The sequence below is a fragment of the Franzmannia pantelleriensis genome, assembly GCF_900102875.1.
Lineage (GTDB): Bacteria > Pseudomonadota > Gammaproteobacteria > Pseudomonadales > Halomonadaceae > Franzmannia > Franzmannia pantelleriensis.
Genome location: NZ_FNGH01000007.1, coordinates 180380 through 230271 on the forward strand (window position 1 = coordinate 180380; position 49892 = coordinate 230271).

General features: G+C 65.2%; 49 protein-coding genes and 1 other RNA gene (1 of these 50 cut by a window edge). 40 read left to right on the plus strand and 10 right to left on the minus strand.

Annotation, left to right across the window (positions count from 1 at the left end):
• Window positions 1-361, minus strand: the 5' portion of a protein-coding gene (locus BLT16_RS10710; protein WP_176817212.1) for a Z-ring associated ZapG family protein. Its footprint begins 92 nt before the window's first position; 361 of the gene's 453 nt are visible here — the first part of the coding sequence; the start codon lies at window positions 359-361; the stop codon falls past the left edge of the window.
• A gap of 244 nt (window positions 362-605) precedes the next feature.
• Here BLT16_RS10710 and zapE point away from each other — a divergent pair, with 244 nt between their 5' ends.
• The 8 genes from zapE to BLT16_RS10750 all read left to right on the plus strand — a co-directional run bounded on the left by zapE (window position 606) and on the right by BLT16_RS10750 (window position 7231).
• Window positions 606-1790: a cell division protein ZapE gene (gene zapE / locus BLT16_RS10715; protein WP_089658511.1), complete on the plus strand. Its 1185-nt coding sequence runs from the start codon at window positions 606-608 to the stop codon at window positions 1788-1790.
• Between the two features lie 438 nt (window positions 1791-2228).
• On the plus strand, window positions 2229-2657 hold the full coding sequence (gene rplM, locus BLT16_RS10720) for a 50S ribosomal protein L13 (RefSeq protein WP_089658512.1): 429 nt from the start codon (window positions 2229-2231) through the stop codon (window positions 2655-2657).
• 13 nt (window positions 2658-2670) lie between these two features.
• Window positions 2671-3060, plus strand: coding sequence for a 30S ribosomal protein S9 (gene rpsI, locus BLT16_RS10725; RefSeq protein ID WP_089658513.1), 390 nt, complete (start codon window positions 2671-2673; stop codon window positions 3058-3060).
• Window positions 3061-3281: 221 nt separating this feature from the next.
• Entirely contained in the window at window positions 3282-3872 is a 591-nt protein-coding gene (gene petA, locus BLT16_RS10730; RefSeq protein ID WP_089658514.1) for a ubiquinol-cytochrome c reductase iron-sulfur subunit, read from the plus strand.
• Window positions 3872-5131, plus strand: coding sequence for a cytochrome b (locus BLT16_RS10735; protein ID WP_089658515.1), 1260 nt, complete (start codon window positions 3872-3874; stop codon window positions 5129-5131). Before petA ends, BLT16_RS10735 begins: the two co-directional genes overlap by 1 nt.
• On the plus strand, window positions 5131-5898 hold the full coding sequence (locus BLT16_RS10740; protein WP_089658516.1) for a cytochrome c1: 768 nt from the start codon (window positions 5131-5133) through the stop codon (window positions 5896-5898). The genes BLT16_RS10735 and BLT16_RS10740 overlap by 1 nt, the downstream gene beginning before the upstream one ends.
• Window positions 5899-6069: 171 nt before the next feature.
• Window positions 6070-6696, plus strand: a complete 627-nt coding sequence (gene sspA / locus BLT16_RS10745) for a stringent starvation protein SspA (RefSeq protein WP_089658517.1) — start codon at window positions 6070-6072, stop codon at window positions 6694-6696.
• Window positions 6697-6745: 49 nt separating this feature from the next.
• The gene (locus tag BLT16_RS10750; protein WP_089658518.1) at window positions 6746-7231 is read left to right on the plus strand and encodes a ClpXP protease specificity-enhancing factor; all 486 of its coding nucleotides are present in this window, start codon (window positions 6746-6748) and stop codon (window positions 7229-7231) included.
• Window positions 7232-7299: 68 nt separating this feature from the next.
• On the opposite strand, the gene BLT16_RS10755 is transcribed toward BLT16_RS10750, so the two are convergent.
• From BLT16_RS10755 to BLT16_RS10770, 4 genes are read right to left on the minus strand one after another with little or no spacing between them, the layout of a single operon-like run.
• The gene (locus tag BLT16_RS10755) at window positions 7300-7857 is read right to left on the minus strand and encodes a BON domain-containing protein (protein ID WP_089658519.1); all 558 of its coding nucleotides are present in this window, start codon (window positions 7855-7857) and stop codon (window positions 7300-7302) included.
• A 29-nt stretch (window positions 7858-7886) separates the two neighbouring features.
• The gene (locus BLT16_RS10760) at window positions 7887-8480 is read right to left on the minus strand and encodes a phosphoheptose isomerase (RefSeq protein WP_089658520.1); all 594 of its coding nucleotides are present in this window, start codon (window positions 8478-8480) and stop codon (window positions 7887-7889) included.
• A 21-nt stretch (window positions 8481-8501) separates the two neighbouring features.
• Window positions 8502-8870, minus strand: a complete 369-nt coding sequence (locus BLT16_RS10765; protein WP_089658521.1) for a YraN family protein — start codon at window positions 8868-8870, stop codon at window positions 8502-8504.
• Window positions 8854-10710 (minus strand): penicillin-binding protein activator, encoded by a 1857-nt coding sequence (locus tag BLT16_RS10770; protein WP_089658522.1) that lies wholly within the window; start codon window positions 10708-10710, stop codon window positions 8854-8856. The genes BLT16_RS10765 and BLT16_RS10770 overlap by 17 nt, the downstream gene beginning before the upstream one ends.
• Window positions 10711-10750: 40 nt before the next feature.
• Between BLT16_RS10770 and rsmI the strand changes: the two genes are divergently transcribed.
• The 17 genes from rsmI to lpxC all read left to right on the plus strand — a co-directional run bounded on the left by rsmI (window position 10751) and on the right by lpxC (window position 29888).
• Window positions 10751-11608 carry a 16S rRNA (cytidine(1402)-2'-O)-methyltransferase gene (gene rsmI, locus BLT16_RS10775; RefSeq protein ID WP_089658523.1) on the plus strand — a complete coding sequence of 286 codons (858 nt, stop codon included), beginning with the start codon at window positions 10751-10753 and terminating at the stop codon, window positions 11606-11608.
• Between the two features lie 304 nt (window positions 11609-11912).
• Window positions 11913-12277: RNase P RNA component class A (gene rnpB / locus BLT16_RS10780), an RNA gene on the plus strand.
• Between the two features lie 57 nt (window positions 12278-12334).
• Window positions 12335-13291 (plus strand): 16S rRNA (cytosine(1402)-N(4))-methyltransferase RsmH, encoded by a 957-nt coding sequence (gene rsmH, locus BLT16_RS10785; RefSeq protein ID WP_089658524.1) that lies wholly within the window; start codon window positions 12335-12337, stop codon window positions 13289-13291.
• Between the two features lie 9 nt (window positions 13292-13300).
• Complete coding sequence (gene ftsL / locus BLT16_RS10790; RefSeq protein WP_089658525.1) at window positions 13301-13615, plus strand: cell division protein FtsL; 315 nt, start codon at window positions 13301-13303, stop codon at window positions 13613-13615.
• The gene (locus BLT16_RS10795; RefSeq protein WP_089658526.1) at window positions 13612-15363 is read left to right on the plus strand and encodes a peptidoglycan D,D-transpeptidase FtsI family protein; all 1752 of its coding nucleotides are present in this window, start codon (window positions 13612-13614) and stop codon (window positions 15361-15363) included. The genes ftsL and BLT16_RS10795 overlap by 4 nt, the downstream gene beginning before the upstream one ends.
• A 12-nt stretch (window positions 15364-15375) precedes the next feature.
• Window positions 15376-16875, plus strand: a complete 1500-nt coding sequence (locus tag BLT16_RS10800; RefSeq protein WP_089658527.1) for a UDP-N-acetylmuramoyl-L-alanyl-D-glutamate--2,6-diaminopimelate ligase — start codon at window positions 15376-15378, stop codon at window positions 16873-16875.
• Window positions 16872-18254 carry a UDP-N-acetylmuramoyl-tripeptide--D-alanyl-D-alanine ligase gene (locus tag BLT16_RS10805; protein ID WP_089658528.1) on the plus strand — a complete coding sequence of 461 codons (1383 nt, stop codon included), beginning with the start codon at window positions 16872-16874 and terminating at the stop codon, window positions 18252-18254. Before BLT16_RS10800 ends, BLT16_RS10805 begins: the two co-directional genes overlap by 4 nt.
• A gap of 9 nt (window positions 18255-18263) precedes the next feature.
• Entirely contained in the window at window positions 18264-19346 is a 1083-nt protein-coding gene (mraY, locus tag BLT16_RS10810) for a phospho-N-acetylmuramoyl-pentapeptide-transferase (protein WP_089658529.1), read from the plus strand.
• 40 nt (window positions 19347-19386) lie between these two features.
• On the plus strand, window positions 19387-20745 hold the full coding sequence (gene murD, locus BLT16_RS10815; protein WP_089658586.1) for a UDP-N-acetylmuramoyl-L-alanine--D-glutamate ligase: 1359 nt from the start codon (window positions 19387-19389) through the stop codon (window positions 20743-20745).
• Window positions 20742-21965 (plus strand): putative lipid II flippase FtsW, encoded by a 1224-nt coding sequence (gene ftsW / locus BLT16_RS10820; RefSeq protein ID WP_089658530.1) that lies wholly within the window; start codon window positions 20742-20744, stop codon window positions 21963-21965. The genes murD and ftsW overlap by 4 nt, the downstream gene beginning before the upstream one ends.
• A 29-nt stretch (window positions 21966-21994) precedes the next feature.
• Window positions 21995-23047 (plus strand): undecaprenyldiphospho-muramoylpentapeptide beta-N-acetylglucosaminyltransferase, encoded by a 1053-nt coding sequence (gene murG / locus BLT16_RS10825; protein WP_089658587.1) that lies wholly within the window; start codon window positions 21995-21997, stop codon window positions 23045-23047.
• The gene (gene murC / locus BLT16_RS10830) at window positions 23019-24497 is read left to right on the plus strand and encodes a UDP-N-acetylmuramate--L-alanine ligase (RefSeq protein ID WP_089658531.1); all 1479 of its coding nucleotides are present in this window, start codon (window positions 23019-23021) and stop codon (window positions 24495-24497) included. Before murG ends, murC begins: the two co-directional genes overlap by 29 nt.
• On the plus strand, window positions 24494-25435 hold the full coding sequence (locus BLT16_RS10835; RefSeq protein ID WP_089658532.1) for a D-alanine--D-alanine ligase: 942 nt from the start codon (window positions 24494-24496) through the stop codon (window positions 25433-25435). The genes murC and BLT16_RS10835 overlap by 4 nt, the downstream gene beginning before the upstream one ends.
• Window positions 25436-25441: 6 nt before the next feature.
• Window positions 25442-26173 carry a cell division protein FtsQ/DivIB gene (locus BLT16_RS10840; RefSeq protein ID WP_089658533.1) on the plus strand — a complete coding sequence of 244 codons (732 nt, stop codon included), beginning with the start codon at window positions 25442-25444 and terminating at the stop codon, window positions 26171-26173.
• 196 nt (window positions 26174-26369) lie between these two features.
• Window positions 26370-27659: a cell division protein FtsA gene (ftsA, locus tag BLT16_RS10845; protein WP_076748488.1), complete on the plus strand. Its 1290-nt coding sequence runs from the start codon at window positions 26370-26372 to the stop codon at window positions 27657-27659.
• A 33-nt stretch (window positions 27660-27692) separates the two neighbouring features.
• Entirely contained in the window at window positions 27693-28865 is a 1173-nt protein-coding gene (gene ftsZ, locus BLT16_RS10850; protein ID WP_089658534.1) for a cell division protein FtsZ, read from the plus strand.
• Between the two features lie 111 nt (window positions 28866-28976).
• Complete coding sequence (gene lpxC, locus BLT16_RS10855; protein WP_089658535.1) at window positions 28977-29888, plus strand: UDP-3-O-acyl-N-acetylglucosamine deacetylase; 912 nt, start codon at window positions 28977-28979, stop codon at window positions 29886-29888.
• Between the two features lie 99 nt (window positions 29889-29987).
• On the opposite strand, the gene BLT16_RS10860 is transcribed toward lpxC, so the two are convergent.
• Window positions 29988-30455, minus strand: coding sequence for a DUF721 domain-containing protein (locus BLT16_RS10860; RefSeq protein WP_089658536.1), 468 nt, complete (start codon window positions 30453-30455; stop codon window positions 29988-29990).
• 65 nt (window positions 30456-30520) lie between these two features.
• On the opposite strand from BLT16_RS10860, the gene BLT16_RS10865 reads away from it, so the two are divergent.
• The 4 genes from BLT16_RS10865 (at window position 30521) to BLT16_RS10880 (ending at window position 35968) form a co-directional block, all read left to right on the plus strand.
• Window positions 30521-30910: a hypothetical protein gene (locus tag BLT16_RS10865; protein WP_245701598.1), complete on the plus strand. Its 390-nt coding sequence runs from the start codon at window positions 30521-30523 to the stop codon at window positions 30908-30910.
• 84 nt (window positions 30911-30994) lie between these two features.
• A complete protein-coding gene (gene secA, locus BLT16_RS10870; protein ID WP_089658537.1) occupies window positions 30995-33727 on the plus strand; it encodes a preprotein translocase subunit SecA in 2733 nt (910 codons plus the stop codon).
• A 26-nt stretch (window positions 33728-33753) separates the two neighbouring features.
• A complete protein-coding gene (gene argJ / locus BLT16_RS10875) occupies window positions 33754-34962 on the plus strand; it encodes a bifunctional glutamate N-acetyltransferase/amino-acid acetyltransferase ArgJ (protein ID WP_089658538.1) in 1209 nt (402 codons plus the stop codon).
• A 58-nt stretch (window positions 34963-35020) separates the two neighbouring features.
• On the plus strand, window positions 35021-35968 hold the full coding sequence (locus BLT16_RS10880) for a Nudix family hydrolase (RefSeq protein ID WP_089658539.1): 948 nt from the start codon (window positions 35021-35023) through the stop codon (window positions 35966-35968).
• Window positions 35969-36141: 173 nt separating this feature from the next.
• Here the strand turns inward: BLT16_RS10880 and BLT16_RS10885 are convergent, their stop codons facing one another.
• Window positions 36142-37038, minus strand: a complete 897-nt coding sequence (locus tag BLT16_RS10885; RefSeq protein WP_089658540.1) for a carbon-nitrogen hydrolase — start codon at window positions 37036-37038, stop codon at window positions 36142-36144.
• Window positions 37035-38099 carry an agmatine deiminase family protein gene (locus BLT16_RS10890; protein WP_089658541.1) on the minus strand — a complete coding sequence of 355 codons (1065 nt, stop codon included), beginning with the start codon at window positions 38097-38099 and terminating at the stop codon, window positions 37035-37037. The genes BLT16_RS10885 and BLT16_RS10890 overlap by 4 nt, the downstream gene beginning before the upstream one ends.
• 194 nt (window positions 38100-38293) lie before the next feature.
• Between BLT16_RS10890 and BLT16_RS10895 the strand changes: the two genes are divergently transcribed.
• A complete protein-coding gene (locus tag BLT16_RS10895) occupies window positions 38294-39535 on the plus strand; it encodes a lipoprotein-releasing ABC transporter permease subunit (protein ID WP_089658542.1) in 1242 nt (413 codons plus the stop codon).
• A complete protein-coding gene (locus BLT16_RS10900) occupies window positions 39528-40244 on the plus strand; it encodes an ABC transporter ATP-binding protein (RefSeq protein WP_089658543.1) in 717 nt (238 codons plus the stop codon). The genes BLT16_RS10895 and BLT16_RS10900 overlap by 8 nt, the downstream gene beginning before the upstream one ends.
• Here BLT16_RS10900 and BLT16_RS10905 read toward each other — a convergent pair whose 3' ends face one another.
• Entirely contained in the window at window positions 40245-40787 is a 543-nt protein-coding gene (locus tag BLT16_RS10905) for a DUF2062 domain-containing protein (protein WP_089658544.1), read from the minus strand.
• Window positions 40788-40916: 129 nt separating this feature from the next.
• On the opposite strand from BLT16_RS10905, the gene BLT16_RS10910 reads away from it, so the two are divergent.
• Genes BLT16_RS10910 through murB form a run of 9 tightly spaced genes read left to right on the plus strand, consistent with a single transcriptional unit; the run spans window position 40917 to window position 49587 of the window.
• On the plus strand, window positions 40917-43220 hold the full coding sequence (locus BLT16_RS10910) for a DNA internalization-related competence protein ComEC/Rec2 (protein WP_089658545.1): 2304 nt from the start codon (window positions 40917-40919) through the stop codon (window positions 43218-43220).
• A gap of 10 nt (window positions 43221-43230) precedes the next feature.
• Complete coding sequence (locus BLT16_RS10915; protein WP_089658546.1) at window positions 43231-43896, plus strand: MotA/TolQ/ExbB proton channel family protein; 666 nt, start codon at window positions 43231-43233, stop codon at window positions 43894-43896.
• Complete coding sequence (locus BLT16_RS10920) at window positions 43896-44324, plus strand: ExbD/TolR family protein (protein ID WP_089658547.1); 429 nt, start codon at window positions 43896-43898, stop codon at window positions 44322-44324. The genes BLT16_RS10915 and BLT16_RS10920 overlap by 1 nt, the downstream gene beginning before the upstream one ends.
• A complete protein-coding gene (msbA, locus tag BLT16_RS10925) occupies window positions 44321-46066 on the plus strand; it encodes a lipid A export permease/ATP-binding protein MsbA (protein WP_089658548.1) in 1746 nt (581 codons plus the stop codon). Before BLT16_RS10920 ends, msbA begins: the two co-directional genes overlap by 4 nt.
• Window positions 46067-46068: 2 nt before the next feature.
• Window positions 46069-47106 carry a tetraacyldisaccharide 4'-kinase gene (gene lpxK, locus BLT16_RS10930; RefSeq protein ID WP_089658589.1) on the plus strand — a complete coding sequence of 346 codons (1038 nt, stop codon included), beginning with the start codon at window positions 46069-46071 and terminating at the stop codon, window positions 47104-47106.
• Window positions 47103-47318 carry a Trm112 family protein gene (locus BLT16_RS10935; protein WP_089658549.1) on the plus strand — a complete coding sequence of 72 codons (216 nt, stop codon included), beginning with the start codon at window positions 47103-47105 and terminating at the stop codon, window positions 47316-47318. Before lpxK ends, BLT16_RS10935 begins: the two co-directional genes overlap by 4 nt.
• Window positions 47315-48082, plus strand: coding sequence for a 3-deoxy-manno-octulosonate cytidylyltransferase (kdsB, locus tag BLT16_RS10940; protein WP_089658550.1), 768 nt, complete (start codon window positions 47315-47317; stop codon window positions 48080-48082). Before BLT16_RS10935 ends, kdsB begins: the two co-directional genes overlap by 4 nt.
• Window positions 48083-48094: 12 nt before the next feature.
• The gene (locus BLT16_RS10945; RefSeq protein ID WP_089658551.1) at window positions 48095-48571 is read left to right on the plus strand and encodes a low molecular weight protein-tyrosine-phosphatase; all 477 of its coding nucleotides are present in this window, start codon (window positions 48095-48097) and stop codon (window positions 48569-48571) included.
• Window positions 48568-49587 (plus strand): UDP-N-acetylmuramate dehydrogenase, encoded by a 1020-nt coding sequence (gene murB, locus BLT16_RS10950; RefSeq protein WP_089658552.1) that lies wholly within the window; start codon window positions 48568-48570, stop codon window positions 49585-49587. The genes BLT16_RS10945 and murB overlap by 4 nt, the downstream gene beginning before the upstream one ends.
• A 109-nt stretch (window positions 49588-49696) precedes the next feature.
• On the opposite strand, the gene BLT16_RS20830 is transcribed toward murB, so the two are convergent.
• Window positions 49697-49892, minus strand: a 196-nt coding sequence (locus BLT16_RS20830; RefSeq protein ID WP_176817213.1) for a hypothetical protein, incomplete at its 5' end; no start/stop codon positions are given.

Consider the following 49892-nt stretch of genomic DNA (forward strand, 5'->3'; position numbering starts at 1 on the left):
CGGCGTAGTCGCGGGGTACTGCTGGCGAGGTATCATCGTCGCTCGACAAATCCTCGCCGGGCGTCAGGCGGCGTTTGATCTGCAGGTCATCGCAAAGCCGGTCGGCGCCCAACGACAGCTGCTGTTCGAGCTCCTGGCTCTGGCGTTGAATGCTGGCGACCAGGTCGGCGGCCCGCGCGAAGTGGTCGTTGAGGGCATCCTTGACCTGGCTGAGCTCGAGTTCGGCTTCGGCCAGGCGCTGGCGCACCTTCTGGTTGCGCGCAACGTTGGCGTTGAGCAGATGGTAGCCCAAGGCGCCGATGCCGATGCCGGCCAAGGCGCTGACGATGGCCAGTATCCAGTCAATATTACTGTCGTACACGTCGTTCCCCTTTGGTTCTTTCCGCCACTGGCGCGGATTCAAGCTCCGCTCGATGCTGGCCGGGCCGGCGCCGCCCAGTGGGAGCAGTGCCGACGTGGCCATTATAGAGGGCACGGCGAGACCGAGGTCAATGCGCCAGACGTGGAAAGTGGCGACGACCGGCCCGTTTCGCACATGCGAAACCGCGTCGCCGCGGGTATAATGCATCGCTCGACGAGCTGAGTGCGAGGTACGCAAGGTCCCCATGAGTGCGACAACCACCGCGACGAATGCGCCGGCGTCGACCGGCCAAGGGCCGCTGGCCCGCTACCGTGCCGATCTCGAGCGCGACGACTTTCAGTATGACCCGGCCCAGGAAGTGGCGGTCGAGCATCTGCAGCGATTGTACGATGCGCTGGTGGCCACGCCGCGCAGTGCAACCAAGCCGGTGGCCACGGGCAAGGGGCTGAAGTCGAAGATGGCGGGGTTGTTCGGCAACAAAAAGCCGGCCTCGCCGTTCGAAGCGCCCCCGGCGATCATGGGACTGTACTTCTGGGGTGGCGTAGGCCGCGGCAAGACCTACCTGGTGGATACCTTCTTCGAGTCGCTGCCGTTTCCCGACAAGATGCGCACCCACTTTCATCGCTTCATGCAGCGGGTTCACAACGAGCTCGACCACTACAAAGGCGAGAAGAACCCGCTCAAGCTGATCGCCACCAAGTTCGCCGGCGAGGCACGGGTGATCTGCTTTGACGAATTCTTCGTCAAGGACATCACCGACGCGATGATTCTCGCCAACCTGCTCGAAGCACTGTTCGAGCATGGTGTGGTGCTGGTGACGACCTCCAATATCGTGCCCGACGATCTCTACAAGGACGGGTTGCAGCGCGCGCGTTTTCTGCCCGCCATCGAGCTGGTCAAGCGCCACTGCGAGGTGGTCAACGTCGACTCGGGGATCGACTACCGGCTGCGCGCGCTGGAGCGTGCCGAGATATTCCACTCGCCGCTGGACGCCGCCGCCGAGTCGGAGTTGGCGCGCAGCTTTCGCGAGATCGCCGGCGCCGAAGGAGAGGCCGATGCGCCGGTAGAGATCAATCACCGCATTCTCAAGGCGCGGCGTCTCCATGATGACGTGGTGTGGTTCGAGTTTCTCGAGCTATGCGACGGTCCGCGCAGCCAGAATGACTATATCGAACTGGCTCGCGAGTTCCATACGGTACTGGTCTCCAATGTCACCCGCATGAGCGGGGCGACCGATGATCAAGCCAGGCGCTTTATCAATATGGTCGATGAGTTCTACGATCGCGGCGTCAAGCTGCTGATGTCGGCGGAGGTGGAGGCCGAGCGGCTATACGCCGATGGGCGCCTGGAGTTCGAGTTCCAGCGTACCCTGTCGCGGCTGCAGGAGATGCAGTCCCACGAGTATCTGGCGCTGCCCCACAAGCCGTGACCCGGACTGCGTCCGCGCTATCTTAGCTGCCCCTAAGCGAAGGACGCCGTGGACTGGTCGAAGAGGAGGTTTGCGCCATGGGTGAGGAGCATGCCTCCGAACGGGCTGGCCATGGATGGCCAGCCCCGGTCCTGCAAGCGGAGCAGGATGCGAGAGCGCAGTAGGGCGCAAGGTAGCGCCCAGGGATGGGTTTACAGCGCCTCATCGTCGGTCCGGCGCCCCGGGGCCTGTCCACGGATCAGTTCCGAGCGATACTGTCTATCTGCGATAGGGCTCGATGGCGAGTCAAGACGATTGCCTTGGCGGGCATGGCTCGTGTAGAATGCCGCCTCGCTCGACCGTTGCCTCGCATTCCTGGCGGGGCAACCAAGAAAAATAGGGATGGTCAGGTGCTGCTCGCGGTATCGAGACCCAATACATCGATTTGGTGATTCATCCATGAAGACGTTCAGTGCAAAGCCGCAGTCCGTCCAGCGCGACTGGTATGTCGTCGACGCCACGGACAAGACGCTTGGTCGTCTGGCGACCGAAATTGCACGCCGCCTGCGCGGCAAGCATAAGGCGGAGTATACCCCGCACGTCGATACCGGCGATTACATCGTCGTGATCAACGCCGAGAAGGTCAAGGTGACCGGCAACAAGGCCCAGGCCAAGACCTATTATCGTCATACCGGTTTCCCGGGTGGCTTGCGTTCCATGAACTTCGAGAAGATGATTGGCTACGCTCCCGAGCGCGTCATCGAGTCTGCCGTCAAGGGCATGCTGCCGAAGGGGCCGCTGGGCCGCGCCATGTACACCAAGCTCAAGGTCTACGCCGGTGCCGAGCATCCGCATGTCGCTCAGCAGCCGCAAGAACTGAACCTCTAAGGGATACTTCGCCATGACACAGCAGTATTACGGTACCGGGCGCCGCAAGACTTCTACCGCTCGCGTCTTTCTCAAGCCGGGCACCGGCAAGATCATGGTCAACGACCGTGAGCTTGACCAATATTTCGGTCGCGTCACCGGCCGCATGGTGGTGCGTCAGCCCCTCGAGCTGACCGACACCCTGGGCCAGTTCGACGCCTACGTCACCGTCAAGGGCGGTGGTGGTTCGGCTCAAGCCGGCGCCATCCGTCACGGCATCACCCGTGCCCTGATGGTGTATAACGAAGAGCTTCGTCAGCCGCTGCGCGCCGCTGGTTACGTGACTCGCGATGCCCGCGAAGTCGAGCGTAAGAAGGTCGGCCTGCGCAAGGCGCGTCGTCGCCCGCAGTTCTCCAAGCGTTAAGCGCTGCAAGGCAATTCAAAAAGGCGTCCAGGCTCTCGGAGTCTGGGCGCTTTTTTTATGAAATTCAGAAACTTGTCGTCCATCTACCACTTAGGTCAAGGGCGTTGTCGCCTTGTGTTTGGGCGCGTGTTTTTTTACCATAGCCTTCATTTGTATCCGTGGGTCGCAGGATGCCTTTCCTGGGATACGGCAACGGGTAAGTTGATGGGAGAAACTAGAAGATGGCAGATAACGGCGTAAACAGAGGGCGGCGCCGTTTCCTCGTGGGTGCCACTACCGTCGTGGGTGCGGTGGGCGCTGTCGGGGTTGCGGTCCCCTTTGTGGCTTCCTGGCAGCCCAGTGCCAGGGCAAGAGCGGCGGGTGCGCCGGTGCGGGCTGACATATCCCAGTTGGAGCCGGGCCAGCGCATCACCGTCGAGTGGCGCGGGCGTCCGGTGTGGATCATCAGTCGTACTGAGGAGATGATCGAGCGCACCGAAAATAGCGATCCTGGGCGTTTCTCGGACCCTGACTCCGAGCGGCCCCAGCAGCCTGCCTATATCACCGGCCCGCTGCGCTCCTCGCGGCCCGAGATCGGCGTATTGATCGGTATCTGTACGCACCTTGGCTGTTCGCCGCTGTATCGCCCGGAACCCGACGCCGTGGACATGGACGACTGGCCAGGCGGCTTCTTCTGCCCCTGCCACGGTTCCTACTTCGACCTGGCGGGGCGCGTATTCCGCAACGTGCCGGCGCCCACCAACCTCGAAGTGCCGCCCTATCGCTTTGAAGGCGACGACATCATCGTCGGTGAAGATGAGGAGAGTGCCTGATGGCTAACCCGAACAAGGCGAAGGCGGAAAAGGGGCTCATGCGCTGGGTCGATGACCGTTTTCCCGCCACCCAGATGATCCAGGACCATCTGACCAAGTATTACGCCCCGAAGAACTTCAACTTCTTCTATATCTTCGGCGTGCTCGCGCTGCTGGTGCTGGTCAACCAGATCCTTACCGGGGTATGGCTGACCATGAGTTACAACCCCTCCGGCGAGGGGGCCTTCGCGTCCGTCGAGTACATCATGCGCGACGTGGAGTGGGGGTGGCTGATCCGTTATCTGCACTCCACCGGCGCCTCGGCGTTCTTCGTGGTGATCTATCTACACATGTTCCGCGCGCTGCTCTACGGATCCTACAAGGCACCCCGCGAGCTGGTGTGGATCTTCGGCATGGCTATCTACCTGCTGCTCATGGCCGAGGCCTTCATGGGCTATCTGCTGCCCTGGGGCCAGATGTCCTACTGGGGAGCCCAGGTCATCATCTCACTGTTTGCCACGATTCCTTTCGTCGGTCCTGATCTGGCGCAGTGGATTCGCGGTGACTTCCTGATCTCGGGCATCACCCTGAACCGCTTCTTTGCGCTGCACGTAGTGGCGCTGCCCATCGTAATACTGGCGCTGGTGGTGCTGCATATCATTGCCCTGCATGAGGTCGGTTCCAACAACCCCGACGGCATTGATATCAAGGAGAAAAAGGACGAGAGCGGCAAGCCCCTGGACGGCATTCCGTTCCACCCCTACTACACCGTCAAGGATCTGGTGGGTATTGCGATCTTCCTGTTCGTTTTCGCGGCGGTAGTCTTCTACTTCCCTGAAGGCGGCGGCTACTTCTTGGAGCGGCCCAACTTCGAACCGGCCAACCCCATGGTGACGCCGGATCACATTGCGCCGGTGTGGTACTTCACACCCTTCTACGCGATCCTGAGGGCGATCACCTTCGATATCGGTCCACTTCAGGCTGAGTTCCTCGGCGTGGTGTTCATGGGCGGTGCCATTGCGGTGCTCTTCGTGCTGCCCTGGCTCGATCGTAGCCCGGTACGCTCGATGCGCTACAAGGGGTGGATGTCGAAGTCGATGCTCATTATTTTCGCCTTGAGCTTCGTGATCCTGGGCATTCTGGGGGCGATTCCTGCTACGCCGATCCGTACCGCCGTGGCGCAGCTATGCACTGTTCTGTATTTCGCCTTCTTCCTGCTAATGCCGTTCTACACCAGGATGGAGAACACAAAACCCGTTCCGGAGAGGGTGACTGGCTAATGAAAAAGCAATTGTTCGCACTGCTCTTCGCGCTGGTGCCGCTTACGGCCATGGCGGCACCGCTCCCCGAGCAGCCGTTTTCGATGACCCCGGACATCAATGACGAGGCCTCGCTGCAGCGGGGAATGCAGCTCTACGTCAACTACTGCATGGGCTGCCACTCCCTGGAGCATCAGCGCTTTTCCCGGGCAGCAACCGATCTGGGCATGCCTCAGGATCTGGTCGAAGAGAACCTGATCTTCTCGTCGGCGCTGGCCTTCAACGATCAGATGCGGATTGCCATGGAGGGGGATGATGGCGAAAGCTGGTTCGGTGTGGCACCGCCCGACCTGACGTTGTTCAACCGCATTAAGGGGCCCGACTACATCTACTCCTATCTGCTGGGCTTCTATCGCGATGCCAGCCAACCGCTCGGTGTCAACAACATCGTGCTCGAGGCCTCGGCCATGCCCAATGTGCTGGAGCCGTTGCAGGGCGTGCAGGAGATGGTCTGCGCCGAGAGCGATCGCCCCATCGAGGGCGCCGAACTCGACCCGCTGTCTGGCAAGTATCAATCCTGTGAGGTGCTGCAGGTCACCCAGCCGGGCAAGCTGGAGCCCGACGAGTTCGAGGAGGCGGTCTATGACCTGACCAACTTCCTGGTCTACGTCGGCGAGCCGTCCAAGCTGAAGGCGCAGGCGCTGGGGCCCAAGGTGTTGATCTTCATCTTCATCTTCGGTGTCATCGCCTACCTGCTCAAGCGTGAATATTGGCGCGACGTTCACTAGGTCGTTAGCCGCGCAAGCTATTGGGGCGTATGGCCAACAGGGTCATGCGCCCCCTGTTTATCCAGCCCCCACTGCTTGGTCGGTGGGGGCAATCGCGCTGACGCGCCACTGCCACCGAGGGGTTGCACGGCGTGTTATCATGCGATTTCGAATTGATGCGAGGATTGTTACATGGGTGTAGTGGCCAAGCGTTCGTCGATGACGTTCTATTCCGGTAGTGACGACCACCTCAGCCATCGGGTGCGTATCGTGCTGGCCGAAAAGGGCGTGGCCGTGGACATTCTGGAAGTCGCCGACGGCAGTCAGCCGGAAGAGCTCGCTGATCTCAATCCTTACAACAGCGTACCAACGCTGGTGGATCGCGATCTGGTGCTGTATGAGTCCAAGGTGATGATGGAGTACCTCGACGAGCGTTTCCCGCATCCGCCGCTGCTGCCGGTCTATCCGGTGGCGCGCGCGCAGAGTCGGTTATGGATGCATCGTATCGAACGCGAGTGGTGCCCGCTGGTCGAACAGATCGTTGGCGGTAGCAAGAAGGACGCCGACAAGGCGCGCAAGGAGCTTCGCGAGAGCCTGGTCGGTATCTCACCGATCTTTGAAGATATGCCGTTCTTCATGAGTGAGGAATTCTCGCTGGTCGACTGCTGCCTGGCGCCGCTGCTGTGGCGTCTGCCGGCACTCGGCATCGAGCTCCCGGAGAAGCAGGTCAAGCCGCTGATTGGCTATATGGAGCGCCTGTTTGAACGCGATGCCTTCAAGGCTGCGCTGTCCGAGACCGAGCGCGAGATGCGCACCTGACATTCATGTCGTCGGCCACCGCCGACGGTACCCATTGCAGGAGGCAGACATGCTGTCGAGCCGACCCTACTTGGCCAGAGCCCTCTATCAGTGGCTGCTGGATAACGATCAGACGCCGTATATCGTGGTCGATGCCGAGCACGCTGATGTGGCGGTACCGCGGCAGTTCGTGCAGAACGGCCAGATCGTGCTCAACGTTGCGCCCACTGCGGTGCGCGACCTGATGATGGAGAATGAGGCCATTACCTTCAATGCACGCTTTGGCGGTCAGCCAATGCAGGTGGTGGTGCCCAGTCAGGCGCTGATCGCATTGTACGCGCGAGAAAACGGCGTCGGTATGGTGTTCGGTCACGAGCCGGTAATGCCCGGTTTCGAGGCTGAAGTCGCCAGCGACGAGGCAGCGTCGGAGGATGCGGCGTCGCCATCGCTGTCTAGCGTCGACGCTGAGTCGCCCGGCGGCGAGCAGGACGATGAGACCGGTGAGGAGAGTGGCGCGCCGCCCAAGGGGCGTCCCTCGCTGCGTGTGATCAAGTAGTCATATGCCCCTTCCCATGACGCAAAACGGCAGCCAATCGGCTGCCGTTTTGCGTTGCCTGCGACACATCAGTCGAGATATTCGAAGGCCTTGACGATGCGCTGCACGCCGTTGATGCCGGAGACCGCATTGACGATGCGATCGGCCTCCTCGCGGGTGGCGATACCCATCAGGTAGACGCTGGCGTTCTCGGTGATGGCGCGGACGCGTCGCGCATCGATGCGTTCGTCGGCGATCAGCGTCGAGCGTACCCGGGTGGTGATCCAGGTGTCGGTGGTGCGCTGGGCGAGGGGCACGTTGGCGGCTACTGCCAGTTCGTTGTGGACGCGGCGCACATTGCGGGTAGCGGTGGCGACGTCCTGTGCCTTGTTCTTGAGCTCCTCGCTAGGTACCTGGCCGGTCAGGAGGACGATGCCGTTGTAGCTGTCGACGTTGACACGGGCATCATTGAAGCGCGCGTCTTCACGCGACAGGTTGCCCTTGATGCGACTCTCGATGCCCTGGTCCTCGACTTGGCTGCCGAAGGTCCTGGAGCCGTGGTCTTCGGGGCCGGCGGACATCTGGGCGCAGCCGGAGAGCGCGATGCTCAGCGCCATGAGGGTGGATATCACAAGTCCTTTCTTCATGCGTGTCACTCGCTTTTCGGGTCTCAGGGTTATTCGCTGCCGCCGAACAGCTGCTCGTCGATCAGATCGCACAGGCAATGGATGGCCAGCAGGTGGACCTCCTGGATGCGTGCGGTGGAGGTTGCTGGCACACGAATTTCACAGTCGTCCTGGCCGAGTAGTGAGGCCATGTTGCCGCCGTCGCGACCGGTGAGGGCGACCACCGTCATGTCGCGGTCATGGGCCGCTTGAATGGCCTGGATGACGTTGGCGGAGTTGCCGCTGGTGGAGATCGCCAGCAAGATGTCGCCGGGCTGGCCGAGGGCACGGATCTGCTTGGAGAACACCTCGTTGTAGCTGTAGTCGTTGGCGATCGAGGTCAGCGTCGAGGTGTCGGTGGTCAATGCCAATGCGGGGAGGCTGGGGCGCTCGCGTTCGAAACGGTTGAGCAGCTCGGAGGAGAAGTGCTGGCTGTCACCGGCGCTGCCGCCGTTGCCGCACGCCAGGATCTTGCCCTCGTTGACCAGGCACTGCACCATCATCTGGCTTGCCACCTCGATGAAGGGTGGTAGCACCTCACTGGCATAGGTCTTGGTGTCGATGCTGGCGTTGAAGTGGCCGAGTATGCGTGTCTGGAAATCCATGATGGCTTCGGTCCTTGTCGGTCAGAACGCTTCGAAGGCGCCTCGCACCCACTGGATGTCGAGGTTTGGGGCATGGCCTATCACGGCCACCACATCGAAGCGGCAGGCACATGATAGCCCGTTGCGTAGCAGATAAAAACGCGCCGCCTTGATCAGGCGGCGCTGCTTGGTGGGGGTAACGAACTCGAGCGGATGGCCGTGCCGGCAATCGGCGCGGTGCTTGACCTCGACGAACACCAGAATATCGCCGTCGCGCATGACCAGGTCGAGTTCGCCGCCCTTGGCATGCTGGTTGCTGGCCACCAGCTGCAGGCCGCGCCGTGTCAGCCAGTCGGCCACGGCGCGCTCGATCTGCGCGCCGCGCTGGCGGGCGTCAGCGGGCCCGGCCATCGTCGAAGACACTGCCGTTGTCGGCGTCGGCATCCGGGTCACGCAGCCGGGGCATGCCGTCACCAAGCAGCCCGTCACGATGGATCATGCCCAGCGGTAGCTGCGGCACGCCGTTGACGAAAGTGGCCCAAGGCAGCTCGCGGTAGATGCGACCGTCGCTCTCGGCGCGCAGGGTGCCGGTGGCACCCTGCACCTCGCTGCCGGATATGGCCTGCAGTTGGGGCAGACGACGTGCCAGTTCGTAGGCATCTACGCCCATGGCGTTGAGCTTGAACAGGGCTGGATCGTTGTCTTCGCGCAGTTCCATGAAGCTGCCAAAAAAGGGAACCGCGTTCTCGCCGCCGACTGCGGCATGGGGAATCAGCCATGGAATATCGGGGAACTGCACATCATCCAGGTCGTGGTCGATGCGGGGTTGCGGCCGGCCTTCATAGAGGTGCGAGGTGGCGTAGATCGGCAGGTTGCTGGCGTAGTAGAAATCCAGCATCGGCGGTACCTGGCGGGCGTAGCTTGGCAGTGCCAGCAGGAACAGCATATCGACGTTGCCGAGTTGAGCGCGTTCGCCGCTTACGCTGAGCAGCGGTCGAATGGCGCCAGCGACTGCTCCGCCGGGGTCGTAGCGCACCGCCGAGGTGACGCTGCCGCCCTGGCGCTCCCACTCGCGACGAAAGGCTGTGCCGACGCGCTCGCCCCAGTCATTGTCCGGGACCAGCACGGCACTGCGGCGGTGGCCGTCGAGGTAGGCGCGACGTGCTACTTGGCGCGCTTCATCTTCCGCCGAGAGGCCGTACTGGAAGAGATTCTCGGCATTGTTGCGTTCACCGTAACCGTAGTTCAGGGCCAGAGTTGGCAGCGGTACGCTGTCGCGATTCTCGAGCGCGGTGACCTGGTCCTTGTCGAGGGGCCCGATCACCACTTGGGCGCCGGCCATATTGGCCTCGGCGTAGAGTGCCTGGAGGTCACCGCTGGTGGCGTCGATGAAGGTAATTTGCGGTGTTGATTGACCATTGTTGCCAGCCTCCATGTGGCGGGCGCGGATGCCGCGGCGGATCTGCTCGGCGACATCTGCCAGCGGGCCGGACTCTGGCAGCAGCACGGCGATGCGCCGCACGTCCTGGTCGCGCAGTTCGCGCAGCTCGGTCAGCTCATTGGGCGGACGGCGTGCGGCAGGGTGGTTGGCGTTGCGCTCGCGCCAGTCGCCAAAGCGGTCGAGAAAGCGGGTGATGTCGCCGCCGCTCTGGCGCTGCAGGTCGATGACCTCGAGCCAGCCGGCGGTGAGCCGGTCGGGGTCCTCGCCGAGGGTCGCCAGTTCCTGGCGGTTGAGGCGCGTGAGCTGACGCCAGATGTCATCGTTGAGTACCGGGTTGTCGGTATCGGCCTGCACGCGGAGTAACGCCCGTGACGAGGCCAGCGGCTCACCGATCCGTCCCAGTGACAGCCCCTGCCGATAGCGCAGCGCATTACGGTCGTCGTTCTCCATGGCGATCCCTTCATCAAGGATGCTGGCTGCCTGGAGCACGCTGGAGTCGTCCTCGAAATCGTAGGCCAGGCCGGACAGCAGTACTGCCCACTGCACCCGCCGGGCATCATCCAGGAGGCTATCGTCGAGGCTCTCGGCCACCTCGAAAGCCTGCGCCTCATCGCCGCGCCGTGCTAGGATGTCGGCCGCCTCGAGGCGCGTGGCGGCGGCCTCGTCGGGTGGCTGATCGACGGCGCGCTCGAGCAGGGTCTCGGGCTCAGGATCGGTGATCCTGTCGACCACGCCGATAGGCGCGGCACAGCCTGCCACCATCAGCGCCAGCAGGGCGGCAAACAGCAGGCCGCGAGGCGATTTGTCCATAAATCCTATTCCCTTGTCTGGGTCCTGTGGAGGTACCGGTATGTCTGACTCAGCTTATGGGGCATTGTACGTGGTCGCCACGCCGATTGGGAATCTCGACGACCTTTCCCCGCGGGCGGCACGGGTGCTCGGCGAGGTGGCGGTGATCGCCGCCGAGGACACCCGCCACAGTGCCCGGCTGCTGCGACATCTGGGCCTCGAGCGGCCGATGTTGTCGTTGCATGAGCACAATGAGGCGGCGCGGGTATCGCAGCTGGCTGCACGCCTGGCTGCTGGTGACGATGTGGCGTTGATCAGCGATGCCGGTACGCCGCTGATCTGCGACCCGGGCTTCGTGCTGGTACGCGAACTGCGCGATGCCGGTCATCGCATCGTGCCGGTGCCGGGGGCGTGTGCGCTGGTGGCCGGGCTCAGTGCAGCGGGGCTACCCACCGATCGCTTCACTTTCATCGGCTTCCTGCCCGCCAAAGGCGCCTCTCGGCGCGCCCGGCTCGAGGCCCTGGCGGAGCGTGACGAGACGCTGGTCTGCTATGAATCGCCGCACCGGATCCGTGACACCCTCGACGATCTTGCCACGGTGCTTGGCGAGCGCCGGGTGGTGTTGGCGCGGGAGTTGACCAAGACCTTCGAGACCTTTCTCGACGGCAGCGCGGAGGCTTTGTTGGCGCGCCTGCAGGAGGATCCTGACCAGGCCCGCGGTGAGTTCGTGGTGATGGTCGCCGGGGCGCCGCCGCGCGATGAGTCGGAGCAAGCCACGCTGGAGGCCGACCAGCTGCTCGCCGCGCTGTTGGCAGAGGGCGTCGGCGTCAAGCAAGCGGCGGCAGTGGCGACGCGAGTGCTGGGCGGCGCCAAGAAGGCCTGGTACGCGCGAGCCCAGGCACTCAAGGATGCTGACTGAGTCACGATCGTGGTTGCCTTCAGCGAGGGGCGCCGGGGACAGGTCGAAGAGGAGGTTCTACGCCATGGGTTCGGAGCACTGCTCCGAACGGGCTGGCCATGGATGGCCAGCCCCGGTCCTGCAAGCGGAGCAGGACGCGAGAGCGCAGCAGGGCGTAGGTAGCGCCCAGGGACGGGTTTACAGCGCCTCCTCGCAGGCCTGTCGACGGATCAGTCCCGAGCGGTGCCGCCTCTCTGCGATAGCCCCGAGTTTCTCCACCGGTTGCTTGAGGGGGGGCTGGCGCGCTGTTATTCTTCCCGGCTTGGGAGTCGGCCAGACAGTCGCCGCCATCGCGCTGCTTGCAGCGGGCTGGGGGAGGAAAGTCCGGGCTCCATAGGGCAGAGTGCCAGGTAACGCCTGGGCGGCGCGAGTCGACGGCTAGTGCAGCAGAGAGTAGACCGCCTACGTCTCCTTCGGGAGGCCGGTAAGGGTGAAAGGGTGCGGTAAGAGCGCACCGCGCGCCTGGTAACAGTGCGTGGCACGGTAAACCCCACTCGGAGCAAGACCAAATAGGGACCCCATGGCGTGGCCCGCGCTGGGTCCGGGTAGGTTGCTTGAGCGCTGTGGCAACGCAGCGCCTAGAGGAATGGCTGTCCACGACAGAACCCGGCTTATCGGCTGACTCCCTCCCATTTTCATCGCTGACTGCGATTGTCTGCCACCCGCAGTGCCCGCATCGAGAAACTCATGTCATCACCCGAGAATGCCGCGGCCTCGCCCTCCTATCATCACGCAAGCGTGTTGCTCGACGGCGCGGTGGATGCACTGGTGCATGCCCGCGACGGTATCTACCTGGACGGCACTTTCGGCCGCGGCGGACACTCACGGGCAATTCTCGAGCGTCTCGATGCCAATGGACGGCTGATGGCCATCGACCGCGACCCCGACGCGCTGGCCGCCGCTGACGATATCGTCGATCCGCGCTTCATGATCGAGCGTGGCGAGTTCGCCCGCCTCGGCGATATCGCTGCCGCGCATGGGGTGCATGGTAAGCTGGCTGGCATCCTGCTCGATATCGGCGTCTCCTCGCCGCAGCTTGACGATCCTGAGCGCGGCTTCAGTTTTCTGCGCGACGGGCCGCTGGACATGCGTATGGACCCCAGTCAGGGCGAGAGTGCGGCGCAGTTCCTGGCGCGTGCTGGCGAAGCCGAGATGGCCGGGGTGTTCAAGGCCTACGGCGAGGAGCGCTACGCCAAGCGTCTGGCGCGGGCGATCATTGCCCGCCGCGCGGAGCAGCCTTTCACCCGCACCGCCGATCTCGCCGCGGTGGTGAAGGCGGCACACCCGGCCTGGGAGAAGCACAAGCACCCAGCCACGCGGGTCTTCCAGGCGCTGCGCATTCAGGTCAATGGTGAGCTCGAGCAGCTCGATGCCGCGCTGGCGGCGGCGCTAGAGGCGCTGGCGCCGGGGGGGCATCTGGTGGTCATCAGTTTCCACTCGCTGGAGGACCGTCGCGTCAAGCGGTTCATCCGTGACCACGTGCGCGGGGATACCCATTTGCCTCGCGGCATGCCAATCCGCGATGATCAACTCGAGCGTCGCCTTGAAGCACTGGGCAAGGCACGCCGCGCCGGTGCCGATGAGGTCGACGACAATCCCCGGGCGCGCAGTGCCGTGCTGCGTGCCGCGCGCAAGCGGAGCTAAGGGCAGTCGATGAGTCAGGGACGCAAGCGGTTCACGGTGCTGTCAGGATGGCGTCAACGGCTGAGCCTGGTGGTCGTGATCGGCTTGGTGGTGGCCACACTGGCTAGCGCCATGGCGGTGATCGCATCGAGCCACCTGACCCGTGTGCAATATGCTCGGCTGCAGCAACTCGAACGAGAACAGAATCAGCTGCAGACCGAATGGGGCCAGCTGCTGCTCGAAGAGAGCGCCTGGTCATCGCCGGCGCGTATCGAGCGCCTAGCCATCGAGCGCCTTGACATGCGCTTGCCCGATGTCAATGAGGTCGAGGTCATTCGCCCATGAGAGCCGACCCTCGAGATGCCGTGACGCGGTGGCGGCCGCCGCCCACCGATCCGCTGGGCAGTGGACGCTACATCCTCATGGTAGCGCTGGTGCTGATCGGACTGGGACTGCTGGCGGTGCGCATCGTCAATCTGCATGTCATCGACCGCTCCTTCCTGCAGGGCCAGGGGGATGCTCGGACCCTGCGTACCGATACCATTCCCGCTCACCGCGGCATGATTACCGACCGCAACGGCGAACCGCTGGCGATCTCCACGCCGGTGGTAAGCCTGTGGGTCAACCCCCAGGAACTGCCGGAAGACAACATCCAGCGGCTGATGCTGGCCCAGGCCATGGGCATCAACCTCGATCAGCTCAACGAGCGGCTGGAGCGCTTCAGCGAACGCGAGTTCATGTACCTGCGGCGCATGCTGACCCCTGACGATGCCCAGCGGGTGCTCGATCTGCGGCTGCCCGGGGTTTACGGTCAGAACGAGTATCGTCGCTATTACCCGGCCGGGGAGGTGGCCGCCCAACTGCTCGGCGTGACCAATGTCGACGATCAGGGCCAGGAGGGGCTCGAGTTGGCTTACCAGCCCTATCTGGCTGGCACCCCCGGGCAGCGGCGGGTGCTCAAGGATCGCCGCGGGCGGCTGGTGCGCGACCTGCAGCTGCTGCGCGAGGCACGCCCCGGTGGCGACCTCACGCTGGCCATCGATCAGCGCTTGCAGTACATGGCCTACCGCGAGCTCAAGGCGGCAGTCACCGAGCACGGCGCCGATGGCGGTAGCCTGGTGATGATGGATGCGCGCACCGGCGAGGTGCTGGCGATGGCCAATCAGCCCTCTTACAACCCCAATAATCGCGCTGGCATCGACCCGCGCGGGCTGCGCAACCAAGCCATCGTCGACGTCTTCGAGCCGGGCTCGGTGATGAAGCCGCTGGCCATGGCCGCGGCGCTGGAGAGCGGCGATTACCGCCGCGATACGGTGATCGATACCTCGCCTGGCTGGATGCGTATCGACCGTTTCACGATTCGCGATTTTCGCAACTATGGCGAGCTGGATCTCGCCGAGATCCTCGAGAAGTCATCCAACATCGGCATGTCGCGTATCGTCCTCGAACTCGACGAGACGGCAGTGCCCGACAAGTACCGCCAGCTGGGCCTGGGCCAGAGCCCCGAAACCGGCTACCCCGGTGAATCCACCGGAACCCTTCCGGCACCGACGCGCTGGTCGCGTAGCCAACGCGCGGCGCTCTCCTATGGCTATGGCATGTCGGTGTCGACGCTGCAGCTGGCCAGCGCCTACACCGCTATCGCCAATCAGGGCGAGCGGCTGTCCCCCTCGCTGTTGAAGCTGGAGGAGCCGCCGACCAGCACTCCGGCCATCGACCCGGCAGTGGCCTACGATCTGCTGCGTATCATGGAGGAGTCGGTACAGCCCACCACCGGCGGGCGGCGTGCTGCCGTGCCCGGCTATCGGGTCGCCGGCAAGACCGGCACGGTGCGCAAGACCGCCGCCGGCGGCTACGCCGAGGATGCCTATCGCAGCGTGTTTGCCGGCATCGCGCCGGTCTCCGATCCGCGTATCGTTACGGTGGTGATGATTGACCACCCGCGGGCCGGTGAGTACTACGGCGGCGCGGTGGCGGCACCGGTCTTCTCGCGGGTGGTCGGCAGTGCGCTGCGTCTGCTCGACGTGCCGCCGGATCAACGCAGTGAGCCGGTCGAGGTCGACCAGCAAGCCCTCGAACCCATTCCCCCCTGACAAGGACATCAGATGCAGGTCGATCGTCAACGCCTGTCGCATGCGCTTAGCAGCCGCTGGCCGGATGCCACCGTTTCGCAACTTCCGCGCGGCGACGACGTGCGCCTCGAACTCGACAGCCGCCGGCTGGCGGCGGGGGATCTCTTCGTGGCGTTGCCCGGCGTGAGCGCCGATGGGCGCGATTTCGTCGACGCGGCTTTGGCGGCTGGTGTCGGCGCGGTGCTCTACCACCTCGACGATGGCGACACGCCGCCGCCGGACCCGCGGGTGCTGGGCCTGCCCGGCCTAAAGGCGCAGCTCGGTGCGCTGGGGCGTGAGCTGTTTGGCGTGCCGGAGAGCCTGGAATTGATCGGTGTCACCGGCACCAACGGCAAGAGTTCGGTGACCCACTATATTGCCGCGCTGAGCGAAACGCTGGGGCGGGCCTGTGGCGTGATCGGCACCCTTGGCGTCGGGCGCATCGACCGCCTGGCCGATAGCGGCCAGACCACCCCCGGGCCACTAGCGCTGCAGGCAGCACTCGGTGAGCTCGCTGCTCAGGGCGTCGTACGTGTGGCCATGGAGGTCTCGTCCCACGCCCTCGATCAGGGCCGGCTGGCGGGCTGCCGCGTGACTGCCGGGGTGTTCACCAACCTGAGTCGCGACCACCTCGACTACCACCCCAGCATGGCCGCCTATGCGGCGGCCAAGGCGCAGCTGTTCAAGCGCGACGAGCTCGAGCTTGCCGTGGTCAATGGCGACGACCCGCTGGCTCGGCTGATGCTGGCCGGCGTGTCGGAGCGGTTACGGGTGCTGGCCTGCGGTCAGGACGAGGCCACTACGCTGCGGGTGGTCGAGTGGCTGCCGCATGCCGACGGCCAGCGCGCGCTGATCGCGACCCCGCTCGGAGAGCGGGTGCTGGCGCTGGGCTTGATGGGGCGCTTCAATCTCGACAATGTGCTGCTGGCGATTGCTACCCTCTACGGCCTGGGAGAAGACCTCGACGCGCTGCTGGCGGCGGCCGAGTCCCTGGCGCCAGTGCCCGGTCGGATGCAGCGGCTTGCGGCGCCGGGCGGCCCGAGGGTGGTGATCGACTATGCGCATACCCCGGATGCCCTTGACAACGCCCTGCGTGGGCTGCGCGAGCACCTTGGCGAGACGGCCACCCTGTGGTGCCTGTTTGGCTGCGGCGGCGATCGCGACCCGGGCAAGCGGTCGCTGATGGGGCGGGTCGCCGAGTCGTTGGCCGGGCGTGTGGTGATCACTGATGATAATCCCCGCGGCGAGACGCCTGCGGCGATTCGTGCGGCGATTCGCGCCGGGCTCAGCGCACCCAGCGTCGATAGCGTCTGGGAGATAGACGGCCGCGGCGCAGCGATCGCGCATACCCTGGCGGCGGCTGGGCCTGAGGATATCGTGCTGATTGCCGGCAAGGGCCATGAGACCTATCAGGAGATTGCCGGCGTGCGGCACGATTTCAATGATCTGACCGAAGCCGAAGCGGCGCTGGCGAAACGGAGTGAGCGCCCATGAACCTGGGCCTGAATACGCTGGGCGAGGTGGCGGCGGCGCTGGGCGTGACGACGCCGGCCGAGGCCGGATGTGTGATCGACACCATTACTACCGATAGCCGCGCCCTGGGCGTGGATGCGCTGTTCGTGGCGCTTCGCGGCGAGCGCTTCGACGGTCACGATTTCATTGCCCAGGCGCGCGCCGCGGGGGCGGCGGCGGCGGTGGTCGAGCAGCGGGTGGATGACCCGCTGCCGCAGCTGGTGGTAGCGGATACCCGTCTCGCGCTGGGCCTGCTGGGTCTGGCACGGCGACGCGCCTGGGGGCAGGCTGGCGCGGGGCGCCTGGCGGCGATTACCGGCAACAGTGGCAAGACATCGGTCAAGGAGATGCTCGCCGTACTGTTCGATCGACAGGGTCCAGTGCTGGCTACCCGTGGCAACCTCAACAATGACATCGGCGCGCCGCTGACGCTGCTCGAGCTGCGCGGTGAGCACCGCCATGCGGTGGTCGAGCTCGGCGCCAACCACCTGGGCGAGATTGCCTGGACCACGGCGCTTGCGCTTCCCGACGTGGTGGTGATCACCAACGTGACCGGTGCCCATGTCGGCGAGTTCGGGGGGATGGGGCAGATTGCCCAGGCCAAGGCCGAAATTCTCTCCGGTTTGGCGCCTCAGGGCGTGGCAGTGCTCAATCGCGACGACCGCTTCTATCCGCTGTGGCGTCAGCTGGCCGCGGATCGCGAGGTCATCGACGTCAGTCTCGAGGATTCCCGGGCGCGCGTCTGTGCCGGGGCGCTGGCCTGCGACGAGCTGGGGCGCTATGCTTTCACGCTGTCGTTCGATGGTCGCGAGCTGGGTCGCGTTCAGCTTGCGCTGCTGGGGCGCCACAGCGTGGCCAACGCGCTGGCGGCAGCGGCGGCGGCGCTGGCCATGGGGCTCGACGGTGCTGCGGTGGTCGCCGGGCTCGCGGCGGTGTCGCCGATGCCCGGACGCATGGCCGTGGTCGAAGGGCTGCGCGGCACTCGGCTGATCGATGATACCTATAACGCCAACCCCGGAGCGGTGAAGGCCGCGCTTGATGCGCTGGCCGACATGCCGGGTCCCCGCTGGTGCCTGCTGGGCGTCATGGGCGAGTTGGGAGAGGCGTCCCCGCGGCTGCATGCCGAGGTTGGGCGCTATGCGCAGGAGAAGGGGATCGATTTTCTCGGTACCACCGGCGACGCCGCGCGCGAGGCTGCGACGGCCTGCGGCGCTGCCGGCTGCCATTTCGACGACTGGGAGGCGCTGGTGCGCCATGCCCATAACCATCTGCCGCCAGGGGCCAGCGTGCTGGTCAAGGGCTCGCGCAGTGCCGGCATGGAACGAGTGATTGCCGCCCTGCGCGCTGATGCATCAAGGTGAACGCGACACATGCTGCTTTATCTGGCCAATTTTCTGGCGCAATTCCAGAGCGCCTTCAACGTCTTCAACTATCTCACCCTGCGCATGATTCTGGGGACCATCACCGCACTGATGCTGTGCCTGTGGCTGGGGCCGCTGATGATCCGCCGGCTGGTCGAGCGACAGATCGGCCAGGCGGTGCGCGACGATGGTCCTCAGTCGCATCTCTCCAAGGCCGGCACCCCGACCATGGGTGGGGCGATGATCCTGATGGCGATCGCCGTGAGCACCCTGCTGTGGGGTGATCTCGCCAATCATTACGTATGGATCGTGCTGGGCGTCACCCTGGGCTTCGGCGCCATCGGCTGGGTCGATGATTTCCGCAAGGTGGTAGAGAAGAACCCTCGCGGTCTCCCGGCGCGCTGGAAGTATTTCTGGCAGTCGGTGATTGGCCTGGCCGCGGCGGTGCTGCTCTATACCACTGCCGCCAGCCCGGTAGAGACCAGCCTGATAGTACCGCTGTTCAAGGATGTGGTGGTACCGATGGGGGTATTCTTCATCGTGCTGACCTACTTGGTGATCGTCGGCAGCTCCAATGCGGTCAATCTCACCGACGGCCTCGATGGCCTGGCGATCATGCCCACCGTGCTGGTGGCCATGGGATTGGCGGTGTTTGCCTATGCCAGCGGCAATGCGGTATTCGCCAACTACCTGCAGATTCCGATGATTCCCGGTGCCGGCGAGCTGGCGGTGTTCTGTGCCACCATCGCCGGTGCCGGGCTAGGGTTCCTGTGGTTCAACACCTATCCGGCGCAAGTCTTCATGGGCGATGTCGGCGCGCTGGCGCTGGGGGCAGCGCTGGGGGTAGTGGCCGTCATCGTTCGCCAGGAAATCGTGCTGTTCATCATGGGCGGGGTGTTCGTGATGGAGACGGTGTCGGTGATCCTGCAGGTCGGCTCCTACAAGCTGACCGGGCGGCGGATCTTCCGCATGGCGCCGCTGCACCACCACTTCGAACTCAAGGGCTGGCCGGAGCCGCGGGTCATCGTGCGCTTCTGGATCATCACCGTGGTGCTGGTACTGGTCGGCCTGGCCACCCTCAAGGTGCGCTGAGGTGGCTCAGTCAGCGGAACGGGTTGCGGTACCGCCGGGCATGACGCTGGTGGTGGGGCTGGGGATCTCCGGGCGAGCGATCTGTCGTCATCTAAGTCGCCAGGGAGTTCCCTACATGGTGGCCGATACCCGTCCGGCGCCGCCTGGTCTCGATGACTTCCATGCCGCACATCCCGGCGTCGAGATCTACTGTGGGCCACTCACCGGTCTCGACTTGAGCCAGGTCGAGGAGGTGGTGCTGAGCCCCGGGGTCGATCCCGCCACGCCGGGGATCGCCGAGTTGGCCGGACGTACTCGGGCGGCCACTGGCGAACCGCTGGTGGTGGGTGAGATCGCGCTGTTCGTGCGCGCGACGCAGGCGCCGATCGTCGCCATCACCGGCTCCAATGCCAAGTCTACCGTGACCACCCTGCTCGGCGAGATGGCCCAGCAGGCGGGACGCCGGGTGGCGGTGGGGGGGAACCTGGGGACGCCGGCGCTGGACCTGCTGCACGACACTCCGGATGCCGACCTCCATGTGCTCGAGCTGTCGAGTTTCCAGCTCGAGACCACGCCGTGCTTGGGCGCCGAGAGCGCGGTCTTTCTGAACCTCTCCGACGACCACCTCGATCGCCATCGCGATATGCACGGCTACCGTGCCGCCAAGCTCAGGGTCTTCCATGGCACCCGCCATGGGGTGGTCAACGCCGAGGACCCCATGACCTGGCCCGAGACCCCTTTGCCAGCACAGGACAGTTTCACAACCCAGGCCCCCAGAGCCGGAGAGTGGGGCATCGGCCAGCACGCCGGGGAGGCGTGGCTGATGCATGGCAGCGCCCCCCTGATGCCGGCTGGTGAGGTGCGACTCCCGGGGCGCCACAACCAGGCCAATGCGCTGGCGGCGCTGGCCGTGGGCCATCATCTGGGGCTGCCGGTGTCGGTCATGCGCGGTGTGCTGGGGCACTTTGCCGGCTTGCCGCATCGCTGTGAGTGGATCGCCGAGATCGATGGTGTGAGTTGGATCAACGACACCAAGGGCACCAATGTCGGGGCGACCCTGGCGGCGATTCGCGGCATTGGGCCGACGCTCTCCGGCAAGCTGATCCTGCTCGCTGGCGGTGTCGGCAAGGGGGCCGATTTTTCTCCTTTGGCCACTGCCGCGGGCGAGTACGTGGGTACGGCGCTACTCTTCGGGGTGGACGCGGAGCGCCTGGCCCGGGCACTGGGCGCTGCCGTCGAAACGCACTGCGTCGAGGACCTGTCAGCGGCCATGGCGTTGGCGCAAACGCTGGCGAGCCCCGGCGACTGCGTGCTGCTGTCGCCGGCCTGCGCGAGTTTCGATCAGTTCGCCAACTACCAGGATCGCGGCGATCAGTTTCGACGCTGGGTGCTAGCCCGGCAGGCGGAGGCCAAGCCATGAAGTCAGGCTCCAAAACCCGCGCGCTGGCGGCGCGTTTCTCCACCGCGGATCAGCCGTTCGACGGTTGGCTGCTGCTGGCGTCATTATCGCTACTGCTGATCGGCTGGGTGATGGTCACGTCGGCGTCTACCGAAGTGGCCTCGAGCCTGACCGGTAACCCTTATTACTTCAGCGTGCGCCATGGCGTCTTCGTATTGGTGGCGCTGGGGGTGGGCATTGGCGTGTCGCGGGTGCCGCTAGCGTGGTGGAAGGTCAATGGCCCGTTGCTGCTGTTGGTGGGCATTGTGCTGCTCGCGCTGGTACTCATCTTTGGTCGCGAGATAAATGGCAGCAAGCGCTGGCTGTCGCTGCCCGGCGTGCCCTTCAATCTCCAGGCGTCGGAAGTCACCAAGCTGTGCCTGATCGTCTACATGGCCGGCTATCTGGAGCGCTTCCTGGCCGAGGTGCGCCAATACTGGGGCGCTTTCATGCGCCCGCTGCTGGTGGTGGCGGTGATCGCGTTGCTGCTGATCCTGGCCCCCGATTATGGGGCCGTGGTGGTCATGACCGGCTGTGTGATGGGCATGCTGCTGATGGCCGGCGCGCCGCTGTGGCGCTTCGGGCTGCTACTGCTGGCGGTTGGGGTGCTGGGCTTCTACGTCGCCATTGCCGAGCCCTATCGCTTGGCGCGACTGACCAGCTTTGCCGACCCTTGGGCGGATCAGTTCGCCAGCGGTTATCAGCTGACTCAGGCGCTGATCGCCTTCGGTCGGGGACACTGGCTGGGGCTGGGATTGGGTAACAGCGTGCAGAAACTCTTCTATCTGCCTGAGGCCCATACCGACTTCGTGTTTGCCGTGCTGGCCGAGGAGATGGGGCTGTTTGGGGCCATCGCGGTGGTCGGACTGTTTGCCCTGCTGGTGTTTCGCGCCCTCAAGATCGGCCGTCGCGCCGAGCTGGTGCGGCTGCCGTTTGCCGCCTACCTCAGCTATGGCATTGCGCTGGTGATCGGTTCCCAGGCGTTCATCAACATTGCGGTGAGTACCGGGATGCTGCCCACCAAGGGCCTGACACTGCCGCTGCTCAGCTACGGCGGGTCGAGCCTATTGGTCAGTGCGGCGATGATCGGCCTGCTAATGCGCGTCGATGCCGAGACACGGCGCGCCGAGCGGCGCGCTCAACCCACGGCACCGCGGGCGCGCAGCGCCGCCGGTGTGCGATCGACAGGAGTTGCCAAGTGAGTCAGCGTTTTCCTCGGCGTGTCTTGATCATGGCTGGCGGTACCGGTGGCCATGTGATCCCGGCGCTGTCGCTGGCGCGTGGCCTGGCGGCCCAGGACGTTCATGTCGAGTGGCTGGGCAGTCCGCGCGGCATCGAGAACCGCCTAGTGCCGGACGCGGGTATCCCACTGCACTGCATAGATATTGCCGGACTGCGTGGTAATGGTGCTGTCGGCTGGCTGCAAGCACCGTGGCGACTGCTGCGCGCCGTTGCTCAAGCGCGTGGCGTTATCCGCACGCTGGATCCGCAGCTGGTGGTGGGGCTGGGCGGTTTCGCTAGCGGTCCCGGCGGGCTGGCTGCGTGGCTGATGCGCCGACCGCTGATCATCCACGAGCAGAACGCCGTGGCCGGGATGACCAACAAGGCACTGTCGCGCCTGGCGCGACGCGTCTATGCCGCGTTTCCGCAAGCTTTTGGCGGGCGCGCCGAGGTAGTGGGTAACCCGGTGCGTGAGGAGATCGCCGCACTCGGGGAGGAGACGCGCAGCGCCGAGACGCTGAAGCAGCGGCCGCTGCGGCTGCTGGTGGTGGGCGGTTCGCTGGGCGCCCAGGCGCTTAACCAGTGCCTGCCGGACGCGCTTGCGCAGTTGCCGGAAAAACGGCGCCCTGCGGTCCATCATCAAGCCGGACGCGACAAGGCCGAGGCGACCCGTCAGGCCTATGCCACTGTCGGGGTAAACGTCGAGGTTAGCGAGTTTATCGACGACATGGCGGCCGCCTACGACTGGGCCGACCTGGTGGTGTGCCGGGCTGGTGCGCTGACCGTGGCCGAGCTGGCTGCCGCCGCCAAGCCCGCCTTGTTCGTGCCGTTTCCCCACGCGGTGGACGATCATCAGACCGCCAACGCCCAGGCCTTGGTGGATGCCGGCGCTGCCGAGCTGATGCCTCAGGCGACCCTGACCCCCGATTCCCTGGCCGAGCGCCTGCAGGCGCTGCTGGCCCCCGATACGCTTGCCACCATGGCCGTGCAGGCCAGAGGCGAAGCGCGCCTCGACGCCATCGAGCGCCTGGTGGATGGTTGCATGGAGACTGCTTTTGACTGATATCAATGCTTCGCACACCACCAGCGCCGGCCTCGGCATGCGGCGCATTCGGCGCATCCATTTCGTAGGAATCGGCGGTGCCGGCATGTGCGGTATTGCCGAAGTCCTCGCCAACCAGGGCTACTGCGTGAGCGGTAGCGATCTCAAGGCATCGAGCGTGGTCGAGCACCTGCGCGGCTGCGGGGTCGACGTCTGTATCGGCCATCACCAGCGCCATGCCGAAGGTGCCGATGTGGTGGTGGTGTCTACCGCCGTGGATGCCGAGAACCCCGAGATACGCTGGGCCCACGATCACCGTGTACCGGTGGTGCGACGCGCCGAGATGCTCGCCGAGCTGATGCGCTTCCGCCACGGCATTGCGGTGGCCGGTACCCACGGCAAAACCACCACCACCAGCATGACCGCTACGCTGCTGGCCGAGGCCGGGCTCGATCCGACCTTCGTGATCGGCGGCAAGTTGACCAGTGCTGGCACCAACGCGCGTCTCGGCGAGGGCGATTACCTGGTGGCCGAAGCCGACGAGTCGGATGCCTCCTTCCTGCACCTGCAGCCGATGGTGTCCATCGTCACCAACATCGACGCCGACCACATGGCCACCTACGGCGGTGATTTTGAGCGCCTCAAGAGCACCTTCATCGAGTTTCTGCACAACCTGCCGTTCTACGGCCTGGCGATCCTGTGCATCGACGACGATAACGTGCGCGGGCTGCTCGACGATGTACATCGTCAGTTCGTCACCTATGGCTTCAGCGCCGATGCCGACTACCGCATCGCCGACTTCACACAGCGGGCCGGTGAGGTGTGCTTCACCGCGCACCGCCCCGGCGATCTGGCCCCCCTCGCCGTGCGTCTGGCGATGCCCGGGGAGCACAACGCGCTGAATGCGCTGGCGGCGATCGCCGTGGCCACCGATGCCGGGGTCAGTGACGAGGCGATCCAGCGCGGCCTGTCGGGCTTCGCCGGGGTCGGGCGGCGCTTTCAGGTGCATGGTGATTTCGCGTCGCCGGGTGGCGACGGCGAGGTGATGCTGGTCGACGACTACGGCCACCACCCGCGAGAAGTGGAGATGGTGATCCGCGCAGTGCGCGCCGGCTGGCCTCAACGGCGGCTGGTAATGGTCTACCAGCCGCACCGCTATTCGCGCACCCGCGACCTCTATGAGGACTTCGTACGGGTACTTTCCGGCGTCGACACGCTGCTGCTGCTCGACGTCTACAGCGCGGGGGAGGCGCCGCTGCCTGGGGCCGAAGGGCGCAGCCTGGCCGGCTCGATCCGCCAGCGCGGCAAAGTCGATCCGCTGTTCGTCGAAGGCAAGGCCGAGTTGCCCTCGCTGCTCGCCAACGTGCTGCGCCCCGACGATATTCTGATTACCCAGGGCGCCGGTGATGTCGGCGGGATCTCACAAGCGTTGGCCGAGGCGCAGCTGAATCTGGACAAGGTGGCACTATGAATCAGAGCCCTTTTCACCACGCCTGCGGCCGTGTGGTGGTGCTGTATGGCGGCGACTCCGCCGAGCGTGAAGTGTCGCTGCTGAGCGGTGCCGCGGTGCTTGCCTCGCTGCAGCGTAGCGGCCTCGACGTGACCGGCTATGACCTGGCCGACGGCGGCTTGGCCGGCCTCGAGGCGCTGGCCCCGGATCGGGTATTCATCGCCATGCACGGGCGCGGCGGGGAAGACGGCACCCTGCAGGGGGCACTGGAGCTGCTCGGCATTCCCTATACCGGCAGTGGGGTGCTGGCCTCGTCGCTGGGCATGGACAAGCAGCGCACCAAGCAGGTCTGGCAGGCGCTGGGGCTGCCCACCCCGGAGAGCGTGATTCTTGGCGCGGATGCCGACTGGGACGGGGTCTGCGAACGGCTGGGGCTGCCGCTGATCGTCAAGCCGGTGCATGAGGGGTCGACCCTGGGCATCAGCATCGTCGACAGCCGTGAGGCACTGGCCGCCGCCTACCAGGAAGCGGCGCGCTTCGATGCCCAGGTGATGGCCGAGCGCTTCATTCAGGGGCCGGAATATACGGTGTCGCTGCTCGGCGACGAAATATTGCCGGCGATTCGCGTCGAGGTGCCGAGCGGCTTCTATGACTACGAGGCCAAGTACTTCTCCGACGCTACCCGCTACCACCTGCCGTGTGGTCTTGGCGATCATGAAGAGGCTCAGCTCGGTGAGCTGTGCCAGCGTGCCTTCGCGGCGATTGGCGGCGAAGGGTGGGGGCGTGTCGATGTGATGCGCGATGCAGATGGCCGCTTTTGGCTGCTCGAGGTCAATACCGTGCCGGGCATGACCGATCATAGTCTGGTACCGCAGTCAGCGGCCCACGCCGGCTACGACTTCGATGCGCTGGTCCGCTCAATCCTGGCGACCACCCTCGATGACGTCAGGGAGCGCTGAGGTCTCATGAGTGACGCCGCGCGGAGATCCCTGGTTGGGTTGATGCTGTTCCTGGTGCTGCTGGTGGCTGGCGGCCGCGCGCTGTGGCTATGGCTGGACCGGCCGGTGGAGCGGGTCTCGATCAGTGGCGAGCTGCGCCACGTCAGTGCCGGCTATCTGCGCGAGGAGTTGGCTCCTCTGATTCAGGGGCACACCTGGCTGTCGGTGGATCTTGGTGAGCTGCGGCGGGCCGCCCGCGACGTCGACTGGCTAGCGGAAGTGCGGGTCTCGCGAGAGTGGCCCGATGCGCTCTCCTTCGACCTTGTCGAGCAGGTCCCGGTAGCGCGCTGGAATGATGATTTTCTGCTTAACCCCGAGGGCGAACCCTTCGCCTTCGGGCCAGTGTCGCCGCCCGGCGACCTGGCAGACTTGGCCGGGCCGACGGGGAGTGGTCCCGTGGTGCTGACGTATTACCACGACCTGTCGGCGCGGCTTGATACCCTGGGGCTGACCATTACCCAGCTGCGACTCGAAGCTCGCGGGGCGTGGCGGCTGCAGCTGGATGATGGCGCCTGGGTGATGCTGGGGCGTAATGATCGTGATGCACGTCTGGCGCGATTGAGCGCCGCTTGGCAGCGTCAGTTGGGCGCCCAGGCGTCGCATATCCGCTACATCGACCTGCGTTATCCCAATGGGGTGGCGGTCGCCTGGCACGGAGAAACCGATGCCGGCAGCGATGACGAAGGGCAGGGCTCGTAAGGCGTTTTTTTCGTCGAGTTCCCGCCAAGTCTCGCTATGGGGTGTTCCTTTTATTAAAAAAGCCCCGTATTCTGACGTATGTTTTTCATCGACTACTGGTGAAACAACGCAAGTTGTTCCTATAATTGTGTCTATGTCTAAGCACGCACTTTAACGGACACTTAATACCGACAAGTTTGAGGAGTGACCACGACCCATGGCAGGACAACCCAACGCTTCCAATATGGTAGTCGGGCTGGATATCGGAACATCCAAGGTCGTGGCGATCGTGGGGCAACCCACTGACGATGGCGGTATCGAAATCGCCGGGATCGGGTCGCACCCGTCGCGTGGCATGAAGAAGGGTGTGGTGATCAACATCGAATCCACGGTGCAGTCTATCCAGCGCGCCGTGGAAGAAGCCGAGCTGATGGCCGGCTGTGACATTCATTCGGTATATGTCGGTATTGCCGGCAGCCATATCAGCTCAATGAATTCCGACGGTGTGGTGGCGATCAAGGAGCGTGAGGTCAGCACATACGATATCGAGCGGGTGATCGACTCGGCGCGGGCGCGGGCCATTTCCGAAGGGCAGCGGGTCCTGCATGTATTGCCGCAGGAATTCTCCATCGACAAGCAGGAGGGGATTCGTGAGCCGTTGGGCATGTCCGGCGTGCGCCTCGAAGCCCAAGTGCATCTGGTCACCGCGGCGCTCAATGCGGTGCAGAACATCGAAAAGTGCGTGCGCCGCTGCGGACTAGAGGTCGATGCGATCATTCTCGAGCAGCTGGCCTCGAGCCACGCGGTGTTGACCGAGGACGAGCGCGAGCTGGGCGTGTGCATGGTCGACATCGGTGGTGGTACCACCGACATTGCGGTCTTTACCGAGGGCGCCATCCGCCACACCGCGGTGATTCCGATTGCCGGCGATCAGGTCACCAACGACATTGCCATGGCGCTGCGAACGCCGACCCAATACGCCGAGGACATCAAGGTCAAGTATGCCTGTGCGCTGACCCAGCTGGCTTCCAGCGATGAGATGATCAAGGTGCCGAGCGTCGGTGAGCGACCCGCGCGGGACTTGTCGCGTCAGGCGCTGGCCGAAGTGGTCGAGCCGCGCTATGAGGAGCTGTTCACGCTGGTGCGCGAAGAGCTGCGACGCAGCGGCTACGAGGACCTGGTGGCGGCTGGGGTGGTGCTCACTGGCGGCACCTCGCGGATGGAAGGCGTGGTCGAACTGGCCGAGGAGATATTCCACATGCCGGTGCGCATCGCCAGCCCGCAGAACGTCAGGGGCCTGGCCGACGTGGTGCGCAATCCGATTTATTCCACTGGGGTCGGTTTGCTACATTACGGTATGCGTGACGCCAGGCAGGGGCATGGCCTCCACGGCCACGGACGAGTAGTATCGGCACAGCCGAAAAGGGAAGACGTCTCCCGGCGGGGACTCAAGGACGGTTTTCCGGCGCTGGACAAGATCAAGGGCTGGTTCAAAGGAAATTTCTGATACGGGCCGTGAGCGGTCCAGGAGACGGGGCTTATGTTCGAACTGGTAGATAACGCACCCTCAAGCAGCGCGGTCATCAAGGTGATCGGCGTCGGCGGCGGCGGCGGCAATGCCGTCAATCACATGGTCGAGAGCAACATTGAAGGCGTCGAGTTCATCTGCGCCAATACCGACGCCCAGGCGCTCAAGCGGGTGGCGGCCAAGACCGTGCTCCAGCTCGGCAGCGAGATCACCAAGGGCCTTGGAGCGGGCGCCAATCCCGACGTTGGCCGCCAGGCGGCGACCGAGGATCGCGAGCGCATTGCCGAGCTGATCAGCGGCGCCGACATGATCTTCATCACCGCCGGCATGGGCGGTGGGACCGGTACCGGTGGCGCGCCCGTGGTCGCCCAGGTGGCCAAGGAGCTGGGCATCCTCACCGTGGCGGTGGTCACTCGGCCGTTCCCCTTCGAGGGGCCCAAGCGCATGCGCGCCGCCGAGGAGGGCATGAAGGAGCTCTCCGAGCACGTCGACTCGCTGATCACCATCCCCAATGAAAAGCTGCTCGCGGTGCTGGGCAAGAATGCCAGTCTGCTGACTGCCTTCAGTGCCGCCAACGACGTACTGTTGGGTGCGGTGCAGGGCATCGCCGAGCTGATCACCAGCCCGGGTATCATCAACGTCGACTTCGCCGACGTGCGCACCGTGATGTCCGAGATGGGCATGGCGATGATGGGCACCGGCGGTGCCACCGGCGAGAATCGCGCTCGCGAAGCCGCCGAAAAAGCGATCAAGAGTCCGCTGCTGGAAGATATCGATCTGCACGGTGCGCGGGGCATCCTGGTCAATATCACTGCCGGTCCGGACCTCTCTATTGGCGAGTTCAACGATGTGGGTGCCACCGTCCAGGAATTCGCTTCCCAGGACGCCACCATCGTCGTGGGTACCTCCATCGACATGGATATGTCGGATGAGCTTCGCGTCACCGTGGTCGCGGCGGGCCTCGAAGGTCGTCAGCAGAAAGCCGCACCGCGCGAGACCGTGGCGGCGCGTCCCGAGTCTGCCGACTACCGTACGCTGCAGCAGCAGCCGGCGGTGATGCGCCAGCAGGCCGCCAAGTCCGAGCAGGAAGCGGCGGTCAAGGCACGCGCCGAGAAGCGCAACAAGTCGCAGGAGCTTGACGACTACCTGGACATCCCGGCGTTCCTGCGTCGTCAGGCCGATTGAGGCGTGCTATCGATAGCATAGGGGTGGTCAGGGATGTTTTTTTTGTTGAAACGCTCGTTCGCTGTTATAGTGAACAGTGTTTGATAACTAATATCAGCCTGGCTACTGCCCATGATTAGACAACGTACTCTCAAGAACACCATTCGTGCGACCGGCGTTGGCCTGCACTCTGGTGAAAAAGTCTACCTGACGCTGCGTCCGGCGCCGGCCAACAGCGGCATCATCTTCGTGCGTACCGACCTGGAGCCCCAGGTGATGATTCCGGCGCGGGCCGAGAACGTCACCGACACCACCATGTGCACGGCGCTGTCCCAGGACGGTGTCAAGGTGGCGACCGTCGAGCACTTGATGTCGGCCTTCGCCGGCCTGGGCATCGACAACGCCTTCGTTGACGTCAGCGCCCCCGAGGTGCCGATCATGGACGGCAGTGCCGGGCCCTTCGTGTTCCTGATCCAGTCGGCGGGCATCGAGGAGCAGCAGGCAGCCAAGAAGTTCATCCGCATCAAGCGTGAAATCGTGGTGCGCGAAGGCGACAAGGAAGCGCGGTTCCTGCCCCACAATGGCTTCAAGGTGGCCTTTGCCATCGACTTTGATCATCCGGTTAGCGAGCTGCGTGAGCAGACCGCCAGCGTGGACTTCTCGACCACCTCGTTCGTCAAGGAAGTATCACGGGCGCGCACTTTCGGATTCATGCGCGATCTCGAGTTCCTGCGCTCGCACAATCTGGCGCTAGGCGGCAGCCTCGACAACGCCATCGTGGTGGACGACTATCGCATCGTCAACGAAGGCGGACTGCGCTACGACGACGAGTTCGTCAAGCACAAGGTGCTTGACGCCATCGGTGATCTCTACCAGCTAGGTTATAGCTTGATCGGCGAGTTTCGCGGCATCAAGTCGGGCCACGCGCTGAACAACCAGCTGTGCCGTGAGATGCTGGCAAACCCCGACTCCTTCGAGATCGTGACCTTCGAAGACGAGGCTCAGCGCGCGCCGATCTCCTACGCCGCACCGGCCATGGCGTAAGCGCTGCCGCCGACAAGTGGCGGTGGTAATAATCGTGGGTGCCAGGGCTGATATTGCGCCGCCTCCTCATGGGAGGCGGCGCTTTTGCGATGGGCGAGGCTAGCGTGATTCGCCGCGCTCGGCGTGGCTGGCGAGTCGCTCCAGGGCGCGTTTGAGGCGTGGGTTGCGGGTGTCAGCGGCACAGCTCGATAGTTCGTCGGCGGCACTGGCCGAGAGCGCGCGACTCTGACGTGGCGGTGCCTTGGGGGGGCGTACCGGACGGACCTTGAGGGTGAAGCCGAGTACCGCCTCGAACTGTCGATGCTGATGCAGCAGAGCGAGCAGGCGCGGCTGCTCATAGCGCAGCCACGTGAGCCACACGGCGCGGTCGGTGATCAGCGTCAGTTTGCCGTCGCGGTAGCCGCCGACGAAAACATGCTCGCGCACCTCCTCGGGCAGCTGCTCGCGCAGCAGCTGCTGGGCACGACCTATCAGCTGCGCCATGCGCATCAGTCCGCCAAGTTCACCCTGTCCGCCCAGAAGCCGAGCCACGGGCTGGGCGCGGAAACGCTTAACCTTTATACTCATGGGCTTGCACTCAGGACGCCAGGCGATAACAGGCAATTTAGCATGCCAGAGAGTACATCGACAGCATGAGTCACGCCGATCCAGCTTCTTCGCGCGAGGCTCCCACGCCGGATGCCGGTCGGGATACCGCGAACGGTACGCGGCGGCGCCTGCGTAGCCGCTGGTGGCTGGCCGGCCTGCTGGTCGGTTGCCTGCTGCCTGCGGGGCTGGCCCAGGGCGATGTGCGCCTGGTCAGTCGCGTGGTGCAGATCTGCTGGCTGGTGCCGGACAGCATTCGTGCTGAAAGTCGGCGCTTGGCGCGTCGACGGCGCTGGTTGCCGATGGCACGCCGCCGGGAGGTCGTGCAGCGCCAGGCCGGTTGCCCACTTCCACCGCCGCGTCTGCTGCCCCGGGTTGCTGGCGTCGACGTACTGTCGCGTCGCGGCCCTCCTGACATGTTCGCTCACTCCACCTGACGCCGCCCGAGAGGGCGCCAGCGGCGACCGCGTGATGCCGGTCGGCACGCTGTGTTTCGATTCCATGCTACGAGTGAACACGCAATGCTGAATTCTCTGTTACGCAAGATGGTCGGCTCCAAGAACGACCGTGAAGTCAAGCGCCTGGCCAGGCCGGTTGCTGAAATCAACCAGCTCGAGGCGCGCTACGAAGCCCTCGACGATGCTGCCCTCAGCAACATTACCGATGAGTTGCGTGAGCGACTGGCCGGCGGTGAAACCCTCGACCGCCTGCTACCCGAGGCCTTTGCCGCCGTGCGCGAGGCGAGCAAGCGGGTGATGGGCATGCGCCATTTCGACGTGCAAATGATCGGCGGTCTCGCTCTGCACCGCGGGCGCATTGCCGAGATGAAGACCGGCGAAGGCAAGACCCTGGTCGCGACCCTGGCGGTGTATCTCAATGCGCTGCCCGGCAAGGGCGTGCATGTGGTCACTGTCAACGACTACCTGGCGCGCCGCGATGCCGAGTGGATGCGTCCGCTGTATGAATTCCTGGGCCTCTCGGTGGGGACCATCTATTCCGGCCAGAGCGGCGAAGAGAAGCGCACCGCCTACGCCTGCGACATCACCTACGGCACCAACAACGAGTTCGGCTTCGACTATCTGCGTGACAACATGGCCTTCTCGCTGGAAGACAAGGTCCAGCGCGGACTGCACTACGCCATCGTCGATGAGGTCGACTCGATTCTGATCGACGAAGCGCGCACGCCACTGATCATCTCCGGGCCGGTGGAAGAGAACACCGAGATGTACAAGGTCGTCGACCGGTTGGCGCTGGGGCTGACCAAGTGCAGCGATCCCGAGGATCCGGCCAGCGGCGATTTCTTCCTCGACGAGAAGCAGAAGCAGGTCGAGCTCACCGAGGACGGCCACAACCGGGTCGAGGAGCTGATGCGCAGCGAAGGGCTGCTCGGCGAGCATGACTCGCTCTACGCGGCGCAGAATCTCAACCTGCTGCAGCACATGCATTCTGCGCTGCGCGCCCGCCATCTCTACCAGCGCGACGTCGACTACATCGTCAACGACGGCCAGGTGGTGATCGTCGACGAGCACACCGGGCGCAGCATGCCCGGGCGGCGCTGGTCGGAGGGCTTGCACCAGGCGGTGGAGGCCAAGGAGGGTGTCACGGTGCAGCGCGAGAGCCAGACGCTGGCCTCGACCACCTTCCAGAACTACTTCCGTCTCTACGACAAACTGGCCGGCATGACCGGGACCGCCGACACCGAGGCCTTCGAGTTTCGCCAGATCTACGGCCTCGACGTGATGGTGATCCCGACCAACCGGGCGCTGGCGCGCCAAGACCTTAACGATCTGGTCTATCTGACCGGCGAAGAGAAATTCGAAGCGATCATCAAGGAGGTCCAGGCCGAGACCGAGGCCGGGCGTCCGGTACTGGTAGGCACCGCCTCGATCGAGACATCCGAGTATCTGGCCGACCTGATGCGCCAGGCCAAGCTCGACTTCAACGTGCTCAACGCCAAGCAGCACCAGAGCGAGGCCGAGATCATCGCCCAGGCCGGGCGTCCCGGTGCCATCACCATCGCCACCAATATGGCCGGTCGCGGTACCGATATCGTGCTGGGCGGCAACTGGGAAGCCGAAGTCGCCAAGCTCGACGATCCGAGCAGCGCCGACATTGAGCAGGCCAAGGCCGAGTGGCAGGCGCGCCATGAGGCGGTGCTGGCCGCCGGTGGGCTGCATGTGATCGGGTCTGAGCGCCACGAGTCGCGGCGCATCGACAATCAGCTGCGCGGCCGCTCCGGGCGCCAGGGCGATCCCGGCTCGACGCGCTTCTTCCTGTCGCTGGAAGATAGCCTGATGCGGCTGTTCGGTTCTGATCGCGTGCAGCGCCTGATGCAGGCCTTGGGCCTGGAGCGCGGCGAGGCGATCGAGCACAAGATGGTCTCGAATGCCGTCGAGCGGGCGCAGAAGAAGGTCGAGAGCCGCAACTTCGATATCCGCAAGCAGCTGCTCGAATATGACGACGTGGCCAACGCCCAGCGTAAGGTGATCTACGAGCAGCGTAACGAAATTCTCGGCGCTGAGGATGTCTCGGAGAACGTGTTGGGAATCCGTGAAGAGGTGCTCGACCTGGCCATCAGCGAGTTCGTGCCGCCCCAGAGCCTGCAGGAGCAGTGGGACCTCGAAGGGCTCCAGGAACACCTCAAGACCGAGTTCAATATCGATGCGCCGGTAGTGCAGTGGGCTGAAGACGATGACCGCTTCCACGAGGAGCAGCTCCGCGAGCGGCTGCAGACCCAGCACCGCGAGGTGTATGCCGCCAAGGTCGAGACCGTCGGCGAAGAGCTGATGCGGCGCTTCGAGAAGCAGGTCATGCTGCAGGTCCTCGACTCGCGTTGGAAGGAGCACCTGCAGGCGATGGATCATCTGCGCCGAGGCATTCATCTGCGCGGCTATGCCCAGAAGAACCCCAAGCAGGAGTACAAGCGCGAGTCCTTCACCCTGTTCCAGGATCTGCTGATCAACATCAAGTCCGATATCACGCGGATTCTCAGCCACGTCAAGGTGCGCCGTCCGGATGAGGTCGAGGAGCTGGAGCGTCAGCGTCGCGAAGCGCTGGAACGCCAGAAAGCAGGCGCGGCTATGCGCCATGAGGCGCTCGACGACGATCCGACGGCTGACGCCGAGCCCGCTCGCCCGGCGCCCGGTGCCGACGGCCGTCCGGTGCGTCGTGAGGGCCCCAAGGTGGGACGCAACGACCCCTGTAGCTGCGGGTCGGGCAAGAAGTACAAGCAGTGTTGCGGCAAGCTGAGCTGATACCCATTAGGTGAGGAGATACGCGCATGGCCGTTGGCAAGGACACCTTTCCGGCGCTGCCGGCGATCGAGGGGGTGCGGCTCGGCACCGCCATGGCCGGCATCAAGAAACCCGAGCGTCGCGATCTGGTGGTGATCGAGATCGCCCCTGGCGCCAGCGTGGCGGGCACCTTCACGCGCAATGCCTTTTGCGCGGCACCGGTGCACGTTGCCAAGCGTCATCTGGGACTCGAGACGCCACGCTATCTGCTGATTAACACCGGTAATGCCAACGCGGGTACCGGCGACGTCGGTATGCGTGATGCCGAGGCCAGCTGCGCAGAGCTGGGGCGCTTGGCCGATGTTGCGGGCACCGCGGTGCTGCCGTTCTCCACCGGGGTGATCGGCGAGGCGCTGCCCATGCAGCGGCTGATGGCAGGCTTGCCCGCGGCGCTGCAGAGCCTCGATGCCGATGGCTGGGCCGCTGCTGCCGAGGGCATCCTGACCACCGATACGCGCCCCAAGGGCGCCACGGCTAGCGTCGAGATCGGCGGTGAAACGGTCACCATCAGCGGCATCAGCAAGGGGTCGGGGATGATTCAGCCGAACATGGCCACCATGCTCGGTTTCATCGCTACAGATGCCAGCATCGCCCAGGCCGATCTGGAACACTGGCTGCGCGAGGGAGTGGCGCGCTCCTTCAACTGCATCACCGTGGACAGTGACACGTCCACCAACGATGCCTGCATGTTGATTGCCACCGGCAAAGGTCCGGCGGTGAGCGCTGCAGAGGACGTGGCGCGCTTTCGTGCGGCGCTCGACAAGGTGCTGGTCGTGCTGGCCCAGGCGATCATTCGCGATGGCGAGGGGGCGACCAAGTTCGTGACCCTCGAGGTCAGCGAGGCGCGCTCGCGCCAGGAGGCGCTGGACGTGGCCTTTACCGTGGCCCACTCGCCCCTGGTCAAGACCGCGCTCTACGCGTCGGATGCCAACTGGGGTCGGATCCTGGCGGCGGTAGGGCGCGCACCGGTGGCGGATTTCGATGTCGGTCGGGTGGTCATCGACCTGGGCGACGTGCGCCTGGTCGAACATGGCGGACGCGCTGCCAGCTACACCGAAGAAGCCGGCAGTGCGGTGATGGCCGGAGAGGAGATCACCATTCGCATCCGGCTGGGGCGCGGCGAGGCTGACGCCACGGTCTGGACCTCGGATCTGTCCCACGAATACGTATCGATCAACGCCGACTACCGCAGTTGAGCGTCGTTAACGCTGAGAGAAGTACGGGTGCGCCCGTGAAGACAAGGGTACGAGGATAATGGTCAAGAGACGGGTACATGTGGCGGCCGCCGCCATCGTCAGTCGCGATCGACAGGAGGTGCTGATCGCGCGGCGCCCCTCCACCGTGGATCAGGGGGGGCTGTGGGAGTTTCCGGGCGGCAAGCTGGCCCCTTATGAAACCGGCTTCGAAGCGCTGCGTCGCGAACTGCATGAAGAACTGGGGGTGGAGATTCAGCGTGCCCAGCCGCTGATCCGCGTGCACCACGAATACCCCGACAAGCACATCCTGCTGGATGTATGGCAGGTCCATGAGTTCGCCGGCGAGCCGTTCGGTCGCGAGGGCCAGGCGGTGCGCTGGGTGCCGATGGAGGAGCTGGTCAACTATCCGTTCCCGGCGGCCAACCTGCCGATCCTGCGTGCGGTGATGCTGCCCACCGAGTATCTGATCAGCGCCGAAGAGGACGACGATGCCGACTTCCTGGCCAAGCTGGAGCGGGCGCTGCGTGAAGACGGCATTCGTCTGGTACAGCTGCGCGCCAAGACCCTCGCGCACGAGGCCTATGTGGCGCGCGCCGAGCAGGCGCTGGCGCTATGTCGTGAACACGCTGCCCGGCTGCTGCTCAACGGCGAACCGTCGTTGCTCGACGAGGTCGATGCCGATGGCATTCATCTCACCAGCGAGCGCTTGATGAGTCTCGAGCGGCGCCCCATCGCTGAAGGCAAATGGCTGTCCGCCTCGACCCATGATCGCGCACAGCTCGAACAGGCGGCGCGGATCGGCTGCGACTTCGTCACTCTGTCGCCGCTGCGCACCACGCCGACCCACCCGGATGCCGACCCCTTGGGATGGCACGATTTCCAGCAGCTGGTGGAAACAGCCGGCATGCCGGTCTTCGCGCTGGGTGGCATGACCCGTTACGATGCCGACCACGCACGCGCGGTGGGTGCCCAGGGCATCGCCTCGATCCGCGATTTCTGGAAGTAATTCAGCGCCCAGCGACAAGCGCCCGGCGCCTAGCAGGTTAGTGTCGGGCGACGGGTGCTGGCAGTGAGCGAGGAAAAGCCTTGTCGATATCATATCGACGAGGCTTTTTGCTGCCGCGATTCCCAATACAGATATCATCCTGCGGCGCTCGGCGCTCGGCGCTCGGCGCTCGGCTAGTCCCGATAGCGTCGGGTTAGGTCGCCGTAGGCGTCGATGCGCCGGTCGCGCAGGTAGGGCCAGATACGCCGGGTCTCTTCGCCGCGGGCCATGTCGAGTTCGACCAGCAGCAGCTCGCTCTCCTCGCCGGCGTGGGCCAGCAGCTCGCCTTGGGGGCCGCACACGAAGCTGCCGCCCCAGAAGTCGATGCCTGGGCTCACTTCGGAATGATCCGGCTCGTGGCCGACGCGATTCGCGACCAGCACCGGCAGCCCGTTGGCCACGCCGTGGCTGCGCTGGATCAGCGTCCAGGCGTCCTTCTGGCGACGCTTCTCGTCATCGTCATCCGGTGGGTGCCAGCCAATCGCGGTGGGGTAGAGCAGCAGCTCGGCACCGGCCAGCGCCATCAGGCGTGCCGCCTCCGGGTACCACTGGTCCCAGCACACCAGCAGGCCGAGGCGACCCAGCGAAGTATCGATGGGTTGAAAGCCCTGGGTCGCGTCGACGTCGCCTGGGGTAAAGTAAAACTTCTCGTAGAAGCCCGGATCGTCGGGGATATGCATCTTGCGATAGTGACCGACACGGCCTCGTTGGCGGTCGTAGACCACCGCGGTATTGTGATAGAGGCCGGCGGCGCGGCGTTCGAACAGCGAGCCGACCAAGACGATGTCGAGCTCGGCGGCCAGCGCCGCCAGGCGCTGACCGCTGGGCCCGTCCAGCGGCTCGGCGAGATCGAACAGCGCCGGGTCTTCGTACTGGCAGAAATAGTGGGTTGCGTGCAGCTCCTGAAGCATCACCAGCTGGGCGCCGCGCGCCGCCAATTCGCGCACGCCGCGCTCGCTCTCGGCCAGGCTCTTGGCCTTGTCCGGCCAGGCTGCCTGCTGAACCAGGCCAACCGTAACAGTGGACCTCATGAGGATCCCTCCGCTGAGTGGGAAACGCCTGCCAGGCTGCCGAGGGGCAGCTGCATGGTCAGGCAGTGCAGACTGCCATGTTGGCGGATCACGCTGCGACAGTCGATGGGGATGATGTCGCGCCCCGGAAAGGCGTCGGCAAGGGCGCTCAGGGCGCGCATGTCAGCGGCGTCGGCATAGGTGGGCACCAACACCGCGCCGTTGATGATCAGGAAGTTGGCATAGGTCGCCGGCAGCCGGTGGCCGTCGTCCGGGTCGAAGCAGGGCGCCGGCCAGGGCAGCGCCACCAGCCGGTAGGGAGTGCCGTCGGCCTGGCGCAGCGCCTCGAGTTCGCCGCGCATGGCGTCAAGCGCCGGATAGTGAGGGTCCTGAGGGTCATCGCAGTGGACATAGGCGATGGTGTGCGGGTCGCAGAAGCGTGCCAGGGTGTCGATATGGCTATCGGTGTCATCGCCCTCGAGGTGGCCGTTGGCTAACCATAGCACCCGTGTCGCACCCAGCGATGACGCTAGCTCGGCTTCCACGGCGGCGCGGTCGAGATGCGGATTGCGGTTGGGGTTGAGCAGGCAGGCCTCGGTGGTCAGCAGTGTACCCTGGCCATCGCTCTCGATGGCGCCGCCTTCGAGTACCAGTGAGCGAGTGTCGAGGGGGGCAGAAAATACGCCCTGAGCGGCGAGTCGCTGGCTGAGTCGGTTGTCGTGCTCGGCGGGAAATTTGTCGCCCCAGCCGGTAAAGGTGAAATCGCGCAAGACGACCTGGCCATCCTGTTCGACGCCGATCGGGCCGTGGTCGCGGGCCCAGGTGTCATTGCTGGCTGCGACCACCAGTCGCAGCCGCTCCTCGGGTACACCCCGTCGTGAGAAGCTGCTTGCCAGTCGCTCGCGAGTGGCAGGGTCGGCGACCGTGATCAGTACCGACTGATAGCGGGTGATGGCCACCACCATGGCGTCCAGCGTCGCTTCGATGCACGCCAGGGTGGGGCCCCAATCGCTGTCGGGGTGGGGCCAGGTCAACTGGATGGCATCCTGGGAGTGCCACTCGGGGAACAGACGTAACGCCATGCGGTCTTCTCACGCTGGATGGATCGTGGTCGGCAGCTAGCCGGGGTCAATGCGCGCAAATGTAGGGTGCTGTCGATGTGGATGCAAGCCTGGCATGCTGTGGCGCGGACGGGCCGGATGCCCGCCACGGCCAACGATGCACCTGACGGTAAAAAGCCGTACCATGTGCGCCTTCTGAAAAGGAATCGATCGCGATGCTCGACCGCTTGCCCATCATGCTTGGTCTGCGCTATGTGCGGGCCAAGCGCCGTAATCACTTTATCTCGTTCATCTCACTGACCTCGATGCTGGGATTGATGCTCGGCGTTGCCGTGTTGATCCTGGTGCTGTCGGTCATGAATGGCTTCGACCACGAGCTGCGCAATCGCATCTTGGGCATGGTGCCACATACCAAGATCGAAGCGCGCGAAGGCCTCAGCGACTGGCAATCGTTGGCCGAGCAACTGACACAGCGCGAGCGCGTAATCGGCGCTGCCCCCTACATCCAGCAGCAGGGCATGTTCTCGGTGGGCGGGCGCAACCAGGGCGCCATGGTCAACGGCATCGAGCCTGACTGGGAAGATCGGGTATCGATCATCAGCCGGCATATGCAGCGGGGGAGTCTCGATGACCTGCAGCCCGGTGAGTGGAACCTGGTGCTCGGCTCGATGCTGGCGCGCAGTCTCGGCGTCAGCGTAGGCGACCGGGTAACGCTGCTGGTGCCTGAGGCGTCGATCACTCCGGCGGGGGTCTTCCCGCGCCTCAAGCGTTTCACGGTCAGCGGTATCTTCAGCGTTGGTGCGGATCTCGATGCCGGGCTGGCCTACGCCAATATCGAGGACATGCAGACCCTGGCGCGACTGGGCGACAACGTCGAAGGCCTGCGCCTGGAGCTCGACGACCTGTTCGTCGCCAACAGCGAGACCCGTGCCATCATCGATGAATTGGGCAGCGGCTATCGCGGCATCGACTGGACCTTCTCCCACGGCAACCTGTTCCAGGCGATCCAGATGGAGAAGCGCATGATCGGGCTGCTGCTGACGGTGATCATTGCCGTGGCAGCCTTCAATATCGTCTCGACGCTGGTCATGGTAGTGACCGACAAGCATGCCGATATCGCCATCCTGCGCACCATCGGCGCCACACCGCGCTCGATCATGGGGATCTTCATCGTCCAGGGGCTGGCGATCGGCATCATCGGCATCCTGATCGGGGTGATACTCGGGGTGATACTGGCGCTGAGCATCTCCGACATCATCAATTTCTTCGAATCGGTGCTGGGTATCCAGTTCCTCGACTCCAACGTCTACTTCATCAGCCATCTGCCGTCGCGGCTGGACTGGACGGATGTCGGTAACATCATCGCCGCGGCCTTCGGGCTGACCTTCCTGTCGACCCTCTATCCGGCTTGGCGCGCGGCGCGGATTCAACCTGCCGAGGTACTGCGCTATGAGTGATGACATGATCAATCGCGACGCCCAGCCAGCCGGCAAGGTGCTACTCGAGTGCCGCGGCCTGACCCGTGTTTATCGAGAGGGGCCGCAGGACCTCACCGTACTGCATGAGCTCGACCTCGAGGTGCACGCCGGTGAGCGTGTGGCGGTGGTGGGCAGCTCCGGCTCGGGCAAGACCACGCTGCTCAACCTGCTCGGCGGGCTGGACAGCCCCACTGCCGGTGAGGTCAAGGTGGCCGGGGAGTCGCTGGCGCAGTTCAAGGAGGCGGCGCTGGGAAAGTTCCGCAATCGTCATATCGGCTTCGTCTATCAGTTCCACCACCTACTGGCCGAACTGACGGCATTGGAAAATGCTGCGCTGCCGCTGATCATCCGCGGCCAGAGCCGCAAGCAGGCTCAGGTCCGAGCGCGGGAGATTCTGGGCCGGGTGGGTATGGCCGAACGTGCCGAGCACAAACCCGGCGAGCTGTCCGGCGGTGAGCGTCAGCGGGTGGCGATTGCCCGTTCACTGATCACCGACCCCAGCCTGGTGTTGATGGACGAGCCCACCGGCAACCTCGACCAGACCACTGCGGCGAGCATCCTGGCGCTAATGGACGAGCTGGCGCGGACCACTGCCTGCGCCTTCGTGGTGGTGACTCACGATACGGCGCTGGCCGCGCATCAGGACCGCGTGCTACGCCTAGACGCTGGCCGCCTCTCGGCGGCTTGATCAGCACTCCTTGTCATCACGTTGACTGCGCCGCCGACGTAAGCGCCGGCGGCGCCAGCTACGCGACACCTGCCAGCGCCAGATCAGGCGAATGATCAAGTTGGCGGCAAGTCCCACCACTACCGCAGAGACTAGCGAGCCCATCGCCAGGATAGGCATGATGTCGACCATCTGCTCGGCGATCCAGCGCGTCGAAAGGCGCGTGGGCGCTTCGCGTGCCGGGGTATCGAGCAGCCAGGCACCGATGCGGTAGTTGCCATAGAAGATTAGCGGCATGGTCAGCGGATTGGTGATCCACACCAGCCCCACCGAGAGCGGCAGATTGCAGCGCAGCAGCCAGGCGCCGAACGCCGCGACCACCATCTGGAAGGGAATCGGCAGCAGCGCACTGAACAATCCCACCATGAAAGCGTTGGCCACGCTACGTCGTGACAACACCCACAGTGAGGGATCGCCGATCAGGTGCCCCATGAAACGCAGCGAGCGATTGCGTTTCAAGGTATCGGGGTGGGGCATGTAGCGCTGTAGCAGTCGGCGCGGCATGGTGGGCTCGTCGTGGCGCTGGAGTGGCTCGAAGTCAGCTATTATCCACACTAGGCTCATGGCCCGCCACGACCAGCGTCGCTTATTTGCGGCATCGGCGCGGGCGGCAACACACGGACGTGATACGCGATGCGCATGGGATGGGCGCTGCCGCTGGCGGCGGCGGCACTACTCGGAATCGCCGTCGGCTGGCTGGCCCCCGCCGGCATTCTCGAGGCTGGGTTGCTGGTAGGGCTGATGGCCTGGCGGCACTGGCGTTGGATGGCATGGCTGCTGGTGGCTGCGCTGAGTGCCTGGCCGGTGCTGCAGGCGGCCTCGGCGAGCCTGCCCCAAGGCCTGTCCCGTGAAGACCTGCAGCTCGAGGGGCGTCTATTGCAGGTCGAGCCCCAGGGCGAGTTGACTCGCCTGCTGGTGCGGGTCGAGGCGTGTCGGCCAGAGGTCGCTCAGCGACCCACCTGTGATCGCCTGCGCCGGGTGCGCTTGACGCTGTTCGACGCCGAGGCACAGGCGCCCGAGATGCGCCCTGGCGAGCGCTGGCGTTTCATGGTGCGGCTGCGTCCGCCGACCGGTTTCGCCAACCCCAATACCTTCGACTATGCCGCCTGGCTGTGGCGCGAGCGAATCGATGCCACTGGCTATGTACGCCACGACCCCGAGCCGTTGCGGATGTCTTCGGCACCGCCGTTGCCTGCCCAGCGGGGGCTGGCGTATCTCGATGGACGGCTCGAGGAGGGGGTGGCGCGCCGCTGGTTGGCGGCGCTCACCCTAGGGGTTGGCGAACGCCTCGATCCAGACGACTGGACGCGGCTCAATGCCACCGGCACCACCCATCTGGTGGTGATCTCAGGGCTGCACGTGGGGCTGGTGGCCGCATTCACTCTGCTGCTGGGGCGTGGCGTTGCGAGGCTAGCGGTACCCGGCCGGTGGCGGTTGGTGACTTGGCCATGGTGGCTGGCCGGGGCCGCTGCCGTGGGCTATGCGATGCTGGCCGGCTTCGCGCCGCCGGCACAGCGCGCCATGTTGATGACACTGGTCGGGCTGTGGGTGGCCAGCGGCCGTCATGCCCCGGGACCTTGGCAGGCCTGGTGGTTAGCGCTGGGGGTGGTGTTGCTGCTCGATCCCATCGCCCTGTGGCGGCCGGGGCTGTGGCTCTCCTTCGTCGCCGTGGCGCTGCTGATCGTGATCTGGCAGGGGCGTCAGCGTCCGCGAGGCGCACGCGGCTGGCTATGGGCGTTGGTACGCACGCAATTGCTGCTGGCACCGCTGATGGCCGCGGCGGTGCTGGTGGCCTTCGATCGGGTAGCGCCCGCGGCGCCGCTGGTCAACCTGGTCGCCGTCCCGCTGGTCAGTATCTTGATGGTGCCGCTGGGGCTGTTGGGTTGGCTGCTGTTCTGGATGCCACCGCTGTCGGGGCTGTGCTGGTGGCTGTTCGGACTGCTGGCCGAGATGCTCCATGGTCTGCTGGGCGCGGCCATGAGCTGGTTGCCGGCGTGGTCGCCGGCGCCCTGGCAGCGCTGGCCACTGGCGCTTACCTTGATCCTGCTGGCGATGTGTTGGGCCCTGCCTGGGCTGCCGCGGCGTTTACGTCTGGTCGCAAGTCTGGCGCTGGGGCTGGTGCCGCTCTCGCTCGCACCGCCAAGCCTACTGCCGGGGCAGCTGCAGGTGCGCGTACACGATGTCGGTCAGGGGCAGCTGGTCGACCTGCGCACGGCCAATCACCGCTTGCTCTACGATGCCGGGCCGCGCTTTCGCTCCGGGTTCATGCCGTTGGCCGGCCTGTGGGCACGGCCGCAGCGGTTTGATCGTGTCATCGTCAGTCATGATGACCTCGATCACGCTGGAGGGGTGCCGGCGCTGGCGGCGCATGCGGTTGGAGCGTTCATGGCGCCCCGCGGCGAGCAGATCGGCGTGCCGTTCGAGGCGTGTCGGGCAGGGCAGTCGTGGCAGTGGGATGGCGTGACGTTCTCATTACTCTGGCCGCCGCCGGGGGATAACAGTGAGTGGTCGAGCAACGATCGATCCTGTGTGCTGCTGGTCGAGGCCGGAGCACAGCGGGTACTGATCACCGGCGATGTGGGGCGCCAGGTGGAGCGCTACTTCCTGCTCGACGTCGAGGCGCCGCTGACGCTGCTGGTGGCCGGCCACCATGGCAGCCACACCAGTACCGGGCCGCAGCTGGTCAAATGGCTCGATCCGCATCAGGTGGTGTTTAGCGCCGGACGAGACAACCCTTATGGGCATCCCAGTGACGTAGTGGTACGGCGGCTGCGCGGCCGCTGTCTATGGAATACTGCCCTCGACGGTGCGGTGAGCTGGCGGCTGGGCGATGCGTCACCGGCAACCGGCGAGCCGATGCGTGACCTGGCGGCGTGGCGCGGCGGTGTCGGGGACAGGTGTCATGGGGTAGAATCGGCGCCACCCGATGCGCATTAGGAGTGCTGCGATGGATCTGCTCGATGCCCTGGTCGCCGGTGGCTGGTTGATGCTGCCGCTGCTCGGCTGTTCGCTGGTGGCGACGGTAATCGTCATCGAGCGGCTGTGGACCCTGCGCGCGCGCCGCATCGCGCCGCTGGGGCTGGGGCAGGAGGTCTGCACCCTGATCCGCCAGGGGCCGGTCAATCTCTACTGGCTGGAGAGCCACTCGCCACTGGGTGGGGTGATGGCAGCCGGGCTGCGCAATGCGCGGCTGGGGCATGACCAGGTGCGTGGCCGCCTGCAGGAAGCGGCCACGGCGGTAATTCACGACATGGAGCGCTTTCTCAGCCCGCTGGGTACCATCGCGGCGATCACGCCGTTGCTTGGCCTGTTGGGCACGGTGCTGGGGATGATCGAGGTGTTCGCGGTGATCGTCAGTGCCGGTGGCGCCGAACGCAGCGCCGATCTGGCCGGCGGTATCTCCCAGGCACTGGTGACCACCGCGGCAGGGCTGACAGTGGCCATCCCCGCGCTGATGTTTCATCGCTATTTCCAGCGTCGCGTCGAGGACATTACCGTGCGCATGGAGGAGCAGGCGGGGCTGCTGGTGGAGTTCCTGGCCCATCATCAGGGAGGGATCGCGCTGGCCGAGCAGCCCGCTGCCGATACCTCTCCGGCCGCCGAGCGCGCCTGATGAGGTTCGTGCGTCGACGTCGTGCGCCGGTAGAGGTCAATCTGACACCTCTGATTGATGTGGTGTTTCTGCTGCTGATCTTCTTCATGGTCTCGACCACGTTCGAGACCCGCCAGGCGCTGGAGCTGGAGCTGCCGCAAAGCGACAGCGCCGCGCCGCTGACGGCCTCGCCGGTCACTCTGGTGGTGACGCGCGACGGCGAGTATCGCCTTGGCGAGCAGCGTCTCGATGCCGCCGGGCTGACGATGGCGCTGGCCGACGTCACCGATGCTGCACGTGAGCATGGGCTTATCGTCGAGGCCGACCGGCAGAGTGCCCATGGTGCCGTGGTCACTGCGCTCGACCGCGCCGGAGCGCTGGGTATTCAGCAAGTTCGTATCGCCACCCGCGACGGTCAAGACTCATCGACACACGGGGAGACACCGTGACGCAACAATCGGGCTGGGCCCTCTACAAGCAGCTGCTTGGCTACGTCAAACCGCACTGGAAGTCGTTTGCCGTGGCGGTGATCGGCTATGCCATCTACGCCGCTTCGAGCACCGCACTGGCGGAGATGATGAAGCGCCTGATCGATGGCATCCAGAGTCCCGATGCCGCCTTCCGCCTGTTCCTGCCGCTGTTCGTGGTGGGCATGTTCGCCGCGCGTGGGGTGGGGACCTTCCTCGGCACCTATTTCATGAGCAATGTGGCGCGCAACGTGGTGCATACGCTGCGCTGCAATGTGTTCAATCATATGCTGCACCTGCCGGGGCACTTCTTCGACGCCCATTCCAGCGGCCACCTGATCTCACGGGTCACCTACCACGTCGAGCAGGTCACCGGGGCGGCCACCAATGCCATCACCATCCTGCTTCGCGAAGGGTTGTTCGTGGTGGGGCTGATCGGCTACCTGATGTGGACCAACTGGATGCTGACACTGCTGTTCCTGGCGGTGACGCCGGTGATCGGCGGGGTGGTCAACTACGCCAGCAAGCGCTTCCGGCGCATCTCACAGCGTATTCAACACTCCATGGGCGATGTCACCCACGTCGCATCGGAGGCGTTATCCGGGTATCGCGTAGTGCGCACCCACGGCGCCGAGGGCTTCGAGCAGGCGCGCTTCGCCGAGGCCAGCGAGTACAACCGTCAGCAGAGCATGAAGGAAGCGCTGACCAAGGCGATCAGCACCCCGGTGATCCAGCTGCTGATCGCGCTGTCGCTGGCGCTGCTGGTGTGGCTGGCGATGTCGCCGGCGCTGCTCGACGACATGACCGCCGGCGAGTTCGTGGCCTTCATTACCGCGGCCTCGCTGATGGCCAAGCCGGTTCGCCAGCTCACCGAGATCAACAGCGAGGTCCAGAAGGGGATCGCCGCCTCCGGTGAGTTGTTCCAGCTACTCGAAGAGCCGGCTGAAGAGGATCGCGGCGAGCGTCTGCCCCAGCGGCTGAGCGGCGATGTCACGCTGCGTGACGTGCACTTCCGCTATGCCGACGACCAGCCTGAGGTGCTCAAGGGCATCGACCTCGAGGTCAAGGCAGGCGAAATGATCGCCATTGTCGGGCGCTCGGGCAGCGGCAAGTCGACGCTGGTCAGCCTGCTGCCGCGCTTCTATCGGCCCAGCGAAGGGGAGGTGGAGATCGATGGCATCGCGGTGGAGCAGTATCAGCTCTCGCCGCTGCGCCGCCAGATCGCCCTGGTGTCGCAACAGGTCACGCTGTTCAATACCACGGTGGCGTCCAATATCGCTTACGGCGTGCCGGATGCCGATCCCGCGGCCATCGAAGCGGCCGCCCGAGCCGCCTATGCTCATGAATTCATCGCCAAGCTGCCCAACGGTTACGCCACGGTGATTGGCGACAACGGAGTGATGCTCTCTGGAGGCCAGCGACAGCGGCTGGCGATCGCGCGTGCCATCTTCAAGGATGCGCCGCTGCTGATTCTCGATGAGGCCACCTCGGCGCTGGACAGCGAGTCCGAACGCTATATCCAGCGTGCCCTGGAGGAGGTGTGCCAGGGACGCACCACCTTCGTCATCGCCCACCGCCTGTCGACCATCGAGCGCGCCGACCGCATCCTGGTCATGGAGCAGGGGCAGCTGGTCGAGCAGGGCAGCCATCACGAGCTGCTGGCACGCGACGGCGCTTATGCGGCACTACACCGGCTGCAGTTTCAGGAGTCGGCGCTGCCATGAGCATGCGGCTCGGCGAGCGCTGGCTGGCGGCCGCCTATCGCGGTGACGCCTGGCTCAGGCTGCTGCGCCCGCTGGAAGCGCTGTACCGCTGGGCGGTGGGGCGCCGTGCGCGCGACTATGCGAGCGGCCACAAGTCGGTGTGGAAGGCGCCGGTGCCGGTGATCGTGATCGGTAATATCACCCTTGGCGGCACCGGCAAGTCGCCGCTAACCGCCTGGCTCGCCGGCTGGCTCGAGATGCGAGGCTGGCGGCCGGGCATCGTCTCGCGCGGCTACGGCGGGCGCAGCGAGCACTATCCACTGCGGGTGACCGCCGATACGCCGGCCGGTGCTTGTGGTGACGAGCCGTTGATGCTCGCCGAACAGAGTGGGGTACCGGTGGTGGTCGACCCCGACCGACCGCGCGGTGCCCGGGCGCTGCTCGATGCCGGCTGCGACATCGTGCTGAGTGACGACGGCCTGCAGCACCTGGCGCTGGGGCGCGATATCGAACTGGTGGTGGTCGACGCGCGGCGTGGGCTGGGCAACCGTCGCTGTCTGCCTGCCGGACCGCTACGTGACCCCGTCGAGCGATTGGGGCGGGTCGATGCCGTACTCATCAACGGTGAGCACGATTCGCCCTCCACGCCTTCGGGGTATCGCATGCGGCTGACGCCACGCCGCTGGCACCATCTGGCCAGCGGTGCGCGTCATGCGCTGAGCCCGCTACCCTTTGAGGCCTCGGTGCATGGCGTCGCGGGTATCGGCCACCCGGCGCGCTTCTTTGCCAGCCTGGCGGCACTGGGCCTCGAGGTAGAGCCGCATGCGTTTGCCGACCATCACCACTATCGCGCCGCCGAGTTGGCCTTCGGCGACGCGCGTCCGGTGGTAATGACCGCCAAGGATGCGGTCAAATGCCAGGCCATGCGCGACCCGCGCCACTGGTCGCTGGAGGTCGATGCCGAGCCGGACGCCGCTTTCATCACCTGGCTCGAGGCGCGCATTGACGCGCTCGCCGGGACGTCTCACCACTGCAAGAGTGCCAAGGGCCAAATATCATGACACTAGACAAGCAATTACTGGCCATGCTGGTCTGCCCGCTGTGCCAGGGCAAGCTCAAGTACGACCGCGACGCCGATGAGGTCAAATGCCACTTCGACGGTCTGGCCTTCCCGATCCGCGACGGTATCCCGGTGATGCTGGAGGAGGAAGCCCGGGTCATGGATACCGACGAGAAGCTCGGCAAGGGCTCGTCGAAGGGTGACTCGGCATGAGCGACTTCGTGGTGGTGGTGCCGGCGCGCTACGCCTCATCGCGTCTGCCCGGCAAGCCGCTGCTGGATATCGGCGGTGAGCCGATGGTGGTACGGGTCTGGCGTCAGGCGCTGGCCAGCGCAGCGGCCAGGGTCGTGGTTGCCACCGATGATAGGCGTATCGCCGCGGCGGTCGAGGCGGTGGGCGGCGAGGCGCTAATGACCCGTGATGACCACCCGACGGGGACCGATCGGCTGGCCGAAGTGGCCGAGCAGCTCGAGCTAGACGAGGGGGCCATCGTGGTCAACGTGCAGGGCGATGAACCGCTGCTGCCGCCATCGCTGATCGATCAGGTAGCGGCGCGGCTGGCCGCCGACGCCGAGGCGTCCATTGCGACGCTGGCCGAGCCGATCAGCGACGTCGAGACGCTGTTCAACCCCAACGTGGTCAAGGTGGTGCGCGACTTTCACGGGCGTGCGCTGTATTTCTCCCGCGCCCCTGTGCCCTGGGATCGTGAGGCGTTTGCCGTGCGTCCAGAGTGGCTCGAGAGCGACAGTTGGCTGCGTCATATCGGTCTCTATGCCTACCGGGTCGGTTTTCTGAATGCCTATCGCCAGTGGGCACCGGCGCCCCTCGAACAGCTCGAACAGCTCGAACAGCTGCGCGCGCTCCAGCATGGTCACCGCATCCAGGTGGCGCTGGCCTGTGATCGCCACCCGGCCGGCGTCGACACCGCCGAGGACCTTGCTCGGGTACGCCAGTGGCTGGCCGAACACCACGCTTGATGAGGAGATCGCATGCGGATTCTATTCGTCTGTCTGGGTAACATCTGCCGTTCCCCCACTGCCGAGGGGGTATTCCGGCATCGCCTGGCCGAGGCCGGCCTGGCTGAGACGGTCGCCGTTGACTCCTGTGGTACCGGAAGCTGGCACATTGGCAAGTCGCCGGATTCCCGGGCACAGGCAGCGGCCAGGCAGCGAGGTGTCGACCTGAGCCAACTGCGCGCTCGTCAGCTGGAGGCCGCTGACTTTGACCGCTTCGACTATCTGCTGGCCATGGATGACGATAACCTGGCCAGTCTGGAGGCCATGCGGCCTGCCGACTGCAGCGCGCATGTTGGCCTGCTGCTCGATTTTGCCGGTGAGCCGGGGCGCCCCGTACCTGATCCCTACTACGGTGGCGAGCAGGGGTTCGATGAGGTGTTCGATCTGGTGGAGCGGGCCGCCGATGGCCTGATCGAGCATCTGCGTGAGCGCCTGGGGCGCGGGCAGTGAGCGTCGAGCCTGCGCTGAGTCTCGAGCATGATCTCCAGGGCGCCAACACCCTGGGCCTGCCCTGTGTGGCCGAGCGTTTCGTTGCCGCCGAGTCACCGGCGACGCTGGCCAAGTCGGTGGTGCTGGCGCGCCAGCATGACTGGCCGCTGACCGTGCTGGGCGGTGGCAGCAACCTGATTCTGCCGCGGCGCCTGCCGGGGCTGGTGATACAGCCGACCTTCGCCGAGTGGCGTTATCGACGTGAGGCCGGCGGAAGTATTGCACTGCGCGCCGAGGCCGGCGTGAACTGGCACGCGCTGGTGATGGACAGTGTTGCTCGTGGCTGGTGGGGGATTGAAAACCTAGCACTGATTCCCGGCCACTGCGGGGCGGCGCCGATCCAGAATATTGGTGCCTATGGCGTGGAGTTGGCGGAGGTGCTGGACAGCGTCGAGGTGCTACATTTGGCCTCGGGACGTCAGCAGACGCTGCCTGCCACGGCGTGTCGCTTCGGTTACCGTGACAGCATCTTCAAGGGTGCGCTGGCGGGGCAAGTGGTGATCACCGCCTTGACCCTGCGGCTGAACGAGACGCCGCGGCCGCGGCTTGCCTATGGTGACTTGGCGACGCGCACGGGGAGTGCTCCCACGTCGCGTGAGGTCGCCGAGGCGGTAGCGGCGATCCGCCGTGAGAAGCTACCCGACCCGGCCCAGCTCGGCAATGCCGGCAGTTTCTTCAAGAATCCGCTGGTGAGTGCTGAGCAGGCACAGCGGCTGCTGGACGATGCCCCCGACATGCCGCACTTTGCCCAGCCGGATGGGCGGGTCAAGCTGGCGGCAGGCTGGCTGATCGATCGCTGTGGCCTGAAGGGGCTTCGGCATGGGCCCTTCGGTGTGCATGAGCGTCAGGCGCTGGTGCTGGTACATCACGGTGGAGGCGATGCCGAAGGGTTGCTGGCGTTCGCCGACGAGATTGCGGCGGTGGTCGAGGCCCGTTTCGGGGTAACGCTCTGGCGCGAACCGCGCCTCGCCGGCTAGGAAGGTGTCGAACGCATACCAGAACGCCCGCAGGCACTGCCTGCGGGCGTTCTGGTGTTATCTTGCGGGTCGGCAGCGGGCGCCGGGTTGGAACCGGCGCCCGTGACCATCACGCTTGACCGTCGTCGGCCTTGGCCTGCTGCTCGCGGCGGCGGATCTCGCGCGGGTCGTTGTGGGCACGGCGCCGACGGCGACGCGCTGCTCCCTCAGCCTTGTCGGCTGCCGGCTTGGCGTCGGCCTTGGCCTCGTCCGCCTTGGGCGCCGGGGCCTGGGCCTTGGGCTGCTCAGCCGCCGGCTTGGCGTCG

Bases quoted from the DNA above. Each gene is read 5' to 3' on its own strand.
- lpxC (WP_089658535.1), top strand. From the start codon at position 28,977: ATGATTAGACAACGTACTCTCAAGAACACCATTCGTGCGACCGGCGTT.
- ftsA (WP_076748488.1), top strand. From the start codon at position 26,370: ATGGCAGGACAACCCAACGCTTCCAATATGGTAGTCGGGCTGGATATC.
- BLT16_RS10860 (WP_089658536.1), bottom strand. From the start codon at position 30,455: ATGAGTATAAAGGTTAAGCGTTTCCGCGCCCAGCCCGTGGCTCGGCTT.
- BLT16_RS10895 (WP_089658542.1), top strand. From the start codon at position 38,294: ATGCTCGACCGCTTGCCCATCATGCTTGGTCTGCGCTATGTGCGGGCC.
- BLT16_RS10805 (WP_089658528.1), top strand. From the start codon at position 16,872: ATGAACCTGGGCCTGAATACGCTGGGCGAGGTGGCGGCGGCGCTGGGC.
- petA (WP_089658514.1), top strand. From the start codon at position 3,282: ATGGCAGATAACGGCGTAAACAGAGGGCGGCGCCGTTTCCTCGTGGGT.
- sspA (WP_089658517.1), top strand. From the start codon at position 6,070: ATGGGTGTAGTGGCCAAGCGTTCGTCGATGACGTTCTATTCCGGTAGT.
- BLT16_RS10840 (WP_089658533.1), top strand. From the start codon at position 25,442: ATGAGTGACGCCGCGCGGAGATCCCTGGTTGGGTTGATGCTGTTCCTG.
- BLT16_RS10800 (WP_089658527.1), top strand. From the start codon at position 15,376: ATGCAGGTCGATCGTCAACGCCTGTCGCATGCGCTTAGCAGCCGCTGG.
- ftsZ (WP_089658534.1), top strand. From the start codon at position 27,693: ATGTTCGAACTGGTAGATAACGCACCCTCAAGCAGCGCGGTCATCAAG.
- BLT16_RS10795 (WP_089658526.1), top strand. From the start codon at position 13,612: ATGAGAGCCGACCCTCGAGATGCCGTGACGCGGTGGCGGCCGCCGCCC.
- argJ (WP_089658538.1), top strand. From the start codon at position 33,754: ATGGCCGTTGGCAAGGACACCTTTCCGGCGCTGCCGGCGATCGAGGGG.
- BLT16_RS10835 (WP_089658532.1), top strand. From the start codon at position 24,494: ATGAATCAGAGCCCTTTTCACCACGCCTGCGGCCGTGTGGTGGTGCTG.
- rsmI (WP_089658523.1), top strand. From the start codon at position 10,751: ATGTCTGACTCAGCTTATGGGGCATTGTACGTGGTCGCCACGCCGATT.
- murD (WP_089658586.1), top strand. From the start codon at position 19,387: ATGACGCTGGTGGTGGGGCTGGGGATCTCCGGGCGAGCGATCTGTCGT.
- BLT16_RS10765 (WP_089658521.1), bottom strand. From the start codon at position 8,870: ATGGCCGGGCCCGCTGACGCCCGCCAGCGCGGCGCGCAGATCGAGCGC.
- mraY (WP_089658529.1), top strand. From the start codon at position 18,264: ATGCTGCTTTATCTGGCCAATTTTCTGGCGCAATTCCAGAGCGCCTTC.
- BLT16_RS10760 (WP_089658520.1), bottom strand. From the start codon at position 8,480: ATGGATTTCCAGACACGCATACTCGGCCACTTCAACGCCAGCATCGAC.
- BLT16_RS10770 (WP_089658522.1), bottom strand. From the start codon at position 10,710: ATGGACAAATCGCCTCGCGGCCTGCTGTTTGCCGCCCTGCTGGCGCTG.
- rplM (WP_089658512.1), top strand. From the start codon at position 2,229: ATGAAGACGTTCAGTGCAAAGCCGCAGTCCGTCCAGCGCGACTGGTAT.
- rsmH (WP_089658524.1), top strand. From the start codon at position 12,335: ATGTCATCACCCGAGAATGCCGCGGCCTCGCCCTCCTATCATCACGCA.
- BLT16_RS10920 (WP_089658547.1), top strand. From the start codon at position 43,896: ATGAGGTTCGTGCGTCGACGTCGTGCGCCGGTAGAGGTCAATCTGACA.
- murC (WP_089658531.1), top strand. From the start codon at position 23,019: ATGGTTGCATGGAGACTGCTTTTGACTGATATCAATGCTTCGCACACC.
- BLT16_RS10890 (WP_089658541.1), bottom strand. From the start codon at position 38,099: ATGGCGTTACGTCTGTTCCCCGAGTGGCACTCCCAGGATGCCATCCAG.
- BLT16_RS10740 (WP_089658516.1), top strand. From the start codon at position 5,131: ATGAAAAAGCAATTGTTCGCACTGCTCTTCGCGCTGGTGCCGCTTACG.
- zapE (WP_089658511.1), top strand. From the start codon at position 606: ATGAGTGCGACAACCACCGCGACGAATGCGCCGGCGTCGACCGGCCAA.
- BLT16_RS10735 (WP_089658515.1), top strand. From the start codon at position 3,872: ATGGCTAACCCGAACAAGGCGAAGGCGGAAAAGGGGCTCATGCGCTGG.
- kdsB (WP_089658550.1), top strand. From the start codon at position 47,315: ATGAGCGACTTCGTGGTGGTGGTGCCGGCGCGCTACGCCTCATCGCGT.
- BLT16_RS10750 (WP_089658518.1), top strand. From the start codon at position 6,746: ATGCTGTCGAGCCGACCCTACTTGGCCAGAGCCCTCTATCAGTGGCTG.
- BLT16_RS10865 (WP_245701598.1), top strand. From the start codon at position 30,521: ATGAGTCACGCCGATCCAGCTTCTTCGCGCGAGGCTCCCACGCCGGAT.
- BLT16_RS10935 (WP_089658549.1), top strand. From the start codon at position 47,103: ATGACACTAGACAAGCAATTACTGGCCATGCTGGTCTGCCCGCTGTGC.
- BLT16_RS10905 (WP_089658544.1), bottom strand. From the start codon at position 40,787: ATGCCGCGCCGACTGCTACAGCGCTACATGCCCCACCCCGATACCTTG.
- BLT16_RS10885 (WP_089658540.1), bottom strand. From the start codon at position 37,038: ATGAGGTCCACTGTTACGGTTGGCCTGGTTCAGCAGGCAGCCTGGCCG.
- BLT16_RS10915 (WP_089658546.1), top strand. From the start codon at position 43,231: ATGGATCTGCTCGATGCCCTGGTCGCCGGTGGCTGGTTGATGCTGCCG.
- lpxK (WP_089658589.1), top strand. From the start codon at position 46,069: ATGCGGCTCGGCGAGCGCTGGCTGGCGGCCGCCTATCGCGGTGACGCC.
- ftsL (WP_089658525.1), top strand. From the start codon at position 13,301: ATGAGTCAGGGACGCAAGCGGTTCACGGTGCTGTCAGGATGGCGTCAA.
- BLT16_RS10880 (WP_089658539.1), top strand. From the start codon at position 35,021: ATGGTCAAGAGACGGGTACATGTGGCGGCCGCCGCCATCGTCAGTCGC.
- rpsI (WP_089658513.1), top strand. From the start codon at position 2,671: ATGACACAGCAGTATTACGGTACCGGGCGCCGCAAGACTTCTACCGCT.
- murG (WP_089658587.1), top strand. From the start codon at position 21,995: ATGGCTGGCGGTACCGGTGGCCATGTGATCCCGGCGCTGTCGCTGGCG.
- BLT16_RS10900 (WP_089658543.1), top strand. From the start codon at position 39,528: ATGAGTGATGACATGATCAATCGCGACGCCCAGCCAGCCGGCAAGGTG.
- ftsW (WP_089658530.1), top strand. From the start codon at position 20,742: ATGAAGTCAGGCTCCAAAACCCGCGCGCTGGCGGCGCGTTTCTCCACC.
- BLT16_RS10755 (WP_089658519.1), bottom strand. From the start codon at position 7,857: ATGAAGAAAGGACTTGTGATATCCACCCTCATGGCGCTGAGCATCGCG.
- secA (WP_089658537.1), top strand. From the start codon at position 30,995: ATGCTGAATTCTCTGTTACGCAAGATGGTCGGCTCCAAGAACGACCGT.
- BLT16_RS10945 (WP_089658551.1), top strand. From the start codon at position 48,095: ATGCGGATTCTATTCGTCTGTCTGGGTAACATCTGCCGTTCCCCCACT.
- BLT16_RS10910 (WP_089658545.1), top strand. From the start codon at position 40,917: ATGCGCATGGGATGGGCGCTGCCGCTGGCGGCGGCGGCACTACTCGGA.